This is a genomic window from Nocardiopsis xinjiangensis YIM 90004, from assembly GCF_000341145.1.
In the GTDB taxonomy this organism is placed as follows: domain Bacteria; phylum Actinomycetota; class Actinomycetes; order Streptosporangiales; family Streptosporangiaceae; genus Nocardiopsis; species Nocardiopsis xinjiangensis.
In genome coordinates this window covers 1-57,494 of sequence record NZ_ANBE01000017.1, presented here as the reverse complement: position 1 = coordinate 57,494, position 57,494 = coordinate 1, and the positions used below count along the sequence as shown (strand labels likewise).

Below are 57,494 nucleotides of genomic sequence, written 5' to 3'. Positions count from 1 at the left end.
AGCGGCCCGGCGATGAACACCAGCTCTTCGACGACCGCATCGAGACTGTACGCCCGGGCCCGGTGCTCCTCGGCCGGCGACAGCAGGGCCCATACTCCGCGCATCACCGCTCCCAGGGGCGGGGTGCACAGGCCGCTCAGGACCCCCAGCAGGATCGCGACGACGCCCGGAGCGGCGCCGACGAGGGCGAACACGATGCCGATCAGGCCGGCGGCGTACCCGACCGCGAGCCAGGGGAGGACGCGGCGGGCACCGTATTGGTCCACCAAACGTGCGCGCAGGGGTGCCACCACGACGTTTCCTAGGCCGAACCCGCCGACGACCGCACCGGAGAGAGCAAACCCCCCGGGACCCTCCTGCACCAGCAGTAGGAGCGCCAGCGAGACCATCGCGAACGACAGCTTGCCCACGACCGTCGGCAAGAAGGCGTGGAGGGCACGCGGCAGACACAGCACGTCCAGGTATGTCGTCCGCAGTCCAGAAACCATCCTGCCCCCATCTCCCCGATGGCCCGTCCGTCTCCGCACACCGCAGAGGGCTGCGCCGATGGCGCCCACGAGAGAAACCACCAAAGACATCTTTGATGGTACTCCGGTTCCCGCCCCCGCCAGGACGCCCCGCAGGCTGCCATCGGTGCCGCTGTCCAGCTTCGCCACCATCGGCTGTGAACGCAGCCGACACCGACCGGCCTCGTCGACAACGATCCCTGGCGGTGGACACCACATCCATGCCACATCGTGTGTAGGCCCCGGGCCGGCCGCCAAAAGCCCCCTGAACCCGGCGGTGTCATGCTGTCGTAGCGACACCGAAGTTCACAGGGTTACTCATAGGAACACGACGGATACTCACCCTGGCTGAACGCGAGGAGATCGCGCTGGCCAACCAGTGCGGGGACGGGCCACAGCCGAGCCAGTGGAAGAACGTCGGAGGGTGGCTCCGACTTGCGATTCACCGGTCCCGAGCATCCCTGCAGGGGCATACCGTGTGAGGTTCCCCGTCGTCAGAGCGAGTTCTCCCGCGCCCGGCCGTCCGGGAAGGGACACGACGGGGAAAGGAAGACCCCCCGCGAATCCGACCGGAAGTCGCACGACACATGACAGACAGCACGCCTACGGGCAGCAGTTCCCAGAACGTTCCCGATCTCATGTCCCTGCTGCTCGAGACCTACGGGCGTCACGGGGTCGAGGTGGAACAGCTTCCGCCGACGGGGATGCGTATCCAGATACCCGGCAACGACCCCGTGGAGACGGATTACGCCGACGCCATCGAGCAGGCCCGGGATCTGCCGGCCGAGCAGTATCCGGAGTTGGCCGAGCAGGTGGCCCTCACCCTGATCCGCCAGGTCCGCGAGCAGGGAGTTCCTCTGGGGACGCACTACCCGCCGCGCCCGGACGACCACGGCCGACAGGTCCTGGTGAAGGTCCTGCACGAGCTCGGGTACTCCGCCCGTTTCGAGGACCCGCAGACCATCAGCGTCCCGCTCCGCGACGGCGAACGCGGCGCCATGGACATGAGCGACTACCTCTCCCGTGTCGAGGACGCGGACCTCGACACGGCCTTCGAAGAAGTGACCCCCTTCGCCGAAGCCGTCATCAAGCGTGTCTCCGAGGTGGCCGACCTCTCGGAGGCCTCCTCGGAACAGCTGCGCGTGCGCCTGTACCCGGAGTCCGGGTTCCCCGAGGGCGTGGCCGACACCCTGCTCGGCCGACGGGTAGGGGCCGACCTGGTCGAGACCGTGGCGCTGGACACCCCCGACACCGTCCAGCCGGTGACGCGGGAACAGCACGAGGAGACCGGCCGCTCGGAAGAGGGAACCTATGGTGAGGCGGTCGCCAACAGCGTCGCCGAACCCGTGGAGGTCTCCCACCACGACTTCGGCGGTATGAACTTCGTGCACATCGGCGGTGAGCACCCGTACGTGTCCGCCCAGCTGCACGTCCTCACCAGGCACTTGGAGCAGACCCCGCACGGGGTGCTCGTGGCGCTTCCCGTCCCGCAGGTGGTCCTGGCCCATGTCCTCGGGGAGGAGAGCAGCCACCCCGTGGCCGCGCTCGAACTCCTCCAGAACATGGCCGACCGCTTCGTCGAGGAGGCCGAGAGGCCCATCACCTCCCAGGTGTACTGGTGGCACCCCTCTTCCCGGGACCGTGCCGAGTCCGAGCTGCCCGACCTGCGTGCCGTCCGGATCGAGATCGACCAGGAGCAGGGTTCGGCCTCGCTGTTCACCGACGACGACGAGTTCGGTGAACTCCTGCAGTCCCTCCTGGCGGAGTGAGACCCCGGCGGTGGGCCTCGGGAGGTCCGGAGAGCTCCCGAGGCACACCGCCGTGAAGTCCCTCGGCGCAGAGTCCTCCTGGGCCGGTGTGCGCACGCGCCGGCTCAGCAGAGCGATGACGGCCTCGGCACGGTCGAGCGCCGGTCCCTCCCCGCGTGCGTGGGGCTCGGCCGGACCTCAGAACGTGCAGCGGCCGAAGACGGCTCCGAGCTGCTACGCGAACACGGTGATCCCGTAGACCGCGAAGACCAACAGGTGCGCCGCGCCGTGCAGAGCGGTCACGCGCCGGGCGGTGAACGTGCTGAGGGTGAGCAGCAGGCTGATACCCAGCAGGACCAGGTTGGTGGGGGTCTCGGCGAGGGTCACGGTCTGTCCGGTGACGAGCCCGATGGTGAGCACCGCGGGGATCGTCAGACCGACCGTGGAAACCAGGGCACCGTGGCAGAGGTTGCTCACGCGCTGGATCTCGCCGGTGTGGGCGGCACGGACGGCGGTGATCGTCTCGGGGAGGAACACGATCATGGCGATGAGGATGCCCGACAGCGCGATCGGCGCGCCCGCGCGGTCGAGGCCGACGTCGAGCAGGGCCGCCATGTCGTGTGAGAGCAGCACGATCGGGAGCACCGTCGCGACGAGCACGGCCGTCCGGACGATCACCTCCGTGCGGTTCCGCGACAGGATCGTGGTGATCGGCGTACGCGCAGCCGCCTCCACCTCGGGGGCGGAGTCGGCCGCACCGGAAGCTTCTCGGAGCGCCGGCTCCTGGAAGTCCTCACGTTGCTCCCCCGTCTGCCTGTACAGGAAGAAGACGTACAGCAACACGGTGAGGGCGATGATCGCGAACGCCTGCCCCGTGGTGTAGGAACCTTCGGTGCCGATGAGCCCGGGCAGTGCGAATGCGACGGTGGTGAGTACGACGAGGACGGAGACGTAGGCGGAGACCCCGGTGTGGTTGGGCCGCAGGTCGGCGTTTCTCCTACCACCGACGAGCAGGGCGAGCCCGATGACGAGGTTCAGGATGATCATCGAGACGGCCGTCACCGAGTCACGGGCGATGGTGGCGTGTTCGCCGGGCCCGAGCATCACCGCGGAGATCAGGATGACTTCGATCAGCACGATCGACAGGGTGAGCACAAGGGTTCCGTAGGGGTCTCCGAGGCGGTGTGCGAGGTGCTCGGCCTGGGTGACGACACCGAAAGCGCAGACGATGATCACCGCGATGATGCCCGCCAGGACGGCGAACAGCGCTGGTGTCGGGAGAGGTCCGGAGAGTGCCGGGCCGGCGAGGGAGAGGGCGAGGAAGGCTCCCCAACCCAGGAGGAGTCGGAGAACGACCGCCGGGGTGAGGACGGTTCGGACGAGAGCGGTGGTGCGCACGGACCTCATGCTCCTGATTCCTACAGGGCCGTCCCTGCTCGTGTTCGTGCCGCCGGGTCGTCCCGCCGGCCTCTTCCGTCCCGGATTCATCCTACCGATCGCAACAGATCGGGGCCCGCACCATCCGGCGAGCACAGCTCGCATGACTCGGGGTGCCCACTCGGAGAAGAGTGGACGCCCCGAGCACGAGTGAGGGGCCCGGACCGGAAGGCTGCGCCCGTCCGTGCCGCTCAGCCGAGCGCGGCCAGCAAGGCCGGGACGGTCAGCAGCGCCACGTAGAAGCCCATGAACTGGACCCCCGTGTGCATGCCGAACATCTTGTTCATCAGACCACCGACCAGGCCGACGGTGACCGTGACACCCACGGCGAGCAGGCCTCCCTCGTACATGCAGATCACCATGATCAGACCGGCGAAGGCCCCGATGATCGCCTCGTGGGAGATCCGGCGCATCACGAACGCGGCGGCCCGGTGGGCGTGGGTCATCGCGAACGGATAGACGATCACGACCGCCAGGACCACGCCCAGGAGTCCGTAGAAGAGGAACTCGCTCCCGGACAACAGGTCGTGCAGATTGTTGGTCTGGCCCGTCTCGTTGTCCATGGTGTGGACGGGAGGCGCGTTGAACAGGGGCGCCGCCGGGCCGGCCGCCATCGGGGACAGGGGCAGCCCCAGAGCGATGAGCGGGATGAGTGTCTCGGCGATGTAGGTGGACTCGGTGGTGCCGTTGCGCACCGACATCACCGTGGTGAGACGGTGGTACACGTTCTTGATGCGCGAGCCCACGAGCTCACCCATGAGCACGGTCATCGCCACCGGGGAGAACACGAACGTGGCGCTGGAGGCGGAGGCCGCCGCACCCGTGTACCCGAGTTGCCGCCGGTCGAGGATCTTCAACGGACTGGGCAGGCGCCCCTTCCATGTCCGGTTGTCCGGAGCCAGGTCGAAGGAGCGGGGCCGGTCGCGGCGCAGGGTTTGTCGACCGCCGGGTGACAGCGACAGGAACAGGTCCGCGATGAGCGGTCCGACGGCGATCCCCAGGAAGAAGCTGATGGTCAGCGACGTGCCCGTGGTCTCGGTGACGAAGCTCTGCAGGCCCACGACCATCAGGACGAAGGGGAGCAGCCCGAGCACCGCGGCCAGTTTGCCGTTGGAGGTGTAGGCGATGAGCAGTGCCGCCGCCAGGAAGATCCACGGTGCGGCCGAGCCGATGGCTTCGGTGAAGGGGCTGAGCAGCCACGCGAAGAGCACGGACAGGGGGACGGAGATGAAGGCGGCGAGGACGCCCCCGGAGAGCGCCTTGCGCAGGGCGATGTGCGGTACCCCCAGGTCACGCAGCATCTGCGCATCCCGGAGCATCGGTACGGCCAGGGTGTCGCCCGGGATCCCCAACAGGGTCGTGGGGATGGCGTGTGTCATGTGTTTGGCGACGATCGCGCCCATGAAGAATGTGAACACGGCTGCGGGCGGCACACCCAGGAGCACGACCAGCAGGGTCAGCGGCGCCACGGTGGCCGTTTCGTCGGTGTAGGAGGCCAGCCCGATGAAGGCGAAGACCACCGCGCCGACGATGCCCATACCGACGGCCCAGGCGATGTCGTTGATCAGGTCCGGGCTCATGGCCGCTCCTCCTCGGTGGTGGACCGGCGTTCGTGCTGCTCCCGCAGATCGTCGTACAGGCCCAGGGTGCGCAGCTCCTGCTGGACCACGGGCGGGAGTTCTTCCGGATCACCGAGAGGGCCGAGCTCGGCCTCGATGTCCTCCATCGCCTTGCGGCGGCCCTCTCCCCCGGCCTCGAGCTCGCTCACGACACGTTTGGGTCGGAACAGCAACGCACTGACGAAGCCGCTGAGCAGGCATCCGACCAGGCCCACCAGGAGTGCGTACGTGGAAGCGACCTCGGGGTCGTCGCCGACACGCTGCAGCAGCACCTCCGAACCGAGGTAGAGCGGTACCGAGATCCCGAGCCCGATCAGGACGGCCCAGAGGGTGTGCCGGGGGTCGACCGTGTCTCCCCAGATCTCCAGGTAGGGGGATTCTCGTGCCTCGGTGACCGATCCGGGTTCCTTCTGCGCACTCATTCCTGTCCCCGCATCCGTGCCAGGACCGCTTCGGCGTGGTCGGTACCGAAGGAGCGGTCGGCCACGAGGGCGGCCACCAGGGCTGCGACCTCGTGGGTTTCGGCCCCCGCGGCGACAGCGATGTTGCGTGCGTGCAGTGACATGTGGCCGCGTTGAATGCCCTCGGTGGCGAGGGCGCGTACTGCCGCGATGTTCTGGGCGAGCCCCACGGCGGCGATCAGTTCGCCCAGTTCTCGGGCGGTGGAGACCCCGGTCAGCGCCAGTGCGGCGCGGGCGGCCGGGTGGGTGCGTGTGGCCCCGCCGACCAGGCCCACCGGGGTGGGTAGTTCCAGGGTCGCCACGATGGTGCCGTCGGCCGCCGGTTCGACGGTGGACAGTGACGTGTAACGGCCGGAGGCGTCGACCGCGTGGGAGTGCGCACCGGCCTCCACGGCACGGGTGTCGTTTCCGGTCGCCAGGACCAGGGCCGAGACGCCGTTCATGATGCCCTTGTTGTGCGTGGCGGCACGGTAGGGGTCTGCGGCGGCCAGACGCCAGCCGTGGACGATGTCGCGCGCGACCTCCTCTCCCCCGAGCGCCTCGGTGTCCAGGACCGCGCGCGCACGGCTGAGGCGCCGGTCGGCCCGGTTGGTGAGGATACGCAGCAGGGGGCGGCCCTGGGCGAGTTCGGCGACGCGCGGGGCGACGGCCTCGGCCATGGTGTTGACGGCGTTGGCTCCCATGGCGTCGCGGACGTCGACGGCCAGGTGGGCCACGACGTAAGTGTGTGCGCCGGCCGGGACGGTGCGTACGGTCAGGTCGACCATGCCGCCGCCGAGACGGGTGAGAGTGGGGTCCTGGCTCTGGGCCAGGGCGATGATCTCCTCCTTCGCTTCCAACACCCGGAGGCGGGCCGCTTCGGGGTCGGCGACGTCGACCACCTGGACCTGTGCCTGCATCACCGGATCGGTGCTGGTGGTGGTGAAGCCGCCGCGTGCACGCACGATACGGGCGGCGTTGGAGGCGGCGGCGACCACGGACGGTTCCTCGGTCGCCATCGGCACCAGGACGTCCTGCCCGTTCACCGTGAAGTTGGTGGCCACGCCCAGGGGGACGCCGAGAACCCCGATGGCGTTCTCGACCATTCCGTCGGCCGTGCCGGTGTCCAGGCCTCCGGTCTCCAGGACGTCGAGCATGTGGGGATCGATGCCGCACTCGCGCGTGATCGCCTCACGTCGGGCGTCGACGTCGAGGTCGCGGAATCCGGAGAGCCTGCTGTTGCGGGCCAAGGTGGGATACCTCCTGTGAGAAGGCACCAGGTTCTGTGTGGTGCATCACTGTGGACTGCGGCTATGCAAGCAGTCGAGGCCACCTCGGCGACATGTCCAGTTCAGCCACATGACGGGACGTCAAAGTGGCCGTTTCGTGCGGATGCGGTGCAGTCGTGCGGCCACACCGAGCCGGAAGAGGTTCTCGGGTGAGCGCCAGTTCGGCCCCAGCATCGCGGTCAGGCGTTCCAGCCGCTGTTTGACCGTGTTGGGGTGCACGAACAGGGCCCGTGCGGTGCGCGTGACGCCGGCACCGTGATCGACGTAGGCGATGAGTGTGTCGGTGAGCTCGGTGCCGTGTTTGCTGTCCCAGTCGATGACCGGTCCGAGCAACCGTACGGCGAACCGTCGTGCTCGGCGCCCGTCGGTTCCGAACATGGTGAGGTAGGGCTCGTACTCCTCGGTGAGGAAGACGCCGGCCTCGTCCGTCAGTTGGGGGAGCAGTTCCGCGCAGTCCCAGGTCTCGCGCGCCACTTCGGGAAGGAAGGCGGGCCCCTGTGCCAGTCCGGCCACCGCGATCACGGGTGCGCGTTCGGTCTGTCGGGCCCTGGCGCGGACCTGTTCGGCCAGTTCGTAGGGGTTCTCCACGGGGGCGAGTACGGCCACGCCCTGTTCTTGGGCCGCGGCCAACCATCCCCGGCCGCCGGACAGGGCACGGAGCAGACCGTGGCGGCGCTCGTCCGGTACGGGAAGGGCCACGACGGTCCAGGGCCGGTCGAGTTCGATGTCCCTGGCCCGGGCACGCCGTTCGAGTGATTCGGTCTCGCCGCTGCCGGAGAGCAGATCGAGGGCCAGTTCTCCGCGCACCCGCTCCTCGGCGTCGGTCAGCGCCTCCTGACGCATGGTCAGCAGGGCCAGGATCTGGGCGGAACGTTCGATGGTGAGTTGTTCCAGCTCGGTGAGGGGCGCGTCCGCTTCGCCCACCAGGACCAACCCGAGGTAGGCCGAGCCGGTCACCACCGCTGCCACGGCCGCCAAGCCGTGACCGTCCACGTGGGCGCAGCGCCCTGAGACGCGGCTGCGTTCGGCGGCCTGCGCGGCGTCGGGGATCAGGCGTCCCGACCTCCACCAGGCCTCGCCGCCCTCCGGGACCGAGGCGAGGTGGGAGAGGTCACGGTCGGCGACGGAAACGGGCCGTCCCAACGCACCGGAGAGGGTTGCGGCCACCTCGCGTGGGCTGTGGCCGGAGAGTACGAGGGTCGTCAGCTGTTCGTGGACCTGGGCGGCGGTGGCTGTCTCGTCGGCGTGTTTCTCGGCGCGTTCGGCTGCCTCCGTGGCTTCCGAGAACAGCCGCGCAGTACGCAGGATGAGTGCGGCCTGGTCGGCGAAGGCCGACAACAGGGCGATCTCGTCCCTGCCGAAGGACCGGGCCGAGCGGTCGGCTGCGAAGAGGACCCCGAGAATCTCCCCGTCGGCGGAGACCGGCACCCCCAGGAGTGAGCGCAGGTGCTCATCGGTGATGGCCCGGTCGATCTCCGGGTCGTGGGCGAAGTCGGCGGTCTCCCAGTAGTCGGCGACCCACTGCGGGGCCAGCGTGTGGACGACCCGGCTGGCGATGCCCACCCCGGCGGGAACGCGTAGTCCCGGGAAGAGCGGAGAGACGGTGCCCCGGCTGGCCCGTACGAACAATTCATCGGTGCGGCTGTCGTAGAGGGACATGTAGGTCACCTCGGCGCCGACGAGGTCGTGTGCGCGGCCCACGAGACGGTTGAGGACCGCTTGTACATCGTGGATCTGCACCAGGTCGTGGGTACTGGTGATCAGCGCGAGCAGCTCACGCTCGCGTCGGCGGAGCCGCCCGACGAGGGCGGAGGTCCGCTGGAACTGGGCTGTCAGTTCCTCTCCTGTTGTGCCGAGGAGCTCACGTGCCTCCTCCGGCCCCGGCTGCTCGCCCGTCTCCAGACGGCGCAGCAGGTCGATGACGGCACGTTGCGCCGCTTCGTCCAACCGCACAGTGCTGTCTTCCATCCGCCCAGTCTGGCAGGAGGGGTGATCGAGCGCCTGACCAGGTGCCCGGCGCCGCCGTCTCCTCCTCGACCGATAGCACGCGTCGCACATCGGTTCCCGAACGCGTACCGGCCGGGCCGGCACGTCTCCAGAGATGGGAGGTTGCGACGAGTACCGGAGCTCTGGGCCCTACGGGCGTTCCCCGGTCCGAGGGAATGCCGGTGGGAGCGACCGCGAGCCCCGGCCTCAGGTGCCGATGGATTTCAGGAAGGCGAGCAGGGAGGTGGCGACCTGTTCGGGATGCTGGTCGTGCGGGTAGTGCCCGGAGCCTTCGATCATCTCCAACCGCCCCAGCCCCTCGGGCAGGGCGTCGACGACGGCCTGGCCTTCGGCGCGCGGGTCGACCCAGTCGGGGTCGAGGGTGCCCATGAGCACCAGGACCGGGCAGCGTACACCGCCCAGCCGGGCTCCGGCGTCGGTGGGGGCGGTCATGCCCATACCCTTGAGCGCCTTCATCCGGCCCGGCTCGCGCAGCAGGGCGTCGACACGGTCGAGCCGCTCGGCCCAGTGGTCGGGTTTGGTGCCGGGATAGGCCGCGTCCAGGTAGGAGCGCCACAGCCGAACACTGCCCAGGCCGACCGCGCCGAGCAGGCGCAGCATGCCCTTCCGCACGCGCCGGTCGCGCAGCTGGGCCGGCCCGAAGGACTGCTCACGGGTGAAGGGGGCCAGCTCGACGACGGCGGTGAACAGGTCGGGTTCCTGTGCGGCGGCGATGGTGGCGGCTCCTCCGGAGATGGAGTGGCCGACCAGGACGGCGGGCCCGCCCAGGTGCCGGACCACGGCGCGCAGGTCGCCCGCGATGGCGGTGCGGCTCCAGTCCGGCCACGCGGTGCTGGATTCACCGCAGCCGCGCAGGTCGACCGAAGCGACCCGGTATCCGGCCTCCAGCAGGTGTGGGAGGAGCGGACGGTAGGCGGCGCGGCTGTCGCCCATGCCGTGGGCGAGGACGATCAATGGACCGGTTCCCTCGGCCTCGTAGGCGATCGTGCCGGCGTCGACGGTCAGGTGCTCGGTCATGGTGTCCTCCGGTCGCCAGAAGAGCGTGGAACCAAAAGTTAATACCATTAGCCTTTTCGGTCAACAGAGTCCGCCCCTCCCGGACGCGCCGTACCTGTTCGGCCGGGATCGCGCTCTCGACCTCTCAGCGGTAGGGGATGTCGAAGCCGGCAGCGCGCAACTCCGCCTCGATGAGGGCGGTCAACCGAGCCATGCTCGGCATCTGCTCCGCCCGGTGGTGGTTGATCAGTCCGTAACGGGTGATGGCCTCGTGTGTGGAGAAGACGTCGGCCTGCGCCTCCATCAGCGCGCGGTTGGTCAGGAGGTTGTCGGCCAGAGCGGATGCGATTTCTTCGAGTCGCGGGTCCTCCGGGTCCCAGGACAGCGCGTCCCAGGCCCGTTTCTGCAATTCGACGTACTCGGGGTCCTCGAGCCTGTGCTCGAGCTGGGTCACGAAGCCGTCGAAGAACTCCGGATCCAGCGCCCGGGCCAGGACCAGACCCTCGCGTTGTGTGGCCACGAAGTCGGGACGGAAACCGAGCTCGGTGAGCCGGTCCAGAACGGCGCAGGCGCGTTGGGGAAGGAGGGACCGGTCGCCGTCGGCCAACCGTTGCAATGTGTCGCGGCGGGCGATGAGCGCATCGATCCGGTCGCTGAGCTGACGATCGATGTCGGCCAAGGCGTCGGTGAACCGTTCGGGGTCGGCGTCGAGCAGACCATCGATCTCGGCGAGCGGCACGCCGGCCTCGGCCAGGGTGCGGACCTGGACCAGCCGCAGCAGATCGGCCGAGGTGTACCGGCGATAGCCGGAGCTGTCGCGCTGTGGTTCGCCGAGAAGGCCGAGGCGGTGGTAGTGCCGCACGGTCTTGATCGTGACGCCGGTGAACGCGGCTGCTTGTCCGATCGTGAGCCCGCCTGCCATCGCTCAGCCCGCCTGCCGCTCGCCGGCGGCCGCGGTCTCACGGACGGCCTGGGCGACCGTCCGGAAGTCCTTGCGCAGAATCGCGCCGTGGTTGCTTGCGACCTTCGCGCTGATCTGCAGGTTCGGGTTTCGGGCGAGTACCGGTTCGAGGGCGGCGCGCGCCCCTTCTTGCTCTCCGTCGTTGCTCCCGAAGCTCGCACCCGTTGCGAGAACGTAGCGCACCGGGCAGGTCACGCGCTCCAGTACCGGTCCGCACGTGGCGGCGAGCTCGTTGAGCTCGATGTTGACCTCGGCGTGCTGGTCCGCGGACATCCGCGCGGCCAGGCCGAACGGGGCCACCAACGGCAGCAGCAGCCGGTTGCGGCGGAACAGCTTCCGGATCCGCTCGCGGCCCTCCTCGCCGGTCAGCCCGTACGGCAAGGCACCGTCCACGTTCAGCACCCCCGATACACGGTCGGGACGGCGCTCCGCCCAGTGCATCGCGATGAAGGCCCCGTAGGACCAGCCCACGAGGACCGGCTTGTCGATTCCTCGCGCTTCCAGTACCGCGTCGACGTCTCGTAGACACGCCTCGAAAGAGTAGTCCGAGGACCGCTTCGACATGCCGCGGGCACGCTCGTCGAAGGTGATGTGCCGGTAGCCGCCGCCGAGTTCGGTGATCGTGTTCTTCCAGTGGCGCCGGCCGGCGTAGGAGCCGTTGAGGTAGACGACCGGTGTGCCGGTGCCGCCCGTGTCGGTAGCCGCGAGGGCCGTGTCGTCGACGGGAACCATGCCCGTCCAAGGTGAATTCGCCATACGATCACCCTCCACCTTGACCTCGGGTCAAGGACAACCTTTCGAGGCAGCCTCTCGGGGACAAGGCCTCGCAGAGCCCGCTGACGGTGTCCTCCAGAGCGCTACCGTCCTCTCGGGGCCGGGAGAAGGCCGAGCACGGGAAGGTGCAGACGGTGCACTTCACGGGCTCGGTCGGGGCGCCCGCACGATCGGTGGCAAGGACCCGGTCGTGGTCGACGCCGACAGCGGCCCGAAGGCCACCGCCGAGACCGTGGCCTTCGGCGCATTCGTCGACCCCGGCCGGTCCCGTACGTCGATGGAGCGCATCTACGTCCACCGGGGCACAAGCCTCCTACGACGCCGCCACCCGAGGGGGCGGATTTTTGGGCCCACTTCTTCGTCCGGACGGTTGATCGCGGCCGTTGGGCGTGAAGCCCATTTCTTCCTAGGCGAGGACATCGCACCCCGGGTGACTTACAGAGAGTTTATCCACGGTGATGACCGGATCGCCCACAGGGGGATCCTCACAGGCACCGATGATTCGCACGACCCCAGAAGAGCGGACCGGACACCTCGGGTGCGACCACGACACTCGGAGTCGACAGCGCCGTCCGCAAACTCAATGGAAAACCATTTCTGTACAACTATACATCTTGCATGTAATTCCATTGGAAAGAATTGATTGACGGACAAAGCGGTATGCGAGTAGCGTGCGGACAGGTCCGATAGCGCGGCCTTTGTACGGGGCTCGGTCAGGACGTTCGCCCTGGCCACCCATGCCCCTCTCGTCAGTCTCCCGCAGGGAGACGGGTTGGGAGCGCTATGCAGCACACGCAGACAACTCCACGGACCCAGGGCCGGAACCCGATCCCCCAGCCACGGAGGTCCGTCGAGCGTCGGGAGGCGGAGAGCCTGCTGGCGTCCCTGTCCGAAGTCAACAGTGACAGCAGTGCCGCATACGAACTGCGAACGCGCATCGAGCAGGTCGTCCGGCCCATCGTGGCCAAGGAAGCCGCGCGGTTCCGCAACCGCGGGGTCGACGCCGAGGAACTGTTCCAGGTGGCCCGCCTGGGACTGATGAAGGCGATCAGGGGTTACGACCCCGCACGCGGCGTGCGTTTCGTCTCCTACCTCCTGCCGGTCGTGTCGGGCGAGATCAAGCGCCACTTCCGCGACCACGAGTGGTCGGTGAACGTGCCCCGCCACTGGCGCGAGAAGCGTTCCGAGCTGAACAAATTCGTCATGGAGTTCACCCAGACCCACGCCAGGGAACCGCGCCGGAGCGAGATCGCCGAGCACTTCGGCCTGAGCGATGCACAAACCGCGGAGTTCCTCAACGCGGCCTCCTCCTACTCGGCGATCTCCCTGGAGACCCCGTGGGGCACGGCGGAGGAAGGCACTGCCGGGACCCTCGCCGGCACCATCAGTCAGCTCGACACGGACCTGGAGTCCGTCGTCGACCGGCAGACGCTGAGAGCGGCGATCGACCGACTTCCGCAGAGAGAGCGCCGCGCCGTCGCCCTGAGTTTTTTCAGCGAGCTGCCACAGACAGTCATCGCCGAACATCTGGGGTGCTCCCAGATGCAGGTCTCCCGCATCCTTTCCTCGGCGGTGAGCCGACTGCGCGAGGAGTTCTTCGTCCAAGAATAATGACCGAACGTGTCTGATCGGGGCCCTCGCGCCAGGGATGCGTGCGGCCCCGTTTCTCGAACGGTGCCCGGGGCCCCTCCGAAGCGCGGAGGGGCCCCGGGTGTAGCAGGAGGCCCCATAGGGGACCAACCAGGCAGGGAGCACCATGTCACCCATTTGACTTCAACTGGCACTACAAGGTTCATTTGCCCTAGGGGCCTCTATGTAGAGTGGTCACCATTTTCGGAAGAGCCAACGGGAGCTTCCACGTGACCGGAAGAGCGGATCGGTAGTTTACCCGGACATCCGGCCAAACATACATTTATAAGGCATGAGGCACGTTCCAGCAGGAGGATGAGATCATGATCGCCGGTGACACTGGTGCGAGACTCTTCGCAGACTGGTCCCGAAGCCTTCATACCGAAAAGACCGAACAAGAACTGCTGGAACGCATCATTCTGGACGCCACAAAAATGGTTCCGGGCGCCGAGATGGCCGGGGTGTCCGTGACCGAACGACGTAAGATCCGCAACGCGGCGTGGACCTCGGACCTGGTCTGCCGGATGGACACGTTGCAGTCGGACGGGCAGGAGGGGCCTTCCCTGGAAGCCACCACCATGGACGGCGACGCCGTCAGGGCGGACGACCTCAGTCGTGAGCCGCGTTGGCCCTCCTTCTCCACGCGAGCCGCGAAACTGGGGGTCCTCTCCGTGCTGTCGCTCCCCCTCCACACCGATGAAGAGCAGCTGGGTTCGCTCAGCCTCTACGCGTGTGGGCCGGCGGCGTTCGATCTCGACTCCGAGAGCACAGCCGCTCCCCTGGCCGCCCATGCGGCCCTGGCCCTGTCCTCCCGCAGGGTCGAGGCCAACCTCAGAGAAGCCCTCGAATCCCGGGATGTGATCGGCCAAGGGGTCGGCATCCTCGTGGAGCGGCACAAGATCGCACCGGACGCGGCGTTCGAGATGCTCGTCTCCGTCTCCCAGCACAACAACGTCAAGCTCAGGTTCGTCGCCGCTCACCTGGCCGACACCGGTGAGCTGTCGTGGTCGACGCCACAGAAATGACGTGGAGCCCGGAGAGCTGACTGTCCAACCCTCCGGACCCGGTGTCCGCACCGGCCCGGGGCCGCAGCGGACACCAGGCAGGTGACCATCCCCCGTCCGAGCCGCGCAAGCCCGAACAGATATCAGCTTGATTACCGGGGGCGGTTCCGGGAACACGAGCTCGATGCCCCTTCCCACATCGGCGTCCCCGTTCGGACCCGACCTGTTTCCCCGCGAGGACCTCTTCCTGGCTTGGAAGGAGGCGCGCGGGGCCTGGGGCCTCACGAGGTCCCGTCCCCCTCCACGGAGCGCCCGCGCAAGGTGCGCCCGTCCTGTTCGGCGATCTCGCCCGGTTCGCGCCCGCCGGCCACGGATTCCGTCTGTGTGGAGACCGGGTCGCGTCGCGCGTCGGCCTGCTCGTCCTTCTCCTTCATCAGTAACCAGGCCCCGTCACCGTCGGCGCGGATCCGGGTCAGGGCGTATCCGCCGGAGAGTTTCTCTCCGCTCAGGCGCACCGACACGTGCCCCTTCTCCAGCCCTTCCGCCATGCTCAGCTCACGGCCGTCCTTCCGGGTGGTGTTGGCGTAGCGGCCCCGGTCCCAGATCTGAACCGTTCCTCCCCCGTACTCACCGCCGGGGATGGTGCCTTCGAAACCGGCGTAGTCGAGGGGATGGTCCTCCGTCGGCATGGCCAGACGCTTGTCCCGCGGGTCCGTCGACACACCCTTGGGAACCGCCCACGACCTCAACACCCCGTCGACCTCGAGACGGAGGTCGTAGTGGTCCGCCGTGGCCACATGGTGCTGGACGACGAACACGGGCCCTTGGCTCTCCTTGCTCCGGTGGCTGCGGCCACGCGGCTCCTCCGTACGTTCGAGATCCCGTCGCCGGTGGTAGTCGGAAAGCTGGTCGCCCTCGCTCTTGTCCGCCATGGCCTCTCCGTTCCCGCGAGTCCTGGGCTCCACAGAACCTCACCGGCCCCGCTACCCGGCGGCCTCGTGCACGTACCTGATCAGGCGGAGCAAAAGCCCGGGGGTCGGGCCAAATCTTGTCCAGCACGCGAAAGATCTGTGACGTGAACGCAGTGACGGTTTTGTCCGCCCCTCCGAGTGAGCAGGGTCCCCCGTGAGGCGCGGCTCGTGCCGGCACACCCCTTCCAGATCCCTGTCCCCCGGACAGAGAGCGCGAAGAGAGGAACCACCATGGCCTACGCGACCACGAACCCGTACACGAACGAGACGCTGGCGACGTTCCCCGAGATCGGGGACGAGGAGTTGGAGCGCGCCCTCGCAACAGCTCAGGACACCTTCGAGGGGTGGCGCACCAAGAGCTTCGACCAGCGCAAGGAAGTGGTGAAGCGCGCCGCGGAGATCCTTCGGGAACGAGCGGAGGACTTCGCCAGGCTCCCCACTCTGGAAATGGGCAAGTTGTCCGGGGAGAGCAAGGAGGAGGTCGAGCTGGCCGCCTCCATCCTGGACTACTACGCGGACAACGCGGAGGAGTTCCTCGCCCCGGAAAGGGTGGACACCGAGTTCCCGGACTCCGGTGAGTCGGTCGTCGTCAGCGACCCCATCGGGATCCTGTTCGGGGTGCAACCGTGGAATTTCCCCTACTACCAGTTGGCGCGGATCGCGGGCCCCAACCTCATGGCCGGGAACGTCGTGATGGTCAAGCACGCGGAGATCGTTCCGCAGTCGGCCGCGGCCTTCGAGCAGCTCCTGCACGAGGCGGGCGCACCGGAGGGTGCCTACACCAACGTCTACGCGAGCAAGGAGCAGGTCGCCCGAGCGATCAAGGATCCACGCGTCAAGGGGGTCGCACTCACCGGGAGCGAGGGCGCGGGCTCCAGCGTCGCGTCCAACGCGGGTGAGGAACTGAAGAAGAGCACCCTGGAACTCGGTGGGAGCGACGCTCTGATCGTGCTCGCCGACGCCGACCTCGACATGACCGTCGAGCGGGCGCTGTGGGGCCGGCTCAACAACGCCGGGCAGAGTTGCGTGGCCTCCAAGCGCATCATCGTCGTCGACGAGGTCGCGGACGAGTTCCTCCGTCGGTTCCACGACGGTATCGTCCGACTGAAGCCGGGTGACCCGTTCGACCCCGAGACGACCCTGCCGCCCCTGTCCTCACAGGGTGCCGCCGACAGTCTCGACGCACTCGTCGACGAGGCCGTCGAGAACGGCGCGTCGGTGACCACACCGGGTGATCCGGTGCCCGAGGAAGGCGCCTTCGTCCAACCGAGGATCCTCACCGGGATCACCAAGGACAACCCGGTCCACGACAAGGAGTTCTTCGGCCCCGTCGCCCTCTTCTACCGCGCTCGGGACGAGGAGGACGCGGTACGGATCGCCAACGACTCCAGTTTCGGGCTGGGCGGCTCGGTCTTCACCGAGGACACCGACCACGGCATGGACGTGGCCCGCCGTATCGACACCGGGATGGTCTTCGTGAACCACCCGACCTGGACCAGGCCGGACCTGCCGTTCGGTGGGACCAAGAGGTCCGGTTACGGCCATGAGCTCTCCGCCGCCGGTATCCAGGAGTTCGTCAACAAGAAACTCATCAAGGTGATGCCGACGGGCTCCTCCGCCTGATCGGGGCGGCCGCTTCCCGGACACAGGGCATGTACCGGAACGCTCCGGTACATGCCCTTCGCCGTGTCGGCCGGTCTACTCGTCTTGTTCGAGAGTGCTCCGGTCTTCAGGCCGGAGGTGAATCGGATCTGGCCACCACGCCCTTTCGTGCCAGGAGGGGTGTTCCTGGTCCTGGCACGAAGGAGCGCAGCACACCCGTCCGGTGGGCCTTTCCCCGCGATCGGTAGGGTTTGGAACCCCACACCGCGCCCGGCCAGGAGCAGGAGCTGAGGCAGGCCCGTGCGGGTGGAGCAGGCCGGGACAGCCGGCCACCGTCCGGCCCGGGCTTTTTCCTGGTTTTCCTGCGCCCGCACCGATCCTGGTCGTACGGTTGTTCGCATGCAGCTTCGGTTCGCCTACCGCCTCTACCCGGACCCGGGTCAGCGCGTCGCGCTGGCTCATTTGTTCGGGTGTGTGCGGGTGGTTTACAACGACGCGCTGGAACGCACCAGGCCGGTCAAGGCCGCCAACAAGCTGCTCGGTTCTGCGAAGCACCGGATCGCCGAGGGCCCCTACCAACGGGTGCCCAAGAGCGCCGAGTTGTCCAAGGCGTTGATCACCAGGGCGAAGAAGACCCCCGAGCGGGCCTGGCTCTCACAGGTGTCGGCGGTCCCGCTCCAACAGGTGCTGCGGGATGTGGACCGGGCCTGGAAGGCCCACGAGGATTCCAAGACCGGCAAACGCAAGGGGCCCAAGGTCGGTGTGCCCCGCTTCAAGTCGCGCCGCGACCGTACTCAGTCGGCCCGGTTCACCAACAACGCCGGCTGGAAGATCACCAACGCCGGCAAACTCTCCCTGCCCGGGGCCGGGCAGGTGAAGGTGGCGTGGTCACGCAACCTTCCCTCGCCCCCGAGCTCGGTGACCGTCCTCAAGGACGCCGCCGACCGGTACTTCGCCTCCTTCGTGGTCCGAACCACCGACGAGCCACTCCCGGAAACCACGCCCGAGGTCGGCATCGATCTGGGGTTGTCCCACTTCGCGGTGCTCTCCACCGGGGAGAAGGTCGCCAACCCCCGGTTCCTGCGCCGGGCCGGCAAAAAACTGCGCAAGGCCCAGCGCGCCCTGTCCCGCACNCCCGCAAGGACTTCCACCACCAGCTCTCCACACGCATCACGCGCGAGAACCAAACCGTGAGTGTGGAGGACCTGTCGGTGAAGGCCCTGGGCCGCACGAAACTGGCCAAGAGCGTGCACGACGCGGGCTGGTCGCAGTTCGTGAACATGCTCGAGTACAAAGCGGCCCGCGGCGGACGCACCTTCACCAAGGTGGACCGGTTCCTAGCCTCCTCACAAACCTGCTCGCAATGTTGGGCCGTGGACGGGCCCAAACCCTTGCACGTGCGCACCTGGACCTGTCCGGTGTGCAAGACCCTCCACGATCGGGACGTGAACGCGGCCCGTATCGTCCTGGCGGCCGGACGGGCCGACAGGCAAAACGCCTGCGGAGGGGCCGTGAGACCAGCCGCCTGAGCGGTTGGCAGGACCCGGTGAAACAGGAACCGGCCCGCGCCGCGAGGCGCGTAGCGCCACCCGCCCCTCAAGGGCGGGGTGGAATCCCCGTCGATTCACGACAGGGAGGACGTCAATCGTATTCGGTGCCGCCCTGACGGGTGAGGTAGGCATCGGAGATGAACTTGGTGATCGCACGCCCGCCGAGGACACGGGAGAAGCGCTCGCGTGCGGGCCGGACCACGACACCCTCGCGCAGGTGCAGACCGCCGCCGCTCCAGGTCTCCTTCCCCTGCGCGGCCGCGAGGAGCTCGGCCTCGTCGTAGGGGCCCTCGTACACCTGCGGGGCCGCGGGCAGTCCCATCTCTTCCAGGAGGGCGGGCAGGTCCGCGGCGTCGATCCAGGTACGGGTGCCGTCGGCGTCCAGACGGATGTCGAAGACCGTGTAACCGGGACGGTCGCTGCGGCCGGTCTCGCCGTAGGCCAGGTCCTGCACCCCCGAGCCGAAGACCTCGCCGAACACACCCACCCGGTCCGCGCCGAACCGCTCGGCCACCTTGCGGGCGGCTTCGGGGACGCCGTAGGCCGTCACCGCTTTCCAGTACAGGTTGTCGTCGGAGAAGGCGAGCGCCAGGTTCTTCGCGCCCTGGCCCTTGGAGGACACGAAACCCTCACCGGACTCGGTGACGAACGTGAACAGGCACGCGGTGCCGTGGATCTTCTCCGTGGCCACGACCGGCTCGCCCGGGGTGAAGGTGTCGGGGTAGCGCTTGGCGTTCTCGATCTCGATCCACCGCAGCAGGTCGGGGGCCGCCAGGAGCTCACCGCTCATGTGGAGCGGGACCTCCGGGACCCACTTCGTGACGCCCAGTTCGCCGGAGAAGTCGGTGCCGGCCTCGTGCTCGGCCTCCAGGTCGCGGTCGGCCAGCTGGGAGGGGCTGCACACGATGCCCTGGGAGATCTCGCCCCGCAGCCGGATGGCCTTGACCCGGTTGCGTTTGGAGCCCGCGAGCTTGCCGGTCAGGCCGATCTCGTCGATGAGGTCCTCGGGCAGGAGCGCGCTCTCGGGGATGTAGACGGCCCAGTCACCGGTGCGGTAGGCGCCCTTGGCGACCACGGCGTGGAAGAGTCCGACCTGTGCCAGCTCGAGCGCGTCGGCGTCGGGGTGCGGGTGGATCGTGAGCTGCTCGGCGGTGACCCGCAGGGTGGACATCTGGTTCCTCTCGTGCGTGGGCGGCGCGCTCTCGGAACGCGTTGCGACGGCCCGGTTCACTATGGTCCCGGTCCCCCGGGGCGGCAACGCGTTTTCCGGGCCACGGCCCCGACCGGTCTGGTTCCCTCTTGCCCCGGCCGCTCTTGCACGCGGCGGTGGACACAGCTCACCCCTCGTGTCGGACCCCTGGTGGCCGGGGTCTGCCTCGGGAACTCCTGCACCAGGGACTTCACTCATGTGCGCAGGGCAGAACGGACGTGAAACGGGACCACCGCACAGCCCGGAGGGTGCTGCCGGGACCGGCCCGGTCCGGCGGCACCGTTCGGCCCGGAGGCCGGTGCGGAAGGGCTGTTCTCCCATCGGCGTGCCCGTGTACCGGGGGCAGGGGGCGCGTACCGGCGTACGGATCAACGGAAGGCTAGGCGCTCACACAGAGCGACGCTCCGCCGGACGGCCTCCTGATCGAGACCGAGGAGCACGGTGAGCCACAGACCGTTCTGGATGATGTCGATGTCGGTGGCACGTACGGCCGACTCGTCCTCGGTGAGTTCCGGTCGAGCAGAATGGATGAGCGATGCGAGCGCCGTGCGATAGCGCTTCTGGGCCGCCGCGTTGATCTCCTCGTACTCCGGATGGGCTTTCGCGAGCGCCCAGAGTTGGAGCCGCAGGGACAGGTATTCCGTGGTGAGGAATTCGGTGTCGGCGACACGGTGCAGAGCGGCTCGGAGGTTGTCCTCCGGGCTACTGTCCGGGTCCGGCTCGACCATGGTCACGTCGTGTTCTTCGATACGGCGCAGTGCTGCGCCCACGAGGGTGACCTTGTCGGCGTAGTAGTAGTTGACCAGCCCCAGGGCGACACCGGCTTCCCGGGCCACCGCACGCATGCTGACACCCGAGATCCCGTGCTGTGACAACAGGGAGATGACAGCGTCGAGAATCCATTCTTCCCTGTCGATCTTCTTCTGATCCACAACCCTGTCGCCCACCCGATCGAGGCTAACAGGGCCCGGTGGAGCGGTGACCCGCTGAGCCGTCGCGGACTGCAACCGAAGCGAGGACCGATGCCCCCACCGCAGCGGTGCGCGGTAGGGACGTGCGCACGTCGGCGCGGGGGTTCGGACGGGGCCGCGGCCTCCTACGGGGATGCGCCGCAGACCCGGGGGCGGTGAGTGTCAGAGCGGGTCGAGACGTGCTTTGAGCAGGCAGAACTCATTACCTTCGGGGTCGGCCAGGACGTGCCACTGCTCTTGTCCGGTCTGGCCGATCTCGGCCGGGCGCGCCCCGAGTTCCAGAAGGCGTTCGAGTTCGGCGTCCTGATCGCGGTCGGTGGCGTTGACGTCGATGTGCAGCCGGGGTTTGCCCTGTTCCGGTTCGTCCCTGCGGCTGAGAATGATCGTCGGTTGCGCACCGCCGAACCCCTCACGCGGCCCGATCTCCACCGAACCGTCGTCCATGCGATCGAGCACGACGAAATCCAGGACGTCGCACCAGAACCGCTCCAGTACCGCGGGATCGTGGCAACCGAGTACGAGCTCACCGATACGACATGCCATGGGCGGAACCCGCTCTCGTCTCGGGGCCCGCGAAGACCGTGCGGCCCTGCGGGGAAACAACACCGGGAGCATAGCGAACGGGGCGAGCACGGGCGAAAGGTTTTCTTCGTAGGCCCCGGAAGACAGGCCCCGCCGGTTTTACGCGCGGCGCGGTGTGAGAGGCCGTGCCGCGCGGGAGGGCGGGCACCACGGGGGCAGGGGCCTTCGTTCGGTTATGGGATACGTACCTTTGCGTGGTTGGGTTCGGATCCCGGTGGACTGGTTGTCAAAAGGCCAGGAAAGTCTTCCCCCGCCTGTGCGGCTCTTCACACGCTCTTCACGCGGGGGTGCTGCCACAGAAAGACGCGCATTTTACCGAGTTCCAGTTGAAGGTGATCGCATGTTATTTTTGACTGGCATAGCAACGTACTTCAGGGGGACCGATGGCACAGAAGGTAGAAGTTCTTCTCGTCGACGATCTCGACGGTGGTGAAGCGAGTGAGACCGTGACGTTCGGTCTGGACGGGTCCACCTATGAGGTCGACCTGAGCAGTGACAACGCGGAGAAACTCCGTGAGTCCCTGGGATCTTTCATCGAGGTCGGCCGGAAGAAGGCCCGCAAAGCCACCAAGGGCAAGGCAAAAACGACCCGCTCCTCTTCGAACCCGCAACGCGCCGCGCAGATCCGCGCGTGGGCCAAGGAGGCAGGGCTCGAGGTGAACGAGCGCGGCCGCATCCCTCAGTCGGTGGTCGACCAATACGAGGCCGCTCAGAAAGGCTGAGGACCGGACTCCACTCTCCCGATCCACCGGGACCGTGATGTGACACGTGAGACACGGGAACCGGTGGTTCTTCGGCGGGCTCCTTCGGGGGCCCGTCTTTCTGTGTCCGGGGCCGGCATTCCGGAGACGCTGTTGCCGGAAGGCAAGGTCGCCGGGGCACTGCCCTCGGAGGCCCTGTGTCTCAGGAGCGCTGCTCGACCGCGCACCGCAAGGCGCTCATGCCGCGCACGAGCGCGTGGAGGTCGTCGGGGTCGAGGGAGTTCAGCACGTCGGTGGAGGGGTCGGGTTCGCCGAGGAACTGGCGCTGGATGTCGCCGGCCATCGGGGTGGCGACCAGGCGTGTGACGCGCCGGTCCTCCTCGGAGGCTTCGCGGGCCAGGTACCCCAGGGCGACGAGTTTCTCCACACTCGCGGAGACCGTCGGGGCCGAGATCCGCAGGAAATGGGCAATCTCACGTCCCGTGGTGGCGGTGCCGATGGACACGAGCAGGACGATCCTGAGCTGGTGGAGCGTGAGCTCCAGCCCGAGGAAGGGTTGCAGGCGCTGGCCGACGAGCAGGCGCGCGAGTGCACGGCGTTCGTCCATGTATCGCGCGATGAGCTGCTCACTCGTGGTCTCGGTCATGGCACTGGCACCTCCGGGACCAAACCTAACAGCGAAAAACTATTTAGGTACCACCTAACTGTTAGGGTGTGGCACTGCAGTCACACGAGTGAGGACCTCCTTCTTGAGTACGTACCCGCACGAGACGGACGACATCGACCTCGAGGCGTTGAGGAAACGCTACGCCTACGAACGCGACCGGCGTCTCCGGCCCGACGGCAGGGCCCAGTACCGCTCGGCCACCGGCGAGTTCGGTTACTACGCCAAGGATCCCTACACCGAGTGGACCGAACGGGAGCCGCTGACCGACTCCGTGGAGGCCCTGGTCGTCGGCGGCGGCTTCGGCGGCCTGTCGACGGCGGCCCGGCTGCGGCAGGCCGGGGTGGAGTCGATCCGCATGATGGACGAGGCCGGAGACTTCGGTGGTACCTGGTACTGGAACCGCTATCCCGGGATCCACTGCGACATCGAGTCCTACTCCTACATGCCGCTCCTGGAAGAGGTCGGGTACGTCCCGAAGTGGCGCTACGCGCCCGGGGAGGAGATCCGGCAGCACGCCGTGGCGATCGCCGAGACCTTCGATCTGTACCGGGACGTCCTCTTCCACACGCGGGTGACGTCCCTGGACTGGGACGGGGAGAAGGCCGAGTGGATCGTGGGCACCGACCGCGGAGACCGGATGCGCGCCCGCTTCGTCGTCACCTCGTCCGGCACACTGACCCAGCCCAAGCTCCCGGGCATCCCCGGTATCGAGAACTTCCGCGGCCACACCTTCCACACGAGCCGCTGGGACTACTCCTACACCGGAGGCGACCAGCACGGGGGTATGGACGGGCTCGCCGACAAGAAGGTCGCGGTCGTGGGTACCGGGGCGACCGGGGTGCAGATCGTCCCGCCCTTGGGGCGCGACGCCCAGCACCTGTACGTCTTCCAGCGCACCCCCTCCACCGTCGACGTGCGCGACAACCGCCCCACCGACCCCGACTGGGCCTCCTCCCTGGAACCGGGGTGGCAGCGCGAGCGCATGGAGAACTTCCTCTCGGTGATCTCCGGTGAGCAGGTCGAGACCGACCTGGTCCAGGACGGGTGGACCGGTACCGCCCGCCTGCAGCGCCAGATGATCACCGGGGCGCGGGACACCGACCTGGCCCCGGAGGAGCGCGAGTACCTCGACGAACTCGCCGACGCACGGAAGATGAACCGGATCCGTGCCCGGGTGGAGGAGGTGGTCCAAGACCCGGAGACGGCCGAGGCCCTCAAGCCCTGGTACCGCTACATGTGCAAGCGGCCCACCTTCAGCGACCACTACCTGCAGGCCTTCGACCGGCCGGACGTGACGCTGGTCGACACCGCCGACCACGGCGGGATCACGCGCATGACCGAGGACTCTATCGTCGTGGGCCAGGAGGAGTACCAGGTCGACTGCGTCATCTTCGCGACCGGTTTCGACGTGGGGGTCTCGGGTGTGCTGACCGGAGAGCTCCCCGTCCGCGGCCGCGACGGCCGACAGCTCCTGGAGACCTGGGCTCAGGGCGTACGGACCCTGCACGGGTTCTACAGCCCCGGGTTCCCGAACCTGTTCCAGCTGGGCCCGCTGCAGAACGCCACCTCGGTCAACTTCACCCACATCCTGATGGAGCAGGCCGAACACATCGCCGCCGTCGTCGCCGAGGGGCGCAGGACCGGGACCCGGATGATCGAGCCGACCCCGGAGGCCGCCGAGTCCTGGGCACAGACCCTGCAGGAGAACGCCTACGAGAACAGCCGTTTCCAGCAGGAGTGCACCCCCGGCTACTACAACAACGAGGGCGGCGGCGTCATGAGCGGGCGTTCGTACAGCCCCGGTCCGATCGCCTTCCACTCGCTCCTGGGTCGGTGGCGCGAGGAGCACCTGCACGAAGTCCTGCACACCGAGGCCTGATCCGCACCCGTGAGGAAACATATGTACACCTGTGCCCGAACACCGGGACCCACCGCGACCGTGCGCACACTGGCCGCTTCCGTGCTCGTGCTGAGCACGGCCGGATGTGCGCTGTCCCCGAGCGGGGAGGGCGAGGGGCCGGTCGAGGAGATCGCGGCCGAGCAGCTGGTGCGTGCGACCGAGGTCCATGAGGAGACCGGGATGACCCTGTTGGAGGGGCCCACCTTCGCCCCCGACGGGGACCTGCGGTTCGTCGACGTGACCGCGCCCGGGGACGAGCCCGACGTGATGAGCGTGGACACCGAATCCGCCGAGGTGAGCCCCGTGTTCACCGACGACGAGGGCTCCTACACCTCGGCGCAGTTCAGCCCGCACGACGAGCGGCTCTACCTGACCGACTTCGCCGGCGGACGCATCGTCTCGGTCACCCCCGACGGGGAGGACCCCGAGGAGTTCTTCTCGGGCGAGGTCGAGGGCGCGCGGATGTTCCCGGACGACCTGGCCTTCGACGAGGCCGGGAACATGTACATCAGCGACATGTCCGGGCACGACGAGCCCGCTTGGGAGGAGAAGGGCCGTGTGGTGCGGCTCGACCACGAGACCGCCGAGCCGACGGTGCTGGCCGAGGAACTGCCCCCGCCGAACGGGATCTCCTTCACCGAGGACTTCTCGGCGCTGTGGGTCGGCCTGTACGGGGCGAACGAGGTCGACCACCACGAGCTGAACGAGGACGGGACCGAGGTGCTCACCTCGCACACGGCGATCCACTTCGACGGGGGTACGTCCCGGATCGACTCGATCGCGGTCGACGCCGACGGCAACCTGTACCAGGCGATCCACGACGAACCGGCGATGTACGTGTACAGCTCCCTGGGTGAGCACGTGGCGACGGTGCGGGTGCCCGAGGAGGACGCCGAAGGCCTGAGCTCGGCCACCAACGTGGCCATCGAGCCCGGGACGAGCGACGCCTACATGACGGTGAGCGGTGACGACGGAGGCCACATCTACACCTTCGACGCCCTCGCCGAGGGGATCCGCCAGTCCAACGGGGGCTGAGTGAGGCCGGGTCGACGCCCTCCGGCGCGGGCCGCACGGCCGGTGAAAGGGCGCCGGTCCTGTCTGTCCCCTGTGCCCGTCCCCGCGGGGAGGGACACAGGGGAACCTCATTCGAAGACCACGGTGCTCTGCCCGTTGGGCAGCACCCGGCGCTCGCAGTGCCAACGCACCGCGCGCGACAGGGCCAGCGCTTCGGCGTCGCGCCCCACCCGCTGCAGGGCCGCAGGGTCGTGGGTGTGGTCGATCCGGATCACCTCCTGCTCGATGATCGGGCCCTCGTCGAGGTCGGGGGTGACGTAGTGGGCAGTGGCACCCACGAGCTTGACCCCGCGTTCGTAGGCCTGGTGGTAGGGCTTGGCCCCCTTGAACCCGGGCAGGAACGAGTGGTGGATGTTGATGGCGCGGCCCTCCAGCGCCTTGCACGTCTGGTCCGAGAGCACCTGCATGTAACGGGCCAGGACCACCAGCTCGGCGTCGTACTCCTCGACCAGCTGCAGCATCCGGGCCTCGGACTCGGGTTTGGACTCGGGGGTGACCGGGACATGCACGAAGGGCAGTCCCGCGTTCTCGGCCATCGAACGCAGGCCTTCGTGGTTGGAAACGACGGCGACGATGTCCGCGCCGAGGCTGCCCGAGCGCCAGCGGAAGATCAGGTCGTTGAGGCAGTGACCGGCCTTGGAGACCATCACGAGCACCCGGGCCGGGTTCCGGTCGGAGAAGGCGAAGGCCATCCCGAAGTCGGCGGCCACCGGTTCGAACCCGCGCTCCATGAGGTCGAGGTCGGCCTCCTCGGGCGCGTCGACCTGGGCACGCAGGAAGAAGCGGGCCTGCACGGGGTCGTCGAACTGCTGGTACTCGCCGATGTCGCAGCCGTGGTCGAGGAGGAAGGAGCTGACCGCGTGCACGATACCGGTGCGGTTGGGGCAGCTCAGGGTGAGGACGAACGAACGGGCCATGAGGGGTCTCCTCAGCATTCCACGATGTTGAGAGCCAGCCCGCCGCGGGCGGTCTCCTTGTACTTGTCCTTCATGTCGGCGCCGGTCTCCCGCATCGTCTTGACGGCCTTGTCGAGGGAGACGTGGTGTCGACCGTCGCCGCGCAGGGCCATACGCGCGGCGGTGACGGCCTTGACCGACGCCACGGCGTTGCGCTCGATGCAGGGGATCTGGACGAGCCCGCCCACGGGGTCGCAGGTCAGTCCGAGGTTGTGTTCGATGCCGATCTCGGCGGCGTTCTCCACCTGTTCGGGGGTGCCGCCGATGGCCTCGGCGAGCGCGCCGGCCGCCATGGAGCAGGCCGATCCCACCTCGCCCTGGCAGCCGACCTCGGCCCCGGAGATCGAGGCGTTCTCCTTGAACAGGAGCCCGATGGCGCCGGCCGTGAGCAGGAACCGCACCGCTGCGTCGTCGTCGAAGCCGGGCAGGAACTTGTCGGCGTAGTGCAGGACGGCGGGGACGATGCCGGCGGCTCCGTTGGTGGGTGCGGTCACGACCCGCCCCCCTGCGGCGTTCTCCTCGTTGACGGCCAGCGCGTAGAGCGTGACCCACTCCATGGGGTCGGGTCCGCCGGCTGCGTCCTGGTCGGCTTCCAGGCGTGTGCGCAGTTCGCGGGCGCGGCGCCGGACCTCGAGCCCGCCGGGCAGGGAGCCGCCGGTGCTGGTCCCATTGTCGACGCACTCGCGCATGACCGACCGGATCCGCAGCAGTCCGTCGCGGATCTCGTGTTCGCTCCGGCGCGCGCGTTCGTTGGCGAGCATGACGCCGCTGACCGGTAGAGCGCTCTCGCGGGTTCGGGCGAGCAGTTCGTCGCCGGTGGTGAAGGGACAGGGGACGGGCGTGCCGTCCTCGACGGGGGCGGAGCGGACTGCGTCGTCCTGGTCCAGGACGAAACCGCCGCCGACGGAGTAGTACTCACACCGGTCGAGCCGTTCCCCGCCGGGGCCGAAGGCCGCCAAGGCCATTCCGTTGCTGTGGAAGTCCAGGCGCTTGTTGCGGTGCAGGACGATGTCCTCGCCGGGATCGAAGGCGATCTCGTGGTGCCCGGCGAGAGGGATCCGCCCTTCCTCCCGCACGGTGCGCACCGCGGGTTCGGCGGCGACGGGGTCCACGAGGTGGGGTTGTTCGCCCATGAGCCCGAGGACGACAGCCCCGACGCTGCCGTGGCCGCGCCCCGTGGCCCCGAGGGAGCCGAAGAGTTCGCAGCGCACCGCCGCGGTGCCGGGCAGGGCCCCGTTCTCGGCCAGACGGGAGACAAAGAGGCGAGCCGCCTTCATCGGCCCGACGGTGTGTGAGCTGGAAGGACCGATACCTACCTTGAAGAGGTCGAACACGGAAATAGTCACGTATGCCCCTGAAATGTTAGTTGTACCGCTTTGATGTCGATTTGTTCTGGGGCTGCGGGGTCAGGTCTTAGGATGGGCACATGATCGCCACTCCCAAGGAGCTCGAACCGCCGTCCATGTCGCTGGCCGATCGTGCCCACGCCGCGATCCAGGACCAACTGATCATGTTGGAGATCCCGCCGATGGCCCCCATCGATGACGGGATCCTGAGCGAGGAGCTGGGCATCGGCCGCACCCCCGTCCGCGAGGCCCTGAAGAGGCTGCAGACGGAGCGCCTGGTGGTCTCCTATCCGCGCCGGGGCACCTTCGCCACCGGTGTGGACATCACCGATCTCGCGTTCATCTCCGAGATCCGGATGCAGCTGGAGCCCCTGGCAGCGAAGCGGGCCGCACAGGTCGCCATCCGCGGGACCAAGGCCGAACTGGCCGAACTCGCCGACCTGATCGAGTCCCTCGACATCGCTTCGCTCGGCCGCAGCGACCTCATGCGGTGGGACATGCGTGTGCACAGGAGCATCTACCGGGCCGCGGCCAACCCGCACCTGGAGGACACGCTCGTGCGCTACAACAACCTCGCGACCCGCCTGTTCTGCCTGTTCATCGACCGCATCAGCCACTTCGACCGACACATCGGCGAACACGTGGCCCTGCTGCGCGGCATCTCCGAAGGTGAGGCCGACACGGTGTCCGCACTCGCGCACGAGCACGTCATCGGGTTCGAGAAGGCCATCCGCGCGGTCACCTGACCGGGGACCGCCCGCCCCGGCAGGGGCCGGGCCCCCGCACGGGGACGTCATGACCGCCCCGCCGCCGCAGCAGCACTCTGCACCGCGTGCCGGAGCAGCTGCGCGGTGGTGACGGGGCCGGCCCCGCCCGGGGCGGGCACACGCACGGCGAGGTCGTTGAGGTAGGTGTCGGCGGAGTCCGATCGCATGGTGGTCCTTTCCGGGCGATGTGCACCGGGTGGGACGCCGGGCCCGGGGTCAGCGGCGGATCCGGTGCATCTCCGGGTCCACCAGGGGTTCGGCCGCGACGGTCGCCCGGACCTTCCGGTCGAAGTACTGGACCTCCACCGGGGTGCCCGGGGTGGCCGAGGAGGGCAGCCAGGCGTAGGCGATGGGGGTACCGAGGGTGTGGGCGAAGGCGGCGGAGGTGACGTAGCCGGTAGGTCGCCCGTCGAGCAGGACCGGCTCCGAACCGAGCAGGACACTGCGGCCGTCGTCGACGGTCAGGCAGGTCAGGCGCCGGGTGACGGCGTCGGGGTCGATGCCTTCCAGAGCCTCGCGCCCGATGAAATCGCCCTTCTTCTGCATACGGACCGCGAACCCGACCCCGGCCTCGTAGGGGTTGTGTTCGGTGTTCATGTCGGCGCCCCAGGCGCGGTAGCCCTTCTCCAGGCGCAGGCTGTTGAACGCGCCCCGCCCGGCGGGCGCGACGCCGAGGTCGCGTCCTGCTTCGTAGAGCACGTCCCAGAGCTTCTGCCCGTACTCGGCGCTGGTGTAGATCTCCCAGCCGAGTTCACCGACGTAGGACACGCGCATGGCGGTGACGGGGATACCGGCGATGTGTGCGCGCTTGCAGCGGAAGAACTTCAGACCCTCGTGGGAGAAGTCGTCGTGGCTCAGCGGCTGGACGAGATCGCGGGCATGCGGTCCCCACACCCCGATACAGCAGGTGCCGCCGGTGATGTCGCGGATCTGCACGCTGCGGTCCGCAGGCTGCTCGCGGCGGAAATGATCGAGGTCGAGGTTGCCGTTGATCCCGACCTGGAAGGTCTCCTCGTCGAGCCGGGCAACAGTGATGTCGCTGCGGACACCGCCGGCATCGTCGAGCACGAGCGTGTAAGCCACGTAACCGGGCGACCGGTCGATCTTGCCGGTGGTGAGGCGATCGAGGAAGGCGAGCGCCCCGGGGCCGCTGACCTCGAGCCGCTTGAGCGGGGTCATGTCGTACATCGCGACGGCGTTGCGGGTCTTCCACGCCTCTGCGGCCACGATCGGTGAGTGGAACATCGCGGACCAGGAGTCGCGGGGCCGCGGTGCCCACTCGGTGGGCAGCTCCTTGACCAGCGGAGCGTTGGCCTCGTACCAGTGCGGGCGTTCCCAACCGTGGCTCTCCCGGAAGACGGCGCCGAGTTCGCGCTGGCGTGCGTGGAAGGGGCTGGTGCGCAGGTCGCGCGGGGAGAGCTTGGGCTGGGAGGGGTGCAGGACGTCGTAGATCTCGACGAAGTTCTGCTTGGAGGTCTCGGTGACGTAGTCGTCGCTGGTCTCGATCTCGTCGAAACGGTGCACGTCGCAACCGTGCAGGTCGACCTCGCTGCGGCCGTCGACGAGCAGCTGCGCCACGGATCGGGCCACACCCGAGGAGTGGGTGACCCAGACGGCTTCGGCGATCCAGAACCCGGCGACGTCGGGGGACTCGCCGATCAGGGGCCCGCCGTCGGGGGTGAAGGAGAAGACCCCGTTGAAACCGGCCTCGACCTTGGCCGAACGCAGGGCGGGCAGCAGACGCTTGCTCTGCTCCCAGGAAGAGGCGAAGTCCTCGTCGGTGAAGGGCAGCATCGAGGGCATGTCCTCCTCGGAGGTGGAGCCGTCCTCGTTCTCGGGCAGATCGGTGAGGGAGACCGGGATGGGGCGGTGCGCGTAGGTGCCGATGCCGATGCGGTCGTTGTGCTCCCGGTAGTAGAGGTCGTAGTCCTGGTTGCGCAGGATCGGCAGGTGCGCCTCGGTCAGGTCGTCGTTGCGGCCGACCAGCTCGGGGATCTGGCCGGTGCGGGCGTACTGGTGCGCCATCGGCAGCAGCGGCACCGTCATGCCGACCATGTCTCCCACGCGCCGGCCCCAGAACCCGGCGCAGGAGACGACGATGTCGGCGGGGATGTCGCCCTGGTCGGTGTGCACGCCGGTGACCCGCCCGCCCTGCTGGTTGATGCCGAGGACCCGGGTCGAGCCGCGGAAATCGGCGCCGGCGGCCCCGGCGCGGCGGGCCAGGGCCAGCACGGCCCGGGAGGACTTGCCGAGCCCGTCGGCGGGGGTGTGGAAACCCCCGAGGACCTGGCCGGGATCGAGCAGCGGGTGCAGCCGGGCGCACTCCTCGGGTCCGACGACGGTGCCGCTCACGCCCCAGGACGCGGCCCAGCCCTGTTTGCGGTGCAGGTCGGCCAGGCGTTCGGGGGTGGTGGCGATCTCGAGTCCGCCGACCTGGTTGAAGCACCAGGCGCCGTCGACGTCGAGGCTGCGGAGTTTCTCGACGGTGTACTGGGCGAACGCGGTCATCGTCTTGGACGGTCCGGTCTGGTAGACGAGCCCGGGTGCGTGCGAGGACGATCCGCCGGTGAGGGGCAGCGGGCCCTGGTCGACCACGGTGATGCGGTTCCAACCGCGGGCGGTGAGTTCGTCGGCGAGGTTGGCGCCGACGATTCCTGCTCCGATGATGACGACGCGGGGACTCGGACTCATGGTGGTCTCCTAACTCATGGTCACTCGCAAATGCTCTGGGTGACGAGACGCGTGCGCGGGGCACCTGGGGCGGGGCGACGAGGTGCGAGAGCGGTGGCAGGGGCGGTCGGGCGGGCCTCGTGGTGGAGGGCGCGGGCGGGCGGATCCGCCGTGGGGCCTCGGAGGGCTCGCGGATGGCCTTCCGAGGGACCGGCTTCTCGACAGCAGACTGATATATCAGATGGACGGCAGATTAGGCGTCGGCAATGACGCGAGTCAAGGGCGCGCCGGAAAATCGACGGGACAAAAATCGGCTCTTGCGCTCACCCCGAGTCGCTCTCTATCCTGATCGCCAACTGATATGTCAGATCGGTTTCTATTGCTTCTCAGGTCCTCCGACCACCCCTCCCCGGCTCCCGCGTGGAAGGAAACCCCATGAGACCCTCCCCGAGCACCGGCGCACCCGGCCTCACCGACGGTTCACTGCCGACGGTCGATCCGGAGGTCGCCGCCGCCGTCAGCGCCGAACTGGAGCGCCAGCAGTCCACGCTGGAGATGATCGCCTCGGAGAACTTCGCGCCCCGGGCGGTGTTGGAGGCCCAGGGTTCGGTCCTGACCAACAAGTACGCCGAGGGTTACCCGGGCAAGCGCTACTACGGCGGCTGCGAACACGTAGACGTCGTCGAGCAGCTGGCGATCGACCGGGCCAAGGCCCTGTTCGGCGCCGCCTACGCCAACGTGCAGCCGCACTCGGGGGCCCAGGCCAACGCGGCCGCGATGTTCGCCCTTCTCAACCCCGGCGACACGATCATGGGCCTGGACCTGGCCCACGGCGGCCACCTCACCCACGGCATGCACATCAACTTCTCCGGAAAGCTCTACGACGTCGTGCCCTACCACGTCGACCCGCACGAGCACCGGGTCGACATGGACGAGGTCGCCCGCCTGGCCCGGGAGAAGCGGCCGCGGATGATCATCGCGGGCTGGTCGGCCTACCCGCGCCGGCTCGACTTCGCGCGGTTCCGGGAGATCGCCGACGAGGTCGGCGCCTACCTGATGGTGGACATGGCCCACTTCGCCGGGCTCGTGGCCGCCGACCTGTACCCCGACCCGCTCCCCCACGCACACGTAGTCACCACGACCACACACAAGACGCTGGGCGGACCCAGGGGCGGCGTCATCATGTCCGCCGACGAGGCCCTGGCCAAGAAGTTCAACTCCGCGGTCTTTCCCGGGCAGCAGGGCGGCCCGCTCGAGCACGTCATCGCCGGCAAGGCGGTGCTGTTCAAGCTCGCCGCCGAACCCGAGTTCGCCGAACGCCAGCGCCGCACCGTCGAGGGGGCCCAGCTCCTGGCCGACCGGCTCTCGGCCGAGGACTGCACGCACAAGGGTGTGCGCCTGGTCTCCGGCGGCACCGACGTCCACCTGGTCCTGGTCGATCTGCGCGGCTCGGAGCTGGACGGCAGGACCGCCGAGGACCGCCTGCACCGCATCGGCATCACCGTCAACCGCAACGCGGTGCCCGACGACCCGCGTCCGCCGATGATCACGTCGGGCCTGCGTATCGGCACCCCAGCCCTGGCCACCCGCGGGTTCGGCCCCGCCGAGTTCGCAGAGGTCGCCGACGTCGTCGCCGAGGCCCTCGACCCCGCGCTGGACGAGACCGGGGCCAGGGCCCTGCGCGCACGCGTGGAGAAACTGGCCGCCGACTTTCCCCTCTACCCGCACATGGACGGAGCGTTCTGGTGACTCCACCCACCCCCGGAGCCGACCTGCCCGAACACCCGGACTGGTTGTGGAGCTCCCCCGAACCGAAGTCCTCCTACGACGCGGTGATCGTGGGCGGTGGCGGGCACGGCCTGGCCACGGCCTACTACCTGGCCAAGAACCACGGCATCACCAACATCGCGGTGTTGGAGAAGGGCTGGCTCGCGGGCGGCAACATGGCCCGCAACACCACCATCATCCGCTCGAACTACCTGTGGGACGAGAGCGCCGGGCTCTACGAGCACTCCCTGAAGCTGTGGGAGGGGCTCGAGGACGAGCTCGACTACCCGCTCCTGTTCTCCCAGCGGGGCGTACTCAACCTGGCGCACTCCCTGCAGGAGGTGCGCGACAGCGTACAGCGGGTCAACGCCAACCGGCTCAACGGGATCGACGCCGAGTGGCTGGCACCGGACCGGGTCGCCGAGGTCTGTCCCATTCTGAACACGTCCGAGGACCTGCGTTACCCGGTACTGGGCGCCACCTGGCAGCCGCGGGCCGGGATCGCCAAGCACGACCACGTGGCCTGGGGTTTCGCCCGCGCACTCGATCGTATGGGTGTCGACCTCGTCCAGAACTGCGAGGTGACCGGATTCGAGCGGGTCGGCGACCGGATCGTCGGGGTGGAGACCACCCGCGGCCCGATCCGGACCGGCAAGGTCGCGCTGGCCGCCGCGGGCCACTCATCGGTGCTCACCGACACCCTCGGGCTGCGGCTGCCGGTCCAGAGCCACCCGTTGCAGGCCCTGGTGTCGGAACTGTTGGAGCCGGTGCACCCCACCGTGGTGATGTCCAACGCCGTGCACGTCTACGTCTCCCAGGCCCACAAGGGAGAACTCGTGCTCGGCGCCGGCATCGACTCCTACAACTCCTACTCCCAACGCGGTGCGTTCCACACCATCGAACGGCAGATGGCCGCCGCGGTCGAGCTGTTCCCGATGTTCGCCCGCGCGCACGTGCTGCGGACCTGGGGCGGGGTCGTCGACGTCACCCCCGACGCCTCGGCGGTGATGGGGTTGACCCCCTTCGAGGGGCTCTACGTCAACTGCGGCTGGGGCACCGGCGGTTTCAAGGCCACCCCGGGCGTGGGTTGGTGCTTCGCCCACACCATCGCCAACGACCGGCCCCATCCCCTCAACGTCCCGTTCTCCCTCGAACGCTTCACCAGCGGCGCCCTCATCGACGAGCACGGCGCCTCCGGCGTCGCCCATTAGGAGTTCCCATGATGTCCATCCCCTGCCCGTGGTGCGGGCCGCGCGACGAGATCGAGTTCCACTACGGAGGACAGGCCGGCGTGGCCTACCCGCAGGACCCGCACACCCTCACCGACGAGGACTGGGCACAGTTCCTCTTCTTCCGGGACAACCCCAGGGGTGCCTTCGGCGAACGCTGGCTCCACGCGGCCGGATGCCGCCGGTGGTTCAGTCTCCGCCGGGACACCGTCACCAACCGCATCCTTGACCGGCACGACACGAGGACGGTGGGCCAGTGAACAACGGGTACAGGCTCAGAGCCCGGGGACGGATCGACCGCGACCGCCCGCTGCACTTCACCTTCGACGGACGCGAGTACCAGGGTTACGAGGGCGACACCCTCGCCTCGGCCCTGCTCGCCAACGGCGTCCACCAAGTCGCCACCAGCATCAAGCACGGACGGCCCCGCGGGATCATGGCGGCCGGCGCCGAGGAACCGAACGCACTGGTGCAGATCGACGAGCCCTTCCCCGAACCGATGCAGACAGCCACGACGGTCCGGCTGACCGACAGGTTGGCGGCCTCGGGGCTGCCCGGCCGGGGCCGGCTGGCCGCCGAGAAGGACCCGGCGCGCTACGACACCATGCACGCCCACTGCGACGTGCTCGTCGTCGGTGCCGGTCCCGCGGGGCTCGCCGCCGCACTGACCGCGGCGCGCAGCGGGGCCCGGGTGATCGTGGCCGAGACCGACACCGAGTTCGGCGGGGCCCTGCTGGGGACCGGTGAACAGCTGGACGGCGCGCCGGCCCACGCGTGGGCGCGGCAGGCCGTGGCCGAACTGGACGAGCACCCGGAAGTGCGGAAGCTGACCGGCACCACCGTGTTCGGCCACTACGAGGACAACTACCTCGTCGCGGTCGAGCACCGGGGCGAGGACGCATTCACCCGCCAGCGCGTCTGGCGCATCCGTGCCCGCGAGGTCGTCCATGCCACGGGCGCGCACGAGCGGCCGCTGATCTTCGCCGGAAATGACCGTCCCGGCATCCTGCTCGCCGGGGCCGCACGCACCTACCTGCACCGGTACGGGGTCGTCCCGGGTGAGCGCGCGGTCGTGTTCACCACCAACGACAGCGCCTACGCGGCCGCCGTGGACCTGCACGACGCCGGGGTGGAGATCGCCACAGTCGTCGACGCACGGGGTTCGGTGCCCCCTCACTGGGAGTCGTTGTGCGCTGAGCGCGGGATCACCCTGATGCCCGGGACGGCGGTGGTCACCAGTTCCGGTCCCGGGCGGGTCTCGCAGGTGCGTGTGGCCCAGTGGTGGCAGGAGGAGGAGCGACCGGGCGCGGAGCACACACGGATCGACTGTGACACCCTCCTGGTCTCGGGTGGCTGGAACCCCGCGGTGCACCTGCACAGTCAGGCCCGCGGGGCCCTCCGGTTCTCCGAGGACCTGGGCGCGTTCGTGCCCGACCAGAACCCGCGGTCGGTGCGGTCGGCGGGTGCGGCGGCGGGGGTGCTCACCACCAGCGCGTGCCTGAGCAGCGGCTCGGAGGCGGGGCGGAAGGCCGCCCGGGCCTGCGGGCTCGAAACGGAGACCGCGGAGCTCCCCCGAGCGGCATCCCCCCCGGTCCGACCCGGGCGCACCGTATGGCTCGTTCCGTCACCGACCGACTCCACCGGCGACACCCAGTACGTGGACCTGGCCCGGGACGCCACGGTCGCCGACATCCGCCGGGCGCTGGGGGCCGGCATGGAGTCGGTCGAGCACATCAAGCGCTACACGACACTGGGCACCGCCCACGACCAGGGCAAGACGTCGGGGACCCTGGCGAGCGGGGTCATCACCGAGCTCCTGGGACGCAGCACCGGCGAGATCGGCACGACCACGTTCCGGGCCCCCTACACCCCCGTGGCCTTCGCCGCGCTGGCGGGCCGGGAACGGGGCGACCTGTACGACCCGGTCCGGGTCACCTCCGTGCACGACTGGCACGTGGACCAAGGGGCGCCGTTCGAGAACGTGGGGCAGTGGAAGCGGCCGTGGTACTACCCGCACGGCGGTGAGGACATGGAGGCCGCGGTTCTGCGCGAGTGCCGCGCGGTCCGGGAGGGCGTCGGGCTCCAGGACGTGTCGACGCTGGGCAAGATCGACGTGCAGGGGCCGGACGCAGCCGAGTTCCTCGACCTCGTCTACACCAACAAGATGAGCACGCTCAAGGTCGGGCGCATCCGCTACGGACTGATGTGCACCGCCGACGGCATGGTTTTCGACGACGGCACGGTCGCCCGCACCGGGGAGCACCGCTACCTGGTCACGACCACGTCGGGGGGTGCCGCCGGTGTCCTGCAGTGGTTGGAGGACTGGCTGCAGACCGAATGGTCCCACCTGCGGGTGCACCTGACGTCGGTGACCGACCACTGGGCCACGATCGCGCTCGCGGGCCCGCGCTCGCGCGAGGTGCTGTCGCGGGTCGCGCCCGACATGGAGCTGGAGCAGGAGGACTTCCCGTTCATGGCTTGGCGGGACGGGACCGTCGCCGGGCACGGGGCCAGGGTCTTCCGGATCAGTTTCTCCGGTGAGCTCGCCTACGAGATCAGTGTGCCCTGGTGGTACGGGCGCGAGGTCTGGGAGGCGCTCGTGGCAGCCGGCGCACCGTTGGGCATCACGCCCTACGGCACCGAGACGATGCACGTGCTGCGTGCGGAGAAGGGCCTGCCCATCGTCGGGCAGGACACCGACGGCACCGTCACCCCGTACGACCTGGGCATGGGCTGGGCCGTGTCGAAGAAGAAGGAGGACTTCCTGGGCAAGCGCTCCTTCAGCCGGGCCGACACCGCACGCACCGACCGCAAGCAGTTGGTGGGTCTGCTGCCCGCCGACCCGGACCTGGTGCTGGCCGAGGGCGCCCAGTTGGTGGAGGAGGCCGAACTCCCCGAGCCCCCGGTCCCGATGCTGGGCCACGTCACCTCCAGCTACCGCAGCGCGGTCCTGGAACGCGGGTTCGCCCTGGCCATGGTCGACGCCGGGCGCGACCGGATCGGCGACACGGTCCACGCCACCTACGGCGGCCGTCTCGTCGCGGCCACGATCACCGACCACGTCTTCTACGACAAGGAAGGAGCGCGCCGCGATGGCTGAGATCCGAGGCGAATCGCCCCTGGCCCCCCGCGCGAAACTGTTGGCGGAGGCCTCCGTCCCGGACGTCCTGGAGCTCGGGGAGATCCCGTTCCTGACCCAGGTCGCCCTGCGTCTGGACCCCGAGGGGGCGGAAGCCGCGCGGGTCGGCGCCGCTCTGGGGGCGCCCCTGCCCCTCGCCCCCGGGACGTCCGTGGTCGCCGGCGACCTGCTGGTGCTGTGGATGGGCCCGGACGAGTGGCTCGTGATGGGTGAACAGGGCAGGGCCCCGGAGGTGGTGTCCGCGCTGACACGGTCGCTGGAGGGCGAACACGGCGCGGTCGTGGACGTGTCCGGCCAGCGCACGACCCTGGAGGTCGCCGGGCCGCGGGCGGAGGAGTTCCTGAACAAGGGGTGCCCGCTCGACCTCCACCCCTTCTCCTTCGGCCCGGGACGGTGCGCGCAGACCCTGCTGGCACGCACCGAGGTCGCCCTGCTGCGGCGGCACGGGACCACCCCGGTCTTCTGGGTCCTCGTCCGCTCCTCCTTCGCGCGCCACCTGGCCGGCTGGGCCGCCGACGCGGCCGCCGAGTACGGCGCCCGCGATACCCTCGCATAACGGTCGGCACCATCGGCCCCGAAGCACATCCATCCCCCTGTCCGCGGGCAGTTCCGTGCCCGCCCGCGGCCTCACAGGAACAGACGTCGGCCCCGACCGAAGAGGAGTACAACATGACCGTCGTGCGTGGCGTGGTCGCCCGTGGCAAGGGCGAACCCGTCGAGGTGGTGAACATCAACGTGCCCGACCCCGGGCCCGGTGAGGCCGTGGTCCGGGTCCAGGCCTGCGGGGTCTGCCACACCGACCTGAGCTACAGGGAGGGCGGGATCAATGACGAGTACCCGTTCCTCCTGGGCCACGAGGCCGCCGGGGTCGTCGACGCCGTGGGCGAGGGTGTCCACGACGTCGAGCCCGGGGACTTCGTCGTCCTGAACTGGCGGGCCGTCTGCGGGAACTGCCGGGCCTGTGCCCGGGGCCGTCCCCAGTACTGCTTCGACACCCACAACGCTACCCAGCCCATGACCCTGGAGGACGGCACCCCCTTGTCGCCGGCCCTGGGCATCGGTGCCTTCGCCGAGAAGACGCTCGTGCACGCGGGACAGTGCACGAAGGTCGACCCGTCCGCCCGCCCGGCGGTGGTCGGCCTGCTGGGGTGCGGTGTGATGGCGGGTATCGGCGCGACCGTCAACACCGGTCTGGCCGGTCCCGGGGACTCGGTGGCGATCATCGGGTGCGGCGGTGTCGGCAACGGTTCGGTGGCCGGGGCGGAGTTGGTCGGGGCCCGGCGCATCATCGCCGTCGACACCGACCCCGCCAAGCTGGAGTGGGCCCGCACGTTCGGCGCCACCCACACCGTCAACGCCGCGGAGGTCGACACGGTGGAGGCGATCCGGGAGCTCACCGACGGGCACGGCGCCGACGTCGTGGTCGACGCCGTGGGGGTACCCGAGACCTACAAGCAGGCGTTCTACGCGCGGGACCTGGCCGGCACGGTGGTGCTGGTCGGAGTCCCTTCCCCCGAGATGACGCTCGAGCTGCCGCTGCTCGACGTCTTCGGGCGCGGCGGCGCCCTCAAGTCCAGCTGGTACGGCGACTGCCTGCCCAGCAGGGACTTCCCGATGCTGGTGGAGATGTACCAGCAGGGCCGCCTGCCGCTGGAGGAGTTCGTGACCGAGGAGATCGCCCTGGACCAGGTGGAGCAGTCGTTCGACAAGATGCACCGCGGTGAAGTGCTGCGATCGGTGGTGACGTTCTGATGGGTGTCCAGGTCAACCACACCGTCACTTCGGGCACGTTCACCCTGGACGGGGCCACCCACGACGTCGACAACAACGTGTGGGTGGTGGGCGACGACCGGGAGTGCCTGGTCATCGACGCGCCACACGAGATCGAGACGATCCTCGATCTGGTGGACGGGCGCAGCGTGCGCGCCGTGCTGTGCACACACGCGCACGACGACCACGTCCGTATGGCCCCTGCCCTGGCAGACGCGTTCGGTGCGCCGGTGCTGCTGCACCCCGACGACCGGGTCCTGTGGGACCTCACCCACCCCGACCGGGCCCCCGACGGCAAACTCACCGACGGCCAGGTGCTCGAGGTGGGTGACGTGGAGCTGCGGCTCCTGCACACTCCGGGCCACGCACCCGGGTCGGTGTGCGTGTACGTCCCGGCCCTGGGCACGGTGTTCACCGGCGACACCCTCTTCGCCGGCGGCCCCGGGGCGACGGGGCGTTCCTACTCCGACTTCGGCGTGATCGTGGAGTCCATCCGCCACCGTCTCCTCCCGTTGCCGGAGGAGACGGTGGTCAACCCGGGCCACGGCGGGTCGACCACGATCGGCGCGGTCCGTACCGAATTCGAGCAGTGGGCCGCACGCGGCTATTGAAGGCGTGAAAGAGCGTGTCCCCGGCCGGTCGGCCGGGGACACGCTCTTTTCCGGTCCCGGGGGAGGCCCCGCGCGGGGCCTCCCCCGGGGTCATGCGCGCGCTCCTGCGCTCTCCTCGAGCAGGCACCGGGAGAGGTCCTCGGTGAGCTCCTCGTGCTGTCGTCGCCGTATGCGGCGGACCTCGCGCGAACGCCTTCCACGCGGCCGCACGGAGACGGGCCGGGTCCTGCGGTGGATCGCGTAGGACATGGCCGGGGCCACGACCACGAAGAACGCGCTCAGGAGCACGGAGGGTCAGAAGACCCGTGGGGCGGCGACCCTCATTTCAGGTCGCCACTGCGCCCCGGCGCGAGGGCCGCTTCGACCCAGGTGTGGAACTCCCCGATGTGGTGTTCGGACGGGACGAGGACACCGCCCTGGGCATACTGCCGCGAGGACATCGCCGGCTGGCACCGTTCACACGCGTCGAAGTCCTGCTGGTTGACCCGGTGGAACATCTCCACCGAATGCGACAGGTCCCGACCGCTGTCGATGACCTCCTGTGTGTAGAGCCAATCGCACTCGACGATGGTCCGGTCGACCGAGACCGGGTACATGCGGTGGAAGATGACGTGGTCGGGGACCAGGTTGACGAAGACCTGGGGCCGGACCGTGATGGCGTAGTAGCTGCGGTCCTGTTCCTCGCTCACACCTTCGATCCGGTCGAAACCCTCACTTCCGTCGACGGTGAACCCCTCGACGTCCTCACCGAAGGACGCACCGTGTCCCACGTAGAACTGGGCCGCGTAGCCTTCGGCGAACTCCGGCAGCACCTCGGTCAGTTCCGGGTGGATCGTGGCGCAGTGGTAGCACTCCATGAAGTTCTCGATGATGAGTTTCCAGTTGGCCTTGACGTCGTAGGTGATACGCCGTCCGACGGTGAGCCCGTCGATGCCGTAGTTGTCGATCGCCTCGACGCCGCCGAGCCGGGCGACGACGTCGGCGACCACCGTCTCCTCGAAGGAGGGCGGGGTGTCGGCGATACACACCCACACGTAGCCGAGCCACTCCTTCAGGTTCAGCGGTTGCAGGCCGTACTCGGTGCGGTCGACGTCGGGCATCGACGTCAGGTTCGGTGCGGCGACGAGCTTGCCGTCGAGCCCGTAGGTCCAGGCGTGGTACGGGCACTGGAAGGAACGCTTGACCTCGCCGGACTCCTGCGTGCACAGCTGGGCTCCGCGGTGGCGGCACACGTTGAGGAAGGCGCGGGGCTTCCCGTCGCGTGCCCGGGTGACCAGCACGCTCTCCCGGCCGATCTGCACTGTACGGAAGGCCCCGGGCTTGCCCAGGTCGGAGCTGCGCACGGCGCAGAACCACTGGGCCTCGAAGATGCGTTCCTGTTCGAGCCGGAAGGTTGCGGGGTCGGTGTAGTCGGTTCCGGGCAGGGTGCGGATGAGGCTGTCGGCGGGTGCTCCGCCGGCGGACGGGTCGTCCACGAACGTGCCGTCTGTCAACGAGGGCTCCTTGTGCGGTGTCGGGAACTCCGGAACTCTGCGTGCGCCGGCCGGGTCGGGGGCCGGGGACGGCCCTGCTACGGGGCAAGGGCGGAAGCGGATCGGTGCAGGAGCGGGTCAGGAACGGAAGCGGATCGACTCGGGGTCGAACAGGGGCTCGGCCGCCACGGTGGACTCCACCCGTTCCCCCAGGTGTTCGATCTCCACGCCCCGCCCGGGGTCGGCGAGCGCGGTGGGCATCCAGGCGTAGGCGATGCCCCGGCCGAGTGTGTATCCGATGTCGGCGCTGGTCACGTGGCCTACCGCGGCCCCGTCGGCGTAGACCGGTGCGGAACCGGCGACCGTCCGTCGCGGATCGTCGATCGTCAGGCAGGTGAGTCTGCGGGCGGCAACGGTTCCGGCGCGCTCCTCGAGGGCCTCCTTGCCTCGGAAGTAGCCCTTGCTCATCCGGACCGCGAACCCCAGGCCGGCCTCGTAGGGGTCGTGCTCGGTGGTGACGTCCCTGCTCCAGGAACGGTGTCCCTTCTCCAGACGCATGCTGTCGAAGGCCCCGCGCCCGACAGCGATGAGGCCGTGGTCCTGCCCGGCCTCCCACACGGTGTCCCAGAGACGGCGCCCCAGGTCGGCGTCGGTGTGCAGCTCCCATCCGAGCTCCCCGACGTAGGAGAGCCGCAGGGCGGTGACCGGAACGGTCCCGAGGTAGATCCGCCGGGCCCGGTAACACCCGAAGGCGCGGTGGGAGAAGTCCTCGGTGGAGAGCTGCTGCAGCAAGGCCCGCGACCCGGGTCCCCACAGCCCGATGCAGCAGGTGCCCGAGGTGACGTCGCGCAGTTGGACGGTGCCGTTGCGGGGCAGGTGCCGGCGGAGCCAGTCGACATCGGTGTGGCTGTTCGCACCGACCTGGAAACGGGACTCGCTCCGGCGCTCCACGGCCAGGTCACCGCGGACCCTGCCGTCGTCGTCGAGCATGAGCGTGTAGACGACCGTGCCCGGTTCGCGGTCGATCTGGTTCGTGGTCATCGTTTGGAGGAAACTGAGCGCCTCCGGCCCGCTGACCTCCACCCGCTTCAGGGGGGTCATGTCGAATACGCCCACTCGTTCGCGGGCGACCAGCGCCTCGGCCCCCACAATCGGCGACCAGTCCCGGTCGGGCCACCCGTGGCGTTCGATCACCCGTTCCACCTCGGGCAGGGCAGTGTTGGCCTCATACCACTCCGGGCGTTCCCAGCCGCCGGATTCCAGGAAGCGGGCCCCGAGTTCGACCTGCCGTTCGTGGAAGGGTGCGCTCCGCAAGGGGCGAGCCGGGTCCACCGAGTGCGAGATGCGTACGCCGGTCTCGGACTCGGCACGGACCCGGCGGCTGCGGCTTCGCACGTAGGCGGGTGAGAGCTGGACCTCGTCGAACCGGTTGAGTTCGCAACAGTGCAGGTCTCCCCCGGGGCGGCCGTCGATGATCCATTCGGCCACGGCCCCGGCGATGCCGGCCGAATGTGCGGTCTCCACGGCTTGGACCACCCAGAAACCGCCGAGAGCGGGGTGTTCACCCAGGAGCGGTTTGCCGTCGGCGGTGGCCAGGGTCGTCCCGTGGGTGGTGTACTCGGTCTCGGCCTCCGCGAGCGCCGGGACGAGGTCGGCCACGGTGGCGGGTACGGGCGTCTCCGTGCCGGGGTCGTCGGGGGCGGGCCGGTACCCGTGGGCCCTCAGGTGGGGAGGATCGAAGTGCCGGGCCGTGCTGACGGCGATGCCGCGGTGGCGCAGGATCGGACCGGTGGCACGGGGATCCTCCGTACGGGTGTCGTCCGTGGGGAGTGGCGTCCTGGTCCGCACGTACTGGTGAGCCATGGCCGAGACGGGGAGCGGCAGATCCACCATCGCCCCGATCTCCGGACCCGAAGCACCCGCGCAGGAGACGACGACGTCGGCGCGGAAACTGCCGTGCTCGGTGGTGACGGCGCGCAAGCGGTCCGCGCGGCGTTCGATGCCGGTCACCCGGTGATGGGGCAGGAACCTGACGCCCCGCTCCATGGCCCGCTCCGCCTGGGCCTCGGCCGCGTGCAGGGGATCGGCGGCCCCGTCGCCGGGGGTGTACAGACCACCCAGGACCGGGGCCGTGTCCAGGTGCCGGTGGAGGCCGGCGCATTCCTCAGGGGTGAGCAGGGACGCTTCGATCCCCCACGAGGCGGCCCACCCGCGTTTGCGTTTCAGGCCCTCCCAGTGGTGCGGGGCGGTGGCCAGTTCCAGCCCTCCGAGGCTCTGGAAGAGCTGCCGTCCCTGTAGTAGAAGGCCTCGGTACTTCTCGACGGTGCGGGCGGCGCATTGCGACAGCGTCTTGCACTCGCCGGCCTGGAAGAAAAAAGCGGGACCCGGGGGATCGGGTTCGGCGTCCGGTGTGAACAACGGCCCCTGTTCGAGAACGGTGACCCTGTTCGACCCGCGGAGACTCAGCTCGTCCGCGAGAGCGCAACCGACAATTCCCGCGCCGATGATGACGACATGGGGCTGCGTGGCCATGACGGCCCTCCTGGATTCAGGGGATCATCAGGTGACTGAGAACGGAGTACCGGATACGGATGCGCCCGGCTTCGGAGATCAGCGCACGCCAGGGACCCGGCCGACGGGTCTCAGGTGATCCCGGTGCCCGGGCGCACTGCGGACGGAGGGCGAGAGGGCCCCGGGCACACGGGAAGAGACGATTCCACGGCAGGCCGGCTGCGGCGCGTGGAGGCGGCGCCGGGGCGAGCACGAGGCAGGCATGACTGCCCTCCTAAAGTTGCAAATGAAGCAACGGGATGTGAGATGCGCAACTACATGGGGACCAATTTGAAGTACACGTGAAGGGGCTGTCAACCCCCGAAGGCAAGGAACTCTCTTCTTCTTGTTACAGCCCCGCACACAACACGAAAAGGTGGGGACCGGAATCCGGACCCCACCCTGTGAGCAGCAAGGACAAAGGTTTTCGGGTCAGCGTTCCACGTGGCCGAGTCTTCCGGAGAATTCCCGTGCGGCGATGTCGAGCTCCCGGGCCAGCTGCCGCACGCGTCTGCTCGAGAGCCGATAGGAGGGCCCCGACACACTGATGGCCGCGATGACACCGTCCCCCGGCCCGCGAACCGGGACCGCACACGCGTGAAGGCCGGGCTCGAGCTCCTCGAAGCTCGTGGAGTAACCGTCCTCGGCCACACCCTGGAGGACGGGACGCAGTTCGTCGGGGTCGGTGATGGTGCGTGCGGTGTAGGGGAACAGGTCGCCCTCGAGGAACTCCTCCCGCTCGTCCTCGGTCATCGACGCCAGAAGGACCTTCCCGCTGGAGGTGGCGTGCAGGGCAGTGCGCTGTCCGGTCCAGTTCTGCACCGCGATCGCCGAGGACCCCCGCGCCTGGCTGACGTTGACCGCGCTCATCCCGTCCAGGACGGCGATGTTGACGGTCTCGCCGAGGCGCTGCGCCAGGCCCTCGCAGAGCGGCGCACCCAGGCGACCCACGTCGATCTGCCTGGTCACGGCCCCGGCGTAGCGCAGCATGGCGAAGCCGATGGTGAAGCGACCGCGCTCGCCGTCCTGCTCGACGAGCCCTTTCGACTGGAGTGTGTACACCAGGCGCGAGGCGGTCGACTTGTGCACACCGAGCTCGGCCGCGATCTCACTGATGCCGGCCTCCCCCTCGAGCAGGAGGAATTCGAGGACAGCGACCGCGCGGTCGACCGATTGCACGATCATCGAATCTTTGCGCTCGGAGTTTCCCATAGAGAAACAGTAAGCACGCAGATCGAACATCGGCAATTCTTCGTGCCCTCTTGACGCGCCCTCGAGCGGAGCCGCACGATGAAGTTGCGCATTACACAGAGCGTTCCTCATTATGCAACGGAGGGTCCCGATGCTGATTGCTGCTTGCTCCGTGGACGAGCTGCCCTTCGGCGAGTCGGTCAGGATCGACGCCGATGTCCCGATCGCGGTGTTCAACGCCGAGGGGCAGCTGTACGCGATCGACGACACCTGCACACACCAGGACGCCTCACTCTCGGACGGTTGGCTGGAGGACTGCTTCGTGGAGTGCCCGCTGCACGAGGCGCTGTTCGACCTCCGTACGGGCATGCCGAGCTGCCTGCCCGCGAAGAAACCCGTCCGCACACACCCGGTCGTCGTCGACGAGGGGCACATCTACGTTCAGCTCGTGGAGCAGGAGGCGGTTGCATGAGGACGGTCACCGTGGTCGGCGCTTCCTTGGCCGGGCTGCGCTCGGTGGAGCACCTGCGAGCGCAAGGTTTCGACGGGCGGATCGTCGTGGTCGGCGACGAGACCCACCTGCCCTACGACCGGCCCCCGCTTTCCAAGGGTCTGCTCGCCGGTACCGCCGACCTCGCCTCCCTGGCCCTGGCCGATCAGCCCGACCTCGACGAGCTGGAGGTGCAGTGGCGGCTGGGAGTACGGGCCACCGGCCTGGACGCCGCCGGGACGGTCTCCTTGTCCGACGGGACCGACGTCGCCACGGACGGCGTGGTCGTGGCCACCGGCGGGCGGGCCAGGTCCGTGCCCGGCGCGGAACAGCTCGACGGGGTGCACACGGTGCGCACCATCGAGGACACGCTCGCCCTGCGCGCCGATCTGGCCGAGCAGGCGGGACCGGTCGCCGTGATCGGTGCGGGGTGGATCGGGACCGAGGTCGCCTCCACCTGCCGCAAGCTCGGGCTGGACGTCACCGTGGTCGAGGCGGTGCGCGAACCTCTCGCGCGGGCTCTGGGTCCTCGGATGGCCAAGGTGTGCACGGGGCTGCATGCCGAGCACGGGGTCGCCCTCCGGTGCGGTGCCGGGGTCGANTCACGGGCCTGCTCCTGGAGGACGGAACCCACGTTCCCGCCGACGTCGTGGTCGTGGGTGTGGGGATGCGCCCGGCCACGGACTGGCTGGCCGGGTCGGGGCTCGAGGTGAACGACGGTGTGGTGTGCGATTCCGGATTGGTCACCTCGGCACCGAACGTGGTCGCCGTCGGTGACGTGGCCCGGTACCGCTCCTCCTCCGGGCAGCTCGTGCGCCATGAGCACTGGACCAACGCATCGGAGCAGCCGCGTACCGCGGTGCAGAACCTCCTGGCCGGCGCGACCGTGAACGACCACCGGCCCTCGCGGTACATGTGGTCGGACCAGTACGGGTGCCGCCTGCAGGTCGCCGGCCGCACAGAGGACGCCGACGAGGTCGAGGTGGTCGAAGGCTCCGAGGAGAGCCGCAAGTTCGTGGCCGCCTACCGGCGCGACGGCACGACCACGGGGGTCTTCGCCATGAACGACCCGAAGCTCTTCACCCGCATGCGGCGGACGTTGCTCGCTCCCGTCGCCACGTGAGAGAACCCTCGGGCGCCAGAGGTGCTCGGATCCGGTCGGGGCCGGATCCGAGCACCTTTTTCTGTGGCCGGTCAGGGGGCGCGGGAGCGCCCCCGGCCTCCGTGATCCCCCTTCACCGCGTTCTCGGGCCTTGACCGCCCCCTCGCGTGCCGCTAATCTCAGAAACAGTTGTTCGCCATAAGAACAATAATTCACTATGCGAACGGAGGCCTCATGGTCCTGCCCCTGGACGAGGCGGTCCGCACCCTGGTCCACGACGGCGACACCGTCGCGCTGGAGGGTTTCACCCACCTCATCCCCGTCGCCGCTGGGCACGAGATCATCCGCCAGGGCCTGCGCGACCTCACCCTGGTACGGATGACACCCGACATCGTCTACGACCAGCTCATCGGCGCCGGATGCGCCCGCAAACTGGTCTTCTCCTGGGGCGGCAACCCCGGCGTGGGTTCACTGCACCGGTTCCGCGACGCGGTCACCCACGGCTGGCCCCTCCCCCTGCAGATCGAGGAGCACAGCCACGCCGGCATGACCAACCGCTACGTCGCGGGCGCCTCCGGGCTGCCCTTCGCGATCCTGCGCGGGTACAGCGGCACCGACCTGGTCGGCAACAACCCCAACATCAGCACCGTGACCTGCCCCTTCAGCGGGCAGGAGGTGGCCGCCGTCCCCGCGGTCGACCCCGACGTCACGGTCATCCACGCCCAGCGCGCCGACCGCTCCGGCAACGTGCAGCTGTGGGGCATCACCGGCATCCAGAAGGAGGCCGCCCTGGCGGCCGAGCGTGTGCTGGTCACGGTCGAGGAGGTCGTCGAGACCCTGGACCCCGTCCCCGGACAGGTGCTCCTGCCCGGCCGGATCGTCGACGCCGTCAGTGTGGTCCCCGGCGGAGCGGCCCCCTCCTACGCGCACGGGTACTACGAGCGCGACAACTCCGCCTACAAGGCCTGGGACGAGATCGGCCGCGACCGTGAGGCCTTCAACGCCTGGCTGGAGGAACAGATCGGCGCCCCCGCGGCCGGTGCCACGTGAACGCCCCGTTCCGGGCGCCTCTCCCCCACCGGGTACCTCCCGCAGCGTCCTGTCCCGCAGCGCAACCTCAGGCAGCCCTCGGCGCTCTCCGCCACACAGCGGTCGGCACCGTGATCCCCGAACCGGCAGGGAGTACCCCGTGACCACCGTGACCTGGACCTCCGACGAGATCATGACCGTCACCGCGGCGCGTTCACTCGAGGACCACATGTCCTGCTTCGTCGGCATCGGCCTACCCAGTACCGCCGCCAACGTCGCCCGGCGCACCCACGCTCCCGGCCTGTGGATGGTCTACGAGTCGGGCACCCTGGGCACGGTCCCCGACCACCTGCCGCTGTCCATCGGCGACGGCATCCTCGCCGACACCGCCGACACCGTGGTCTCGGTCCCCGAGGTCTTCAACTACTGGCTCCAGGCCGGGCGCATCGACGTCGGTTTCCTCGGCGCCGCCCAGATCGACCGCTACGCCAACATCAACACCACCGTCATCGGCGACTACCACTCCCCCGAGGTCCGGCTGCCAGGCGCGGGCGGCGCCCCCGAGATCGCCGCGTCCTGCCGCGAGGTCATCGTGATCATGCGGCACAGCAGCCGCGCCTTCGTCGACCAGGTCGACTTCGTGACCTCGGTGGGGCACGGGCGCGGCAAGGGCGACCGCGAGCGCCTGGGGCTGCGCGGAGCCGGACCGACCCGGGTCATCACCGACCTCGGCGTGCTCGAGCCCGACCCCGGAACCGGCGAACTGGTGCTGACGGGGGTGCACCCGGGGGTGGAGATCGCTCAGGTCACGGAGGCCACCGGCTGGGACCTCAGGACCGCCGAGAACGTGATCGGTACCCCCGCCCCCACCGACACCGAACTGTCTGTGGTGCGATCGCTCACAGGGGCCCGTTGACCCGGCGCCCCTCACGAACCCACGATCCGCACACGCCACGCCCAGGAGGCCCCCGGTGACCGACACCTACGTCCTCGACGCCGTCCGCACCCCCTTCGGCAAGTTCGGCGGAGCGCTCTCCGGCGCCCGCCCCGACGACCTCGCCGCACACGTCGTCGGCGCCCTCGTCGACCGCGCGCCCGGCCTGGAGCGCTCCGGGGCCCCCGTCGGTCCGGGTGGCGACGGCTCCACCCCGCCCGTCGACGAGATCGTCCTCGGCAACGCCAACGGCGCCGGGGAGGAGAACCGCAACGTCGCCCGGATGGCCGCGATCCTGGCCGGACTGCCGACCTCGGTCCCCGGGGCCACGGTGAACCGGCTGTGCGGTTCCGGGCTGGAAGCAGCGATCCAGGGGAGCCGGGCGATCCAGACCGGGGACGCCTCCCTGGTCATGGCCGGGGGCGTGGAGTCGATGAGCCGCGCCCCGTGGGTGATGGCCAAACCGTCCAAGGGTTTCCCCGCCGGCAACGCCACCCTGCACTCCACGACCCTGGGTTGGCGCATGGTCAACCCGCGTATGCCCGACCGGTGGACCGTGTCGCTGGGTGAGGCGACCGAGCGCCTGGCCGAGAAGTTCGGGATCGGCCGCGACGAGCAGGACGCCTTCGCCCTGGCCAGCCACACCAAGGCCGCCCAAGCCTGGGAGAAGGGGGCCTTCGAGGACGAGATCGTCCAGGTACCCGACGCACACCTGGACCGGGACGAGTGTGTACGGGAGACGTCCCTGGCCAAGCTCGGCGGGCTCAAGACCGCCTTCCGCGCCGAGGGCACCGTCACCGCGGGCAACGCCTCCCCGCTCAACGACGGCGCCGCCGCCCTGCTCCTGGGTGACCGGGCCGCCGCCGACCGCACCGGGCTGGAGCCCCTCGCGCGGATCGCGGGCCGCGGCGCGGCCGGCGTGGACCCGGACGTGTTCGGTATCGGTCCGGTGCGCGCGGCCGAGATCGCCCTGGAGCGGGCCGGTATCGGCTGGGGCGACCTTGCGGTGGTCGAACTCAACGAGGCCTTCGCGGCCCAGTCCTTGGCGTGCCTGCGCTCCTGGGACGGGCTGGACCCCGAGATCGTCAACCCCAACGGCGGCGCCATCGCCCTGGGCCACCCGCTGGGGGCGTCCGGGGCCCGTGTCCTGGGTTCCCTCGCCCACGAGCTGCGCCGTCGCGGCGGCGGGTGGGGCCTGGCCACGCTCTGCATCGGTGTCGGCCAAGGCTTGGCCGTCGTCCTGGAGGCATGAACATCCACAGCGGGGACGCGCCCTCGCACGAACGGAAGGAGACTCCGCGATGTCGACCGCCCCCGGGGCCAGGACGGGGTCCGGGCTCTACGTCCCCGGGTACGTCCGCGACCACGACACCCATCCGCCACTGGACTACTCCGACTACAACAGCACGGCGCTGCGCCATCCGAAGCGTCCCCTCACGCTGCTGCCGCACACCCTCACCGAGGTCACCTCGCCGGTACTGGGCCACGAGCGGCTCGGCGAGCTCGACCACGACCTGACCCGCCAGCACGAGGGCGAGCCGCAGGGCCAGCGCATCATCGTGCACGGTCGGGTGCGCGACAGCGACGGGGCACCCGTCCCGCACACCCTGGTGGAGGTGTGGCAGGCCAACGCGGCAGGACGTTACCGCCACACCGGCGACAACTGGCCGGCGCCGCTGGACCCGTACTTCACCGGGGTGGGGCGCACCATGACCGACGGCGAGGGCCGCTACCGGTTCCTCACGGTGCGTCCGGGCGCCTACCCGTGGAAGAACCACCGGAACGCGTGGCGCCCCGCCCACATCCACTTCTCCCTGTTCGGGCAGGCCTTCACCCAGCGGCTCGTCACGCAGATGTACTTCCCGGACGACCCGTTGTTCTTCCAGGACCCGATGTGGAACTCGGTACCCGACGAGGAGGCCCGGGAGCGGATGGTCGCCCGGTTCGACTACGGCAGCACCGAGGCCGAGTGGGCGCTGGCCTACCGGTGGGACATCGTCCTGCGCGGACGCGGGCAGACCCCGTTCGAGTCCGAGGAGGAGATCGTGGAGGACGAGGAGTGAGCACCTACCCCACCACCCCGTCCCAGACGGTCGGCCCCTACCTGCACATCGGTCTGCCCTGGCCGGACGGGCCGTTCGCGGTCGCCGAGGGCACACCGGGGGCCGTGTGGATCCGCGGAACGGTGCGCGACGGGGCCGGGGAACCGGTCACCGACGCACTCGTGGAGACCTGGCAGGCCGACCCGGACGGGCGGTTCGACCACCCCGCCGACCCGCGCGGCGCACGTGCGTACCCGGGGCTGCGGGCCTTCGGTCGCTGCCCCACCGACGGTGAGGGTTCCTACGGCATCCTCACCCTGAAGCCGGGAACGGTTCCGGGCCCCGGGGGTGGCCAGGCACCGCACATCGACGTGTCGGTGTTCGCGCGGGGCATGTTGAACCGGGTGGTCACGCGGTTGTACTTCCCCGAGGAGGAGACCGCCAACGCCGCCGATCCAGTGCTTCGCGCGGTCGGGGACCGCGCGGCGCGGGCCACGCTCGTGGCGGCCGCGGCCCCCGACGGTTACCGTTTCGACATCCGTTTGCAGGGTGAGGGGGAGACGGTCTTCTTCGACATCTGACCGTCCTGGCCGGGCGGCGTCCCCGGCCCGCTCGCCCGAGCTTCGTCCACCGAGGGAGCCACCACACATGACCGGCCTGTTCGACGGGGTCCTCACGCGGGGCCCCGTCGGCCCGTTGACCGACGACACCGCCTGGCTGCGGGCGCTGCTCGACACCGAGGCCGCCCTGGCCCGGGCCCTGGCCGACACCGGTCTGCTCGCGCCCGCGCGCGCCGAGGCCGTCGCCGGTGCCTGCGACCCGGGCCTGTACGACACCGGGGCGCTGGGGCGGGCCGCCGCGAGCGGCGGTAACCCCGTCATCCCCTTGGTCAAGGAGCTGACGGCCCGGGTGGGTGAGACCGACACGGAAGCGGCCGGCCACGTCCACCAGGGCGCCACCAGCCAGGACGTCATGGACACCGCGGCGATGCTCCTGTCTCGCCGTGCCGGGGCCGCGCTGTTGCAGGACCTGGACCGTGCCGCGGCGGGCCTGCGTTCTCTGGCGGCCGAACACCGGGACACCCCCATGCCCGGCCGCACCCTGTTGCAGCAGGCCCTGCCCACGACCTTCGGGGTGGTCGCGGCCGGTTGGGCGCACGGGCTCCTCACGGCGGGCGCGGGTCTGCGGCGCACGCTCGAGGAGGCTGCGGCGGTCCAGTTCGGCGGTGCGGTGGGCACCCTGGCCTCGTTGGGCGAGGACGGTGCCCGCGTCGGCGCCGCCCTGGCCCGTCGGCTCGGCCTGGCCGAACCGGTACTGCCCTGGCACACCGAGCGCGGCCGTGTCGCCGAGCTCGCGGGCGCCCTGGGGCGGGTGGCCGGCTCGGTGGGCACCGCGGCCCAGGACGTCGTCCTGCTCTCCCAGACCGAGGTCGGCGAGGTGACCGAGGAGGGCGGCCCCGGCGTCGGGGGGTCCTCCACCCTCCCGCACAAGCGCAACCCCGTCGCCGCCGTCAGCGCGCTGGCCTGTGCCCGGCAGGCACCCGGCCTGGTCGCGACCCTGTTCGGCGCCCAGATCCAGGAGCACCAGCGCGCCGCCGGGTCCTGGCACTCCGAATGGCTGCCGCTGACCGACCTGTGGCGCCGCACCGGCAGCGCGGTGGCCTGGTGGGGCACCAGCGTCGAGCGGCTGCGGGTGCATCCCGAGCGGATGCGCGCCGGGCTGGACGCCACCGGTGGGACGGCGCTCGGCGAACGGGTCACCACCGATCTGTCCCCCGACATGGGGCGGCAGGCGGCCCATGAACTCGTCTCGGCCGCCTGCACCGAGGCCGTCGGGACCGGACGCGACCTGGCCGGGGTTCTCACCGAGCGCCTCGACGGTGTCCGGAGCCCCGACCGGATCCGCTCCCTGCTCGCCCCCTCCGGTTACCTGGGTTCGGCGGGCCTGTTCACCGACCGGATCACCGGGGCGGACGCAGCAGGGCGCACCGGCAGCACGACCAGTGAAGAAGGACACATTGAGCGTTGAACTCCACCACACCGTGAGCGGCCCCGAGGACGCGCCGGCGCTGTTGCTCGGGCCTTCCCTCGGCGCGGGCACCGACATGTGGGGGCCGCAGGTCGAGGCGCTTTCGGCCCACTTCCGGGTGATCCGTTTCGACACGCGCGGGCACGGCGGTTCCCCCGTACCCGAGGGCCCCTACTCCATCGCCGGCCTGGCCGGGGACGTCCTGCGCCTGATGGACGGCCTGGGTGTGCGCCGCGCCCACTACGCGGGCCTTTCGCTGGGCGGCATGATCGGCCAGTGGTTGGCGGCGCACGCCCCCGAGCGCATCGACCGCCTCGCGCTGCTGGCGACCTCCCCGCACATGCCCCCGGCGCAGAACTGGCTGGACCGGGCCGCGCTGGTGCGTTCGGAGGGTACCTCCGCGGTCGCCGACGGGGTGGTCGAGCGCTGGTTCACCGCCGGCTTCGCCGAGGAGCACCCCGACGAGGTGCGGGCCCACCGCGACCGGGTGGCCGGAACCGCGCCGGAGGGCTACGCCTCGGTGGCGGAGGCGATCGCCGAGTGGGACTTCCGCGAGGACCTTCCGCGTGTGGAGGCGCCGACCCTGATCGTTTCCGGGGCCGATGACGCGGCCACCCCTCCGGAGGGACACGGTTCGACGATGGCCGAGCTGATCCCCGGCGCGCGCCTGGTCGTGTTGGAGCAGGCCGCGCACCTGTTGTCGTGGGAGCAGGCCGAGCGGGTCACCACGCTCCTGGTCCAGCACTTCGCCGACGGGGACCGGAGCTCGGCCGGTATGCGGGTGCGCCGTTCTGTGCTCGGGGACACCCACGTGGACCGGGCCGTGGAGCGGACGACCCCGTTCACCGAACCGTTCCAGGACCTGATCACCCGTTACGCCTGGGGGGAGATCTGGACCCGGCCCGGCCTGGACCGCCGTACCCGCAGCTGCATGGTGCTCACCGCTCTGACTGCGCAGGGGCACTGGGACGAGCTGGGCATGCATGTGCGGGCGGCCCGCCGCAACGGGCTGAGCCCGGACGAGATCGGTGAGGTCTTCCTGCAGGCCGCGATCTACTGCGGGGTACCCGCCGCGAACAAGGCTTTCGCGATCGCCCGGGAGGTGCTGGCCGAGGAGGCCTGAGTCGGCCCGCCGACCTGCCGCCGACAGCGGCGGCGCCCGCCCGCACCGAGGTGTGAGCGGGCGCCGTTCTCGTGCACCGGGTGTCAGGAACCGCCGGCCGGGGTCCGGGCCTGGCGCCCGGGTCCGGTCCCCCCATCCAGGTGTTCGGGGTCGACCGGGTCGGGGCGCCGAGCGGTGAGAACCGCCAGGCCGCCGATCACCCCGATCAGGGCGAACGCGTAGAAACCCCACGGGTAGGCGATCCCGGCGGTGAGCAGGGCCCCGCCCAGGACGGGGCCGGTGATGGCGCCGAGGCGTCCCACCCCGGCCGACCAGCCCAGCGCGGTCGCCCGGTTGGCCGGCGGGAAGACCCGGCTGATGTAGGCATAGACGAGCACCTGCGAGCTGAAGACGAAGCACCCGGCCAGGAGCACGGCGACGTAGACACCGATGCCGGGGAGGCGGATGCTCAGCGCCGCGAGCAGGATCGAGGCGACACCGAACCAGATCAGGTTGGTCACGCGCGGGCCGAAGCGGTCGGAGCTCCGGCCGGCGACGATCAGTCCGAGGACGGCGCCGATGTTGAGGGCCAGGAGCAGACCCAGCGCGGCGTCGAGTTCGTACCCGGCCGCACGCATGATCTCGGGCAGCCAAGTGTTGAGGCCGTAGACCAGCAGCAGACCGCAGAAGGACGCGGCCCAGAAGGCGAGGGTGGAGCGGCCCAGCCCGTCGCGGAAGAGCGAGCGCACTGCGTCGGTGCCCGCACCGACGGCCGCACCGCGCTGCGGGGACCGCTCGCCGAAGGACTGCGACTCGGGCAGGTAGCGGATCATCAGCGGGACCAGGACCAGAGCGGGGAGAGCTCCGACCACGAACATGGCTTGCCAGCCCAGCGAGCCGAGAACGAGGATGCCGAGCAGGGCAGTGAGCACCGCGCCCACGTGGTAGCCGGTCATGATGGTGGTCGTGGCGCTGCCGCTGCGTCCCTTACGCGCGTACTCGGTGGACAGGGCGATCGCGGTGGGCAGGCAACCGCCGAGTCCGAGGCCGGCCAGGAACCTCAGCAGGCCGAAGACCCACAGCGAGGGCGCCCAGGCGCACGAGGCGGTGAAGACCGAGAAGCTCGCCACCGCGTAGATCATGACCTTGCGGCGTCCGATGACGTCGGTGACGGTCCCGATGAACAGGGCACCGATCGCCATGCCGGCGAGTCCGGCCGTGGAGACCGCGGAAGCACTGCTCGGGGTGATACCCCATTGGTTCTCGTCGAGGAGCGTGGGGAGAGTGGTGCCCAGCACCACCATGTCGAAGCCGTCGAGGACGACGGCGATCCAGCACAGGGGGATGACCCACCCGGTGTGGCGGACGGTCGTGCTCACAGGGCGCCTCCTGTAGGGGCGTGCGTGGGCGAGGGGGAGCGCACACGCGGTCGGTCGGGGTCAGGGGGAGAGCGGCCAGCCGGTGTAGGCCTCGGCGAGGTAGGTCGAGCCGGCGCGGCTGCTGGTGAGCGAATCCAGTTCGCCGCGCTGGCGCTGGAGGTCGAAGGCACCGGCCCCGGGGTCGGTGTGCAGCATGCTGGTCATCCAGTACGAGAAGTGTTGGGCGCGCCAGACGCGGCGCAGCGCGGTGGGGCCGTAGGCGTCCAGGTGCCGGTCCTCGCGGGTGGCGAAGAAGCCTTCCAGGGCCTGGGCCAGGACCCGCACGTCGGCCATGGCGAGGTTGAGGCCCTTGGCCCCGGTGGGCGGAACGGTGTGGGCGGCGTCCCCGGCCAGGAGGAGGCGGCCGTGGCGCATGGGGGCACGCACGTAACTGCGCATCGGGATCACCCCGCGCTGGAAGATGCGGCCCTCCTTCAAGGAGAAGCCGTCCTCACCGGCGACGCGGGTCTGGAGTTCGTCCCAGATGCGTGCGTCGCTCCAGTCGGCGGGGGCCTCCTGGGGGTCGCACTGGAAGTACATGCGCTGGACGGTGGGGGTCCGGCTGCTGATGAGGGCGAATCCGCGCTCGGAGTGGGTGTAGATCAGCTCGGGTGCGGAGGGCGGCGCCTCGGTGAGGATCCCGAACCAGCCGAAGGGGTAGGAGCGGAAGTGGTCCTGGGCCACGTCCTCGGGGAAGGCGTTCCGGCTGACACCGGAAGAGCCGTCGCACCCTGCGACGATGTCACAGCGCAGCCGGGTCCGGTTCCCGTCGCGGTCGGTGAAGGCGATCTCGGGTTCGGCGGTGTCGACCTTGTCGAGGGCCACGTCGGAGACGCCGAAGTGCAGGCGGCCGTTGTCGCTCAGGCGGGTGGCGATGAGGTCCTTGAGGACTTCGTGCTGCGGGTAGAGCCATACGGATCGGCCGACGAGATCGGTGAAGTCGATGCGGTGGCCGCGGCCGTCGAAGCGCAGTTCGACCCCCTCGTGCCGGGTGCCCTCGGCCAGGACCCTGGTGTCGATACCGGACGAAGTGAGCAGGTCCACGGTGCCCTGTTCGAGGATCCCGGCGCGGATGGTGCCCTCGATCTCGTCCCGTTCGCGGGTCTCCACGACGACCGAGTCGATGCCCTGGGCAGCGAGCAGGTGGGAGAGGGTCAGGCCGGCCGGGCCCGCACCGATGATCGCCACCTGGGTTCTGCTGTCGGAAATGTGCATGGGCCCATCCGAACCTGTGCGCGAGGTCACGGTCCAGGACTGCATTCCGTTGAGCGGAACATCCGTGCAATTATGTGCGGATGCCGATCACACGTACGGATGACGATCGCTCGGTGACTGCCCGCGCCCTGCACCTGCTCGGAGCGCTCACCCCCGAACGCCCCAGCGCCACCCTCGCCGAGCTGGCGCGCGCCGCCGAACTACCACCGGCCACGGCGCACCGGCTCGTGGGGGAACTCCTCGCCTGGGGCGCCCTGGAACGCGGTACCGACGGACGTTACCGGGTCGGGCTGCGGCTGTGGCGCACCGGGCTCCTGGCCCCCGTCGCCGACCGCCTGCGCGACCGGGCGCTGCCGTACATGCAGGACCTGTACGAGATCACCCGCGAGAACGTCCACCTGGCCGTGCGCGACGGCGACTACGCACTGTACGTGGAGAAACTGGCCGGACACCGCTCGGTGCCCGTGCTCTCCCGCGTGGGCGAGCGCCTGCCGTTGCACACCACCGGGGTGGGCAAGGCGCTCCTGGCCTGGGCAGAGCCGGAGGAGGTACACGCCTACTGCGCCCGGGGCCTCGGGGCATGGACCCGGCACACCATCACCGAGAGCGGCAGACTCGTGCGCGACCTGCGCCGGGCCCTCGAGCGCGAGCACGCCTCCACCCAGGAGGAGATGACCCTGGGCTCGTGCTCGGTCGCGGTGCCCGTGTGCCCCGACCGGCAGGCTCCCCCGGTCGCGGCGTTGGGCATCGTGGTGCACTCGGTGCGTGCAGACCTGCAGCGCCTGGTCCCGGCGCTGCGGGTGGCGGCCACGAGCCTGGGCCGNGCGGGCCCCTACCAGGGCGTATGGGCATAAAACCCACTCAGCGCGCTCGAGCCGCCCTGCTCCGCGGCGCCGTGGTCCCCCGGAAGGCGAGCGCGGTGTGCACCGCCGTTCCCAGCGCCACCACCGCCAGCAACACGAACCCGAAGGTGTAGGCACCCGTGGACTGGAAGACCGCACCCATCACCAGCGGCGGGAAATACCCGC

50 protein-coding genes and 1 pseudogene (1 of these 51 running past the window's edge) are annotated in these 57,494 nt (G+C 69.5%); 27 read left to right on the top strand and 24 right to left on the bottom strand.

Going from position 1 to position 57,494, the window contains the following annotated elements; translation table 11 throughout:
* On the bottom strand, window positions 1–488 hold the 5' portion of the coding sequence (locus D473_RS0110040; protein ID WP_152436810.1) for an MFS transporter. 742 nt of this gene lie to the left of the window's left edge; the window shows 488 of its 1,230 coding nt (coding positions 1–488); it begins with the start codon at window positions 486–488; its stop codon lies off the left edge, out of view.
* Window positions 489–1,093: 605 nt separating this feature from the next.
* Between D473_RS0110040 and D473_RS0110035 the strand changes: the two genes are divergently transcribed.
* Window positions 1,094–2,275, top strand: coding sequence for a hypothetical protein (locus D473_RS0110035; RefSeq protein WP_017608941.1), 1,182 nt, complete (start codon window positions 1,094–1,096; stop codon window positions 2,273–2,275).
* A gap of 213 nt (window positions 2,276–2,488) precedes the next feature.
* Here the strand turns inward: D473_RS0110035 and D473_RS0110030 are convergent, their stop codons facing one another.
* From D473_RS0110030 to D473_RS0109995, 8 genes are all read right to left on the bottom strand, one after another.
* The gene (locus tag D473_RS0110030; RefSeq protein ID WP_017608940.1) at window positions 2,489–3,652 is read right to left on the bottom strand and encodes a calcium:proton antiporter; all 1,164 of its coding nucleotides are present in this window, start codon (window positions 3,650–3,652) and stop codon (window positions 2,489–2,491) included.
* A gap of 230 nt (window positions 3,653–3,882) precedes the next feature.
* Window positions 3,883–5,271, bottom strand: a complete 1,389-nt coding sequence (locus tag D473_RS0110025; protein WP_017608939.1) for a tripartite tricarboxylate transporter permease — start codon at window positions 5,269–5,271, stop codon at window positions 3,883–3,885.
* Window positions 5,268–5,732 (bottom strand): hypothetical protein, encoded by a 465-nt coding sequence (locus tag D473_RS0110020; protein ID WP_017608938.1) that lies wholly within the window; start codon window positions 5,730–5,732, stop codon window positions 5,268–5,270. Before D473_RS0110020 ends, D473_RS0110025 begins: the two co-directional genes overlap by 4 nt.
* A complete protein-coding gene (locus D473_RS0110015) occupies window positions 5,729–7,000 on the bottom strand; it encodes a hydroxymethylglutaryl-CoA reductase, degradative (protein ID WP_017608937.1) in 1,272 nt (423 codons plus the stop codon). The genes D473_RS0110020 and D473_RS0110015 overlap by 4 nt, the downstream gene beginning before the upstream one ends.
* A 120-nt stretch (window positions 7,001–7,120) precedes the next feature.
* Complete coding sequence (locus tag D473_RS0110010) at window positions 7,121–9,007, bottom strand: helix-turn-helix domain-containing protein (RefSeq protein ID WP_026126803.1); 1,887 nt, start codon at window positions 9,005–9,007, stop codon at window positions 7,121–7,123.
* Window positions 9,008–9,232: 225 nt separating this feature from the next.
* Window positions 9,233–10,063 carry an alpha/beta fold hydrolase gene (locus D473_RS0110005; RefSeq protein ID WP_017608935.1) on the bottom strand — a complete coding sequence of 277 codons (831 nt, stop codon included), beginning with the start codon at window positions 10,061–10,063 and terminating at the stop codon, window positions 9,233–9,235.
* Window positions 10,064–10,187: 124 nt separating this feature from the next.
* Window positions 10,188–10,964 (bottom strand): MerR family transcriptional regulator, encoded by a 777-nt coding sequence (locus D473_RS0110000; protein WP_017608934.1) that lies wholly within the window; start codon window positions 10,962–10,964, stop codon window positions 10,188–10,190.
* 3 nt (window positions 10,965–10,967) lie between these two features.
* A complete protein-coding gene (locus D473_RS0109995) occupies window positions 10,968–11,759 on the bottom strand; it encodes an alpha/beta fold hydrolase (protein WP_026126802.1) in 792 nt (263 codons plus the stop codon).
* Between the two features lie 801 nt (window positions 11,760–12,560).
* Between D473_RS0109995 and D473_RS0109990 the strand changes: the two genes are divergently transcribed.
* The gene (locus D473_RS0109990; protein WP_017608932.1) at window positions 12,561–13,388 is read left to right on the top strand and encodes a sigma-70 family RNA polymerase sigma factor; all 828 of its coding nucleotides are present in this window, start codon (window positions 12,561–12,563) and stop codon (window positions 13,386–13,388) included.
* A gap of 341 nt (window positions 13,389–13,729) precedes the next feature.
* A complete protein-coding gene (locus D473_RS0109985; protein ID WP_017608931.1) occupies window positions 13,730–14,431 on the top strand; it encodes a GAF and ANTAR domain-containing protein in 702 nt (233 codons plus the stop codon).
* 260 nt (window positions 14,432–14,691) lie between these two features.
* On the opposite strand, the gene D473_RS24560 is transcribed toward D473_RS0109985, so the two are convergent.
* Window positions 14,692–15,342, bottom strand: a complete 651-nt coding sequence (locus D473_RS24560; protein WP_017608930.1) for a DNA polymerase ligase N-terminal domain-containing protein — start codon at window positions 15,340–15,342, stop codon at window positions 14,692–14,694.
* Between the two features lie 270 nt (window positions 15,343–15,612).
* Here D473_RS24560 and D473_RS0109975 point away from each other — a divergent pair, with 270 nt between their 5' ends.
* Both D473_RS0109975 and D473_RS25635 read left to right on the top strand, forming a co-directional pair.
* Window positions 15,613–17,004 carry an NAD-dependent succinate-semialdehyde dehydrogenase gene (locus D473_RS0109975; RefSeq protein WP_017608929.1) on the top strand — a complete coding sequence of 464 codons (1,392 nt, stop codon included), beginning with the start codon at window positions 15,613–15,615 and terminating at the stop codon, window positions 17,002–17,004.
* Between the two features lie 378 nt (window positions 17,005–17,382).
* Window positions 17,383–18,512 (top strand): annotated as a pseudogene (locus tag D473_RS25635) (RNA-guided endonuclease InsQ/TnpB family protein).
* Window positions 18,513–18,624: 112 nt separating this feature from the next.
* Here D473_RS25635 and D473_RS0109965 read toward each other — a convergent pair.
* The 3 genes from D473_RS0109965 to D473_RS0109955 all read right to left on the bottom strand — a co-directional run bounded on the left by D473_RS0109965 (window position 18,625) and on the right by D473_RS0109955 (window position 21,257).
* A complete protein-coding gene (locus D473_RS0109965; RefSeq protein ID WP_017608927.1) occupies window positions 18,625–19,704 on the bottom strand; it encodes an RNA ligase (ATP) in 1,080 nt (359 codons plus the stop codon).
* A gap of 407 nt (window positions 19,705–20,111) precedes the next feature.
* A complete protein-coding gene (locus D473_RS0109960; protein WP_026126801.1) occupies window positions 20,112–20,690 on the bottom strand; it encodes a TetR/AcrR family transcriptional regulator in 579 nt (192 codons plus the stop codon).
* 186 nt (window positions 20,691–20,876) lie between these two features.
* Complete coding sequence (locus D473_RS0109955; protein ID WP_017608925.1) at window positions 20,877–21,257, bottom strand: VOC family protein; 381 nt, start codon at window positions 21,255–21,257, stop codon at window positions 20,877–20,879.
* A 422-nt stretch (window positions 21,258–21,679) separates the two neighbouring features.
* On the opposite strand from D473_RS0109955, the gene D473_RS0109950 reads away from it, so the two are divergent.
* Window positions 21,680–22,018, top strand: coding sequence for a histone-like nucleoid-structuring protein Lsr2 (locus tag D473_RS0109950; RefSeq protein WP_017608924.1), 339 nt, complete (start codon window positions 21,680–21,682; stop codon window positions 22,016–22,018).
* 181 nt (window positions 22,019–22,199) lie between these two features.
* Here the strand turns inward: D473_RS0109950 and D473_RS0109945 are convergent, their stop codons facing one another.
* Window positions 22,200–22,643 (bottom strand): MarR family winged helix-turn-helix transcriptional regulator, encoded by a 444-nt coding sequence (locus D473_RS0109945; RefSeq protein ID WP_017608923.1) that lies wholly within the window; start codon window positions 22,641–22,643, stop codon window positions 22,200–22,202.
* A gap of 103 nt (window positions 22,644–22,746) precedes the next feature.
* Here D473_RS0109945 and D473_RS0109940 point away from each other — a divergent pair, with 103 nt between their 5' ends.
* Both D473_RS0109940 and D473_RS0109935 read left to right on the top strand, forming a co-directional pair.
* Window positions 22,747–24,543: a flavin-containing monooxygenase gene (locus tag D473_RS0109940; protein ID WP_017608922.1), complete on the top strand. Its 1,797-nt coding sequence runs from the start codon at window positions 22,747–22,749 to the stop codon at window positions 24,541–24,543.
* A gap of 21 nt (window positions 24,544–24,564) precedes the next feature.
* Window positions 24,565–25,599: an SMP-30/gluconolactonase/LRE family protein gene (locus tag D473_RS0109935; protein ID WP_017608921.1), complete on the top strand. Its 1,035-nt coding sequence runs from the start codon at window positions 24,565–24,567 to the stop codon at window positions 25,597–25,599.
* 107 nt (window positions 25,600–25,706) lie between these two features.
* Here the strand turns inward: D473_RS0109935 and purU are convergent, their stop codons facing one another.
* Window positions 25,707–26,555 carry a formyltetrahydrofolate deformylase gene (gene purU / locus D473_RS0109930; protein ID WP_017608920.1) on the bottom strand — a complete coding sequence of 283 codons (849 nt, stop codon included), beginning with the start codon at window positions 26,553–26,555 and terminating at the stop codon, window positions 25,707–25,709.
* An 11-nt stretch (window positions 26,556–26,566) separates the two neighbouring features.
* Window positions 26,567–27,940: an L-serine ammonia-lyase gene (locus D473_RS0109925; protein WP_026126800.1), complete on the bottom strand. Its 1,374-nt coding sequence runs from the start codon at window positions 27,938–27,940 to the stop codon at window positions 26,567–26,569.
* A gap of 80 nt (window positions 27,941–28,020) precedes the next feature.
* Here D473_RS0109925 and D473_RS0109920 point away from each other — a divergent pair, with 80 nt between their 5' ends.
* Complete coding sequence (locus D473_RS0109920) at window positions 28,021–28,686, top strand: GntR family transcriptional regulator (RefSeq protein ID WP_017608918.1); 666 nt, start codon at window positions 28,021–28,023, stop codon at window positions 28,684–28,686.
* A 47-nt stretch (window positions 28,687–28,733) separates the two neighbouring features.
* Here the strand turns inward: D473_RS0109920 and D473_RS27125 are convergent, their stop codons facing one another.
* Entirely contained in the window at window positions 28,734–28,874 is a 141-nt protein-coding gene (locus D473_RS27125; protein WP_017608917.1) for a hypothetical protein, read from the bottom strand.
* 49 nt (window positions 28,875–28,923) lie between these two features.
* Window positions 28,924–31,398 (bottom strand): GcvT family protein, encoded by a 2,475-nt coding sequence (locus D473_RS0109910; protein ID WP_017608916.1) that lies wholly within the window; start codon window positions 31,396–31,398, stop codon window positions 28,924–28,926.
* Between the two features lie 414 nt (window positions 31,399–31,812).
* Between D473_RS0109910 and glyA the strand changes: the two genes are divergently transcribed.
* From glyA to D473_RS0109875, 7 genes are all read left to right on the top strand, one after another.
* Window positions 31,813–33,126, top strand: coding sequence for a serine hydroxymethyltransferase (gene glyA, locus D473_RS0109905; RefSeq protein WP_017608915.1), 1,314 nt, complete (start codon window positions 31,813–31,815; stop codon window positions 33,124–33,126).
* Entirely contained in the window at window positions 33,123–34,355 is a 1,233-nt protein-coding gene (locus D473_RS0109900) for a sarcosine oxidase subunit beta family protein (RefSeq protein WP_017608914.1), read from the top strand. The genes glyA and D473_RS0109900 overlap by 4 nt, the downstream gene beginning before the upstream one ends.
* A gap of 8 nt (window positions 34,356–34,363) precedes the next feature.
* Window positions 34,364–34,633, top strand: coding sequence for a sarcosine oxidase subunit delta (locus D473_RS0109895; protein ID WP_017608913.1), 270 nt, complete (start codon window positions 34,364–34,366; stop codon window positions 34,631–34,633).
* Window positions 34,630–37,473 (top strand): 2Fe-2S iron-sulfur cluster-binding protein, encoded by a 2,844-nt coding sequence (locus tag D473_RS0109890; protein ID WP_017608912.1) that lies wholly within the window; start codon window positions 34,630–34,632, stop codon window positions 37,471–37,473. Before D473_RS0109895 ends, D473_RS0109890 begins: the two co-directional genes overlap by 4 nt.
* Window positions 37,466–38,068, top strand: a complete 603-nt coding sequence (locus tag D473_RS0109885; RefSeq protein WP_017608911.1) for a sarcosine oxidase subunit gamma — start codon at window positions 37,466–37,468, stop codon at window positions 38,066–38,068. The genes D473_RS0109890 and D473_RS0109885 overlap by 8 nt, the downstream gene beginning before the upstream one ends.
* Before the next feature lie 113 nt (window positions 38,069–38,181).
* Window positions 38,182–39,264 (top strand): S-(hydroxymethyl)mycothiol dehydrogenase, encoded by a 1,083-nt coding sequence (locus tag D473_RS0109880; protein WP_017608910.1) that lies wholly within the window; start codon window positions 38,182–38,184, stop codon window positions 39,262–39,264.
* Window positions 39,264–39,893, top strand: a complete 630-nt coding sequence (locus D473_RS0109875) for an MBL fold metallo-hydrolase (protein WP_017608909.1) — start codon at window positions 39,264–39,266, stop codon at window positions 39,891–39,893. The genes D473_RS0109880 and D473_RS0109875 overlap by 1 nt, the downstream gene beginning before the upstream one ends.
* Before the next feature lie 90 nt (window positions 39,894–39,983).
* On the opposite strand, the gene D473_RS0109870 is transcribed toward D473_RS0109875, so the two are convergent.
* From D473_RS0109870 to D473_RS0109855, 4 genes are all read right to left on the bottom strand, one after another.
* A complete protein-coding gene (locus tag D473_RS0109870) occupies window positions 39,984–40,181 on the bottom strand; it encodes a hypothetical protein (protein WP_017608908.1) in 198 nt (65 codons plus the stop codon).
* Between the two features lie 32 nt (window positions 40,182–40,213).
* Window positions 40,214–41,386, bottom strand: coding sequence for an aromatic ring-hydroxylating oxygenase subunit alpha (locus D473_RS0109865; RefSeq protein WP_017608907.1), 1,173 nt, complete (start codon window positions 41,384–41,386; stop codon window positions 40,214–40,216).
* 117 nt (window positions 41,387–41,503) lie between these two features.
* Window positions 41,504–43,897, bottom strand: coding sequence for an FAD-dependent oxidoreductase (locus tag D473_RS0109860; RefSeq protein ID WP_017608906.1), 2,394 nt, complete (start codon window positions 43,895–43,897; stop codon window positions 41,504–41,506).
* Between the two features lie 450 nt (window positions 43,898–44,347).
* A complete protein-coding gene (locus tag D473_RS0109855) occupies window positions 44,348–45,127 on the bottom strand; it encodes an IclR family transcriptional regulator (protein ID WP_241474751.1) in 780 nt (259 codons plus the stop codon).
* Between the two features lie 130 nt (window positions 45,128–45,257).
* Between D473_RS0109855 and D473_RS0109850 the strand changes: the two genes are divergently transcribed.
* From D473_RS0109850 to pcaDC, 10 genes are all read left to right on the top strand, one after another.
* Window positions 45,258–45,578, top strand: coding sequence for a bifunctional 3-phenylpropionate/cinnamic acid dioxygenase ferredoxin subunit (locus tag D473_RS0109850; protein ID WP_206539022.1), 321 nt, complete (start codon window positions 45,258–45,260; stop codon window positions 45,576–45,578).
* The gene (locus D473_RS25630; protein WP_275040647.1) at window positions 45,575–46,309 is read left to right on the top strand and encodes an NAD(P)/FAD-dependent oxidoreductase; all 735 of its coding nucleotides are present in this window, start codon (window positions 45,575–45,577) and stop codon (window positions 46,307–46,309) included. The genes D473_RS0109850 and D473_RS25630 overlap by 4 nt, the downstream gene beginning before the upstream one ends.
* Window positions 46,264–46,719: an oxidoreductase C-terminal domain-containing protein gene (locus D473_RS28390; protein ID WP_275040646.1), complete on the top strand. Its 456-nt coding sequence runs from the start codon at window positions 46,264–46,266 to the stop codon at window positions 46,717–46,719. Before D473_RS25630 ends, D473_RS28390 begins: the two co-directional genes overlap by 46 nt.
* A 213-nt stretch (window positions 46,720–46,932) precedes the next feature.
* Window positions 46,933–47,748, top strand: a complete 816-nt coding sequence (locus D473_RS0109840) for a CoA transferase subunit A (RefSeq protein WP_017608903.1) — start codon at window positions 46,933–46,935, stop codon at window positions 47,746–47,748.
* 139 nt (window positions 47,749–47,887) lie between these two features.
* A complete protein-coding gene (locus D473_RS0109835; RefSeq protein WP_017608902.1) occupies window positions 47,888–48,643 on the top strand; it encodes a CoA-transferase subunit beta in 756 nt (251 codons plus the stop codon).
* A 55-nt stretch (window positions 48,644–48,698) separates the two neighbouring features.
* On the top strand, window positions 48,699–49,913 hold the full coding sequence (locus tag D473_RS0109830) for a thiolase family protein (RefSeq protein WP_017608901.1): 1,215 nt from the start codon (window positions 48,699–48,701) through the stop codon (window positions 49,911–49,913).
* A gap of 49 nt (window positions 49,914–49,962) precedes the next feature.
* Complete coding sequence (pcaH, locus tag D473_RS0109825; RefSeq protein WP_017608900.1) at window positions 49,963–50,724, top strand: protocatechuate 3,4-dioxygenase subunit beta; 762 nt, start codon at window positions 49,963–49,965, stop codon at window positions 50,722–50,724.
* The gene (gene pcaG / locus D473_RS0109820; RefSeq protein WP_017608899.1) at window positions 50,721–51,284 is read left to right on the top strand and encodes a protocatechuate 3,4-dioxygenase subunit alpha; all 564 of its coding nucleotides are present in this window, start codon (window positions 50,721–50,723) and stop codon (window positions 51,282–51,284) included. Before pcaH ends, pcaG begins: the two co-directional genes overlap by 4 nt.
* Before the next feature lie 67 nt (window positions 51,285–51,351).
* Window positions 51,352–52,731, top strand: coding sequence for a 3-carboxy-cis,cis-muconate cycloisomerase (gene pcaB, locus D473_RS0109815; RefSeq protein ID WP_017608898.1), 1,380 nt, complete (start codon window positions 51,352–51,354; stop codon window positions 52,729–52,731).
* Window positions 52,721–53,854, top strand: coding sequence for a bifunctional 3-oxoadipate enol-lactonase/4-carboxymuconolactone decarboxylase PcaDC (pcaDC, locus tag D473_RS0109810; RefSeq protein WP_017608897.1), 1,134 nt, complete (start codon window positions 52,721–52,723; stop codon window positions 53,852–53,854). The genes pcaB and pcaDC overlap by 11 nt, the downstream gene beginning before the upstream one ends.
* A gap of 83 nt (window positions 53,855–53,937) precedes the next feature.
* Here the strand turns inward: pcaDC and D473_RS0109805 are convergent, their stop codons facing one another.
* Both D473_RS0109805 and D473_RS0109800 read right to left on the bottom strand, forming a co-directional pair.
* Window positions 53,938–55,212, bottom strand: a complete 1,275-nt coding sequence (locus D473_RS0109805; RefSeq protein WP_017608896.1) for an MFS transporter — start codon at window positions 55,210–55,212, stop codon at window positions 53,938–53,940.
* A 60-nt stretch (window positions 55,213–55,272) separates the two neighbouring features.
* On the bottom strand, window positions 55,273–56,466 hold the full coding sequence (locus tag D473_RS0109800; protein ID WP_017608895.1) for a 4-hydroxybenzoate 3-monooxygenase: 1,194 nt from the start codon (window positions 56,464–56,466) through the stop codon (window positions 55,273–55,275).
* An 80-nt stretch (window positions 56,467–56,546) separates the two neighbouring features.
* Between D473_RS0109800 and D473_RS0109795 the strand changes: the two genes are divergently transcribed.
* Window positions 56,547–57,320, top strand: coding sequence for an IclR family transcriptional regulator (locus D473_RS0109795; RefSeq protein WP_017608894.1), 774 nt, complete (start codon window positions 56,547–56,549; stop codon window positions 57,318–57,320).
* The last annotated feature ends 174 nt before the right edge of the window (window positions 57,321–57,494 follow it).

Excerpts from the sequence above, each read along its gene's own strand:
- D473_RS0110035 (WP_017608941.1), top strand. The coding sequence starts at position 1,094 with ATGACAGACAGCACGCCTACGGGCAGCAGTTCCCAGAACGTTCCCGAT.
- D473_RS0109885 (WP_017608911.1), top strand. The coding sequence starts at position 37,466 with ATGGCTGAGATCCGAGGCGAATCGCCCCTGGCCCCCCGCGCGAAACTG.
- purU (WP_017608920.1), bottom strand. The coding sequence starts at position 26,555 with ATGGCCCGTTCGTTCGTCCTCACCCTGAGCTGCCCCAACCGCACCGGT.
- D473_RS0110005 (WP_017608935.1), bottom strand. The coding sequence starts at position 10,063 with ATGACCGAGCACCTGACCGTCGACGCCGGCACGATCGCCTACGAGGCC.
- D473_RS0109975 (WP_017608929.1), top strand. The coding sequence starts at position 15,613 with ATGGCCTACGCGACCACGAACCCGTACACGAACGAGACGCTGGCGACG.
- D473_RS0109910 (WP_017608916.1), bottom strand. The coding sequence starts at position 31,398 with ATGAGTCCGAGTCCCCGCGTCGTCATCATCGGAGCAGGAATCGTCGGC.
- D473_RS0109990 (WP_017608932.1), top strand. The coding sequence starts at position 12,561 with ATGCAGCACACGCAGACAACTCCACGGACCCAGGGCCGGAACCCGATC.
- D473_RS0110020 (WP_017608938.1), bottom strand. The coding sequence starts at position 5,732 with ATGAGTGCGCAGAAGGAACCCGGATCGGTCACCGAGGCACGAGAATCC.
- D473_RS0109950 (WP_017608924.1), top strand. The coding sequence starts at position 21,680 with ATGGCACAGAAGGTAGAAGTTCTTCTCGTCGACGATCTCGACGGTGGT.
- D473_RS28390 (WP_275040646.1), top strand. The coding sequence starts at position 46,264 with ATGCGCCCGGCCACGGACTGGCTGGCCGGGTCGGGGCTCGAGGTGAAC.
- pcaB (WP_017608898.1), top strand. The coding sequence starts at position 51,352 with ATGACCGGCCTGTTCGACGGGGTCCTCACGCGGGGCCCCGTCGGCCCG.
- D473_RS0109855 (WP_241474751.1), bottom strand. The coding sequence starts at position 45,127 with ATGGGAAACTCCGAGCGCAAAGATTCGATGATCGTGCAATCGGTCGAC.
- glyA (WP_017608915.1), top strand. The coding sequence starts at position 31,813 with ATGAGACCCTCCCCGAGCACCGGCGCACCCGGCCTCACCGACGGTTCA.
- D473_RS0110025 (WP_017608939.1), bottom strand. The coding sequence starts at position 5,271 with ATGAGCCCGGACCTGATCAACGACATCGCCTGGGCCGTCGGTATGGGC.
- D473_RS24560 (WP_017608930.1), bottom strand. The coding sequence starts at position 15,342 with ATGGCGGACAAGAGCGAGGGCGACCAGCTTTCCGACTACCACCGGCGA.
- D473_RS0109860 (WP_017608906.1), bottom strand. The coding sequence starts at position 43,897 with ATGGCCACGCAGCCCCATGTCGTCATCATCGGCGCGGGAATTGTCGGT.
- D473_RS0109945 (WP_017608923.1), bottom strand. The coding sequence starts at position 22,643 with ATGACCGAGACCACGAGTGAGCAGCTCATCGCGCGATACATGGACGAA.
- pcaH (WP_017608900.1), top strand. The coding sequence starts at position 49,963 with ATGTCGACCGCCCCCGGGGCCAGGACGGGGTCCGGGCTCTACGTCCCC.
- D473_RS0109955 (WP_017608925.1), bottom strand. The coding sequence starts at position 21,257 with ATGGCATGTCGTATCGGTGAGCTCGTACTCGGTTGCCACGATCCCGCG.
- D473_RS0109935 (WP_017608921.1), top strand. The coding sequence starts at position 24,565 with ATGTACACCTGTGCCCGAACACCGGGACCCACCGCGACCGTGCGCACA.
- D473_RS0109875 (WP_017608909.1), top strand. The coding sequence starts at position 39,264 with ATGGGTGTCCAGGTCAACCACACCGTCACTTCGGGCACGTTCACCCTG.
- D473_RS0109965 (WP_017608927.1), bottom strand. The coding sequence starts at position 19,704 with ATGTCCACCCTGCGGGTCACCGCCGAGCAGCTCACGATCCACCCGCAC.
- D473_RS0109995 (WP_026126802.1), bottom strand. The coding sequence starts at position 11,759 with ATGGCGAATTCACCTTGGACGGGCATGGTTCCCGTCGACGACACGGCC.
- D473_RS0109800 (WP_017608895.1), bottom strand. The coding sequence starts at position 56,466 with ATGCACATTTCCGACAGCAGAACCCAGGTGGCGATCATCGGTGCGGGC.
- D473_RS27125 (WP_017608917.1), bottom strand. The coding sequence starts at position 28,874 with ATGCGATCGGACTCCGCCGACACCTACCTCAACGACCTCGCCGTGCGT.
- D473_RS0109850 (WP_206539022.1), top strand. The coding sequence starts at position 45,258 with ATGCTGATTGCTGCTTGCTCCGTGGACGAGCTGCCCTTCGGCGAGTCG.
- D473_RS0109920 (WP_017608918.1), top strand. The coding sequence starts at position 28,021 with ATGATCGCCACTCCCAAGGAGCTCGAACCGCCGTCCATGTCGCTGGCC.
- D473_RS0109985 (WP_017608931.1), top strand. The coding sequence starts at position 13,730 with ATGATCGCCGGTGACACTGGTGCGAGACTCTTCGCAGACTGGTCCCGA.
- D473_RS0109895 (WP_017608913.1), top strand. The coding sequence starts at position 34,364 with ATGATGTCCATCCCCTGCCCGTGGTGCGGGCCGCGCGACGAGATCGAG.
- D473_RS0110010 (WP_026126803.1), bottom strand. The coding sequence starts at position 9,007 with ATGGAAGACAGCACTGTGCGGTTGGACGAAGCGGCGCAACGTGCCGTC.
- D473_RS0109880 (WP_017608910.1), top strand. The coding sequence starts at position 38,182 with ATGACCGTCGTGCGTGGCGTGGTCGCCCGTGGCAAGGGCGAACCCGTC.
- D473_RS0110000 (WP_017608934.1), bottom strand. The coding sequence starts at position 10,964 with ATGGCAGGCGGGCTCACGATCGGACAAGCAGCCGCGTTCACCGGCGTC.
- D473_RS0109840 (WP_017608903.1), top strand. The coding sequence starts at position 46,933 with ATGGTCCTGCCCCTGGACGAGGCGGTCCGCACCCTGGTCCACGACGGC.